This window comes from Streptomyces sp. NPDC001137, assembly GCF_040298885.1.
In the GTDB taxonomy this organism is placed as follows: domain Bacteria; phylum Actinomycetota; class Actinomycetes; order Streptomycetales; family Streptomycetaceae; genus Streptomyces.
In genome coordinates, this window is record NZ_JBEPBA010000010.1 from 1 (window position 1) to 56,114 (window position 56,114).

Annotated in this window: 53 protein-coding genes (1 of these 53 running past the window's edge); 21 read left to right on the plus strand and 32 right to left on the minus strand. The window is 71.0% G+C overall.

The features are described 5' to 3' along the window. Both ABT254_RS20895 and trpS read left to right on the plus strand, forming a co-directional pair. A partial coding sequence (locus ABT254_RS20895) for a hypothetical protein (RefSeq protein WP_351472033.1) occupies positions 1-281 on the plus strand: 281 nt, incomplete at its 5' end. A gap of 430 nt (positions 282-711) precedes the next feature. Further along, complete coding sequence (gene trpS / locus ABT254_RS20900) at positions 712-1,749, plus strand: tryptophan--tRNA ligase (protein WP_351472036.1); 1,038 nt, start codon at positions 712-714, stop codon at positions 1,747-1,749. Here trpS and ABT254_RS20905 read toward each other — a convergent pair. Then, positions 1,677-2,699 (minus strand): GlxA family transcriptional regulator, encoded by a 1,023-nt coding sequence (locus ABT254_RS20905; protein WP_351472039.1) that lies wholly within the window; start codon positions 2,697-2,699, stop codon positions 1,677-1,679. The genes trpS and ABT254_RS20905 overlap by 73 nt on opposite strands. A gap of 75 nt (positions 2,700-2,774) precedes the next feature. On the opposite strand from ABT254_RS20905, the gene ABT254_RS20910 reads away from it, so the two are divergent. Further along, positions 2,775-3,362 carry a cysteine hydrolase family protein gene (locus ABT254_RS20910; RefSeq protein WP_351472041.1) on the plus strand — a complete coding sequence of 196 codons (588 nt, stop codon included), beginning with the start codon at positions 2,775-2,777 and terminating at the stop codon, positions 3,360-3,362. A 16-nt stretch (positions 3,363-3,378) separates the two neighbouring features. Here the strand turns inward: ABT254_RS20910 and proC are convergent, their stop codons facing one another. The 3 genes from proC to ABT254_RS20925 form a co-directional block, all read right to left on the minus strand. Further along, positions 3,379-4,191, minus strand: a complete 813-nt coding sequence (gene proC / locus ABT254_RS20915) for a pyrroline-5-carboxylate reductase (protein ID WP_351472044.1) — start codon at positions 4,189-4,191, stop codon at positions 3,379-3,381. Positions 4,192-4,484: 293 nt separating this feature from the next. Next, complete coding sequence (locus ABT254_RS20920; protein ID WP_351472047.1) at positions 4,485-5,276, minus strand: ABC transporter permease; 792 nt, start codon at positions 5,274-5,276, stop codon at positions 4,485-4,487. Next, complete coding sequence (locus tag ABT254_RS20925) at positions 5,273-6,079, minus strand: ABC transporter ATP-binding protein (RefSeq protein WP_351472050.1); 807 nt, start codon at positions 6,077-6,079, stop codon at positions 5,273-5,275. Before ABT254_RS20925 ends, ABT254_RS20920 begins: the two co-directional genes overlap by 4 nt. Positions 6,080-6,329: 250 nt before the next feature. Between ABT254_RS20925 and ABT254_RS20930 the strand changes: the two genes are divergently transcribed. Continuing rightward, positions 6,330-7,763: a SulP family inorganic anion transporter gene (locus ABT254_RS20930; protein ID WP_351472053.1), complete on the plus strand. Its 1,434-nt coding sequence runs from the start codon at positions 6,330-6,332 to the stop codon at positions 7,761-7,763. On the opposite strand, the gene ABT254_RS20935 is transcribed toward ABT254_RS20930, so the two are convergent. The 3 genes from ABT254_RS20935 to ABT254_RS20945 form a co-directional block, all read right to left on the minus strand. Beyond that, entirely contained in the window at positions 7,727-8,497 is a 771-nt protein-coding gene (locus tag ABT254_RS20935; RefSeq protein ID WP_351472056.1) for a class I SAM-dependent methyltransferase, read from the minus strand. The two genes, ABT254_RS20930 and ABT254_RS20935, sit on opposite strands and share 37 nt — an antisense overlap. A 524-nt stretch (positions 8,498-9,021) precedes the next feature. Then, positions 9,022-9,525: an EamA/RhaT family transporter gene (locus ABT254_RS20940; RefSeq protein ID WP_351472058.1), complete on the minus strand. Its 504-nt coding sequence runs from the start codon at positions 9,523-9,525 to the stop codon at positions 9,022-9,024. A gap of 44 nt (positions 9,526-9,569) precedes the next feature. Beyond that, positions 9,570-9,896, minus strand: a complete 327-nt coding sequence (locus ABT254_RS20945) for an SH3 domain-containing protein (RefSeq protein WP_351472061.1) — start codon at positions 9,894-9,896, stop codon at positions 9,570-9,572. Positions 9,897-10,078: 182 nt separating this feature from the next. On the opposite strand from ABT254_RS20945, the gene ABT254_RS20950 reads away from it, so the two are divergent. Then, on the plus strand, positions 10,079-12,202 hold the full coding sequence (locus tag ABT254_RS20950; protein WP_351472064.1) for a serine/threonine-protein kinase: 2,124 nt from the start codon (positions 10,079-10,081) through the stop codon (positions 12,200-12,202). Positions 12,203-12,252: 50 nt separating this feature from the next. Here the strand turns inward: ABT254_RS20950 and ilvD are convergent, their stop codons facing one another. The 4 genes from ilvD to ABT254_RS20970 form a co-directional block, all read right to left on the minus strand. Beyond that, a complete protein-coding gene (gene ilvD / locus ABT254_RS20955) occupies positions 12,253-14,106 on the minus strand; it encodes a dihydroxy-acid dehydratase (RefSeq protein ID WP_351472067.1) in 1,854 nt (617 codons plus the stop codon). 125 nt (positions 14,107-14,231) lie between these two features. Further along, positions 14,232-14,846, minus strand: a complete 615-nt coding sequence (locus ABT254_RS20960; RefSeq protein ID WP_351472070.1) for a TetR/AcrR family transcriptional regulator — start codon at positions 14,844-14,846, stop codon at positions 14,232-14,234. Continuing rightward, positions 14,843-15,664 carry a sugar phosphate isomerase/epimerase family protein gene (locus tag ABT254_RS20965; protein ID WP_344406202.1) on the minus strand — a complete coding sequence of 274 codons (822 nt, stop codon included), beginning with the start codon at positions 15,662-15,664 and terminating at the stop codon, positions 14,843-14,845. Before ABT254_RS20965 ends, ABT254_RS20960 begins: the two co-directional genes overlap by 4 nt. 148 nt (positions 15,665-15,812) lie before the next feature. After that, positions 15,813-16,745: a Ppx/GppA family phosphatase gene (locus tag ABT254_RS20970; RefSeq protein ID WP_351472073.1), complete on the minus strand. Its 933-nt coding sequence runs from the start codon at positions 16,743-16,745 to the stop codon at positions 15,813-15,815. A gap of 71 nt (positions 16,746-16,816) precedes the next feature. Here ABT254_RS20970 and ABT254_RS20975 point away from each other — a divergent pair, with 71 nt between their 5' ends. Then, positions 16,817-17,692 carry a DUF3109 family protein gene (locus ABT254_RS20975; RefSeq protein ID WP_351472076.1) on the plus strand — a complete coding sequence of 292 codons (876 nt, stop codon included), beginning with the start codon at positions 16,817-16,819 and terminating at the stop codon, positions 17,690-17,692. 11 nt (positions 17,693-17,703) lie between these two features. Here the strand turns inward: ABT254_RS20975 and ABT254_RS20980 are convergent, their stop codons facing one another. Beyond that, positions 17,704-19,380: a BACON domain-containing protein gene (locus ABT254_RS20980; protein ID WP_351472079.1), complete on the minus strand. Its 1,677-nt coding sequence runs from the start codon at positions 19,378-19,380 to the stop codon at positions 17,704-17,706. A 230-nt stretch (positions 19,381-19,610) separates the two neighbouring features. On the opposite strand from ABT254_RS20980, the gene radA reads away from it, so the two are divergent. Continuing rightward, positions 19,611-21,020 (plus strand): DNA repair protein RadA, encoded by a 1,410-nt coding sequence (gene radA, locus ABT254_RS20985; protein WP_351472082.1) that lies wholly within the window; start codon positions 19,611-19,613, stop codon positions 21,018-21,020. An 81-nt stretch (positions 21,021-21,101) separates the two neighbouring features. Next, positions 21,102-22,226 carry a DNA integrity scanning diadenylate cyclase DisA gene (disA, locus tag ABT254_RS20990; protein ID WP_123966706.1) on the plus strand — a complete coding sequence of 375 codons (1,125 nt, stop codon included), beginning with the start codon at positions 21,102-21,104 and terminating at the stop codon, positions 22,224-22,226. A gap of 139 nt (positions 22,227-22,365) precedes the next feature. Here disA and ABT254_RS20995 read toward each other — a convergent pair whose 3' ends face one another. Continuing rightward, entirely contained in the window at positions 22,366-23,178 is an 813-nt protein-coding gene (locus ABT254_RS20995) for a hypothetical protein (RefSeq protein ID WP_351472087.1), read from the minus strand. Between the two features lie 150 nt (positions 23,179-23,328). On the opposite strand from ABT254_RS20995, the gene ABT254_RS21000 reads away from it, so the two are divergent. From ABT254_RS21000 to cseC, 5 genes are all read left to right on the plus strand, one after another. Continuing rightward, complete coding sequence (locus ABT254_RS21000) at positions 23,329-24,285, plus strand: HhH-GPD family protein (protein ID WP_351472090.1); 957 nt, start codon at positions 23,329-23,331, stop codon at positions 24,283-24,285. A gap of 260 nt (positions 24,286-24,545) precedes the next feature. Next, positions 24,546-25,085, plus strand: a complete 540-nt coding sequence (locus ABT254_RS21005) for a SigE family RNA polymerase sigma factor (RefSeq protein ID WP_123966700.1) — start codon at positions 24,546-24,548, stop codon at positions 25,083-25,085. After that, positions 25,073-25,735 carry a hypothetical protein gene (locus ABT254_RS21010; RefSeq protein WP_351472094.1) on the plus strand — a complete coding sequence of 221 codons (663 nt, stop codon included), beginning with the start codon at positions 25,073-25,075 and terminating at the stop codon, positions 25,733-25,735. The genes ABT254_RS21005 and ABT254_RS21010 overlap by 13 nt, the downstream gene beginning before the upstream one ends. Before the next feature lie 51 nt (positions 25,736-25,786). Continuing rightward, complete coding sequence (gene cseB / locus ABT254_RS21015) at positions 25,787-26,491, plus strand: two-component system response regulator CseB (RefSeq protein WP_266519037.1); 705 nt, start codon at positions 25,787-25,789, stop codon at positions 26,489-26,491. Positions 26,492-26,502: 11 nt separating this feature from the next. Next, on the plus strand, positions 26,503-27,840 hold the full coding sequence (cseC, locus tag ABT254_RS21020) for a two-component system sensor histidine kinase CseC (protein WP_351472098.1): 1,338 nt from the start codon (positions 26,503-26,505) through the stop codon (positions 27,838-27,840). 240 nt (positions 27,841-28,080) lie between these two features. Here cseC and ABT254_RS21025 read toward each other — a convergent pair whose 3' ends face one another. Then, positions 28,081-29,658, minus strand: coding sequence for an MDR family MFS transporter (locus ABT254_RS21025; RefSeq protein WP_351472101.1), 1,578 nt, complete (start codon positions 29,656-29,658; stop codon positions 28,081-28,083). A 125-nt stretch (positions 29,659-29,783) separates the two neighbouring features. Here ABT254_RS21025 and ABT254_RS21030 point away from each other — a divergent pair, with 125 nt between their 5' ends. Beyond that, positions 29,784-30,380, plus strand: coding sequence for a TetR/AcrR family transcriptional regulator (locus ABT254_RS21030; RefSeq protein WP_351472104.1), 597 nt, complete (start codon positions 29,784-29,786; stop codon positions 30,378-30,380). Between the two features lie 14 nt (positions 30,381-30,394). Here ABT254_RS21030 and ABT254_RS21035 read toward each other — a convergent pair whose 3' ends face one another. Then, a complete protein-coding gene (locus tag ABT254_RS21035; RefSeq protein ID WP_351472107.1) occupies positions 30,395-31,090 on the minus strand; it encodes a M23 family metallopeptidase in 696 nt (231 codons plus the stop codon). 448 nt (positions 31,091-31,538) lie between these two features. Here ABT254_RS21035 and ABT254_RS21040 point away from each other — a divergent pair, with 448 nt between their 5' ends. Continuing rightward, positions 31,539-32,138 (plus strand): HAD family acid phosphatase, encoded by a 600-nt coding sequence (locus ABT254_RS21040; RefSeq protein ID WP_351472110.1) that lies wholly within the window; start codon positions 31,539-31,541, stop codon positions 32,136-32,138. Positions 32,139-32,206: 68 nt separating this feature from the next. Here the strand turns inward: ABT254_RS21040 and ABT254_RS21045 are convergent, their stop codons facing one another. Further along, positions 32,207-34,732, minus strand: a complete 2,526-nt coding sequence (locus ABT254_RS21045; protein WP_115906674.1) for an AAA family ATPase — start codon at positions 34,730-34,732, stop codon at positions 32,207-32,209. Positions 34,733-35,162: 430 nt separating this feature from the next. Here ABT254_RS21045 and ABT254_RS21050 point away from each other — a divergent pair, with 430 nt between their 5' ends. Further along, positions 35,163-35,774, plus strand: a complete 612-nt coding sequence (locus ABT254_RS21050) for an SCO3374 family protein (protein WP_351472113.1) — start codon at positions 35,163-35,165, stop codon at positions 35,772-35,774. A gap of 8 nt (positions 35,775-35,782) precedes the next feature. Here ABT254_RS21050 and ABT254_RS21055 read toward each other — a convergent pair whose 3' ends face one another. The 10 genes from ABT254_RS21055 to ABT254_RS21100 all read right to left on the minus strand — a co-directional run bounded on the left by ABT254_RS21055 (position 35,783) and on the right by ABT254_RS21100 (position 44,013). Continuing rightward, entirely contained in the window at positions 35,783-36,118 is a 336-nt protein-coding gene (locus ABT254_RS21055) for a histone-like nucleoid-structuring protein Lsr2 (RefSeq protein WP_007498879.1), read from the minus strand. A 273-nt stretch (positions 36,119-36,391) separates the two neighbouring features. Then, on the minus strand, positions 36,392-36,943 hold the full coding sequence (locus ABT254_RS21060; RefSeq protein WP_351472117.1) for an amino-acid N-acetyltransferase: 552 nt from the start codon (positions 36,941-36,943) through the stop codon (positions 36,392-36,394). Between the two features lie 9 nt (positions 36,944-36,952). Next, positions 36,953-37,384, minus strand: coding sequence for a BlaI/MecI/CopY family transcriptional regulator (locus tag ABT254_RS21065; RefSeq protein ID WP_351472120.1), 432 nt, complete (start codon positions 37,382-37,384; stop codon positions 36,953-36,955). Between the two features lie 156 nt (positions 37,385-37,540). Beyond that, the gene (locus tag ABT254_RS21070; RefSeq protein ID WP_351472123.1) at positions 37,541-37,720 is read right to left on the minus strand and encodes a hypothetical protein; all 180 of its coding nucleotides are present in this window, start codon (positions 37,718-37,720) and stop codon (positions 37,541-37,543) included. Between the two features lie 67 nt (positions 37,721-37,787). Then, positions 37,788-38,447, minus strand: coding sequence for a hypothetical protein (locus ABT254_RS21075; RefSeq protein ID WP_351472845.1), 660 nt, complete (start codon positions 38,445-38,447; stop codon positions 37,788-37,790). 130 nt (positions 38,448-38,577) lie between these two features. Next, positions 38,578-39,375 carry a type III pantothenate kinase gene (locus ABT254_RS21080; protein ID WP_351472126.1) on the minus strand — a complete coding sequence of 266 codons (798 nt, stop codon included), beginning with the start codon at positions 39,373-39,375 and terminating at the stop codon, positions 38,578-38,580. Positions 39,376-39,384: 9 nt separating this feature from the next. Further along, positions 39,385-40,362: a carboxylating nicotinate-nucleotide diphosphorylase gene (nadC, locus tag ABT254_RS21085; RefSeq protein ID WP_351472128.1), complete on the minus strand. Its 978-nt coding sequence runs from the start codon at positions 40,360-40,362 to the stop codon at positions 39,385-39,387. Between the two features lie 5 nt (positions 40,363-40,367). Further along, positions 40,368-42,089, minus strand: coding sequence for an L-aspartate oxidase (locus tag ABT254_RS21090; protein WP_351472130.1), 1,722 nt, complete (start codon positions 42,087-42,089; stop codon positions 40,368-40,370). Further along, a complete protein-coding gene (gene panC / locus ABT254_RS21095; protein ID WP_351472132.1) occupies positions 42,086-43,087 on the minus strand; it encodes a pantoate--beta-alanine ligase in 1,002 nt (333 codons plus the stop codon). Before panC ends, ABT254_RS21090 begins: the two co-directional genes overlap by 4 nt. After that, a complete protein-coding gene (locus ABT254_RS21100) occupies positions 43,084-44,013 on the minus strand; it encodes a Rossmann-like and DUF2520 domain-containing protein (protein WP_344406231.1) in 930 nt (309 codons plus the stop codon). Before ABT254_RS21100 ends, panC begins: the two co-directional genes overlap by 4 nt. Positions 44,014-44,198: 185 nt before the next feature. Between ABT254_RS21100 and ABT254_RS21105 the strand changes: the two genes are divergently transcribed. Together ABT254_RS21105 and ABT254_RS21110 are read left to right on the plus strand one after the other, a co-directional pair. Continuing rightward, on the plus strand, positions 44,199-45,428 hold the full coding sequence (locus ABT254_RS21105) for a threonine aldolase family protein (RefSeq protein WP_351472135.1): 1,230 nt from the start codon (positions 44,199-44,201) through the stop codon (positions 45,426-45,428). Between the two features lie 69 nt (positions 45,429-45,497). Further along, positions 45,498-46,601 (plus strand): DUF5937 family protein, encoded by a 1,104-nt coding sequence (locus ABT254_RS21110; protein ID WP_351472138.1) that lies wholly within the window; start codon positions 45,498-45,500, stop codon positions 46,599-46,601. Between the two features lie 45 nt (positions 46,602-46,646). Here the strand turns inward: ABT254_RS21110 and ABT254_RS21115 are convergent, their stop codons facing one another. The 3 genes from ABT254_RS21115 to ABT254_RS21125 all read right to left on the minus strand — a co-directional run bounded on the left by ABT254_RS21115 (position 46,647) and on the right by ABT254_RS21125 (position 49,298). Then, positions 46,647-47,279 (minus strand): AAA family ATPase, encoded by a 633-nt coding sequence (locus ABT254_RS21115; RefSeq protein WP_351472141.1) that lies wholly within the window; start codon positions 47,277-47,279, stop codon positions 46,647-46,649. 50 nt (positions 47,280-47,329) lie between these two features. Continuing rightward, on the minus strand, positions 47,330-48,001 hold the full coding sequence (locus ABT254_RS21120; RefSeq protein WP_351472144.1) for a response regulator transcription factor: 672 nt from the start codon (positions 47,999-48,001) through the stop codon (positions 47,330-47,332). A gap of 97 nt (positions 48,002-48,098) precedes the next feature. Continuing rightward, a complete protein-coding gene (locus ABT254_RS21125; RefSeq protein ID WP_351472147.1) occupies positions 48,099-49,298 on the minus strand; it encodes a sensor histidine kinase in 1,200 nt (399 codons plus the stop codon). Positions 49,299-49,416: 118 nt separating this feature from the next. Here ABT254_RS21125 and ABT254_RS21130 point away from each other — a divergent pair, with 118 nt between their 5' ends. Further along, positions 49,417-50,430: an SAM-dependent methyltransferase gene (locus tag ABT254_RS21130; RefSeq protein WP_351472150.1), complete on the plus strand. Its 1,014-nt coding sequence runs from the start codon at positions 49,417-49,419 to the stop codon at positions 50,428-50,430. Positions 50,431-50,458: 28 nt separating this feature from the next. Here ABT254_RS21130 and ABT254_RS21135 read toward each other — a convergent pair whose 3' ends face one another. Continuing rightward, positions 50,459-51,610: an NADH-quinone oxidoreductase subunit D gene (locus ABT254_RS21135; protein ID WP_351472153.1), complete on the minus strand. Its 1,152-nt coding sequence runs from the start codon at positions 51,608-51,610 to the stop codon at positions 50,459-50,461. Between ABT254_RS21135 and ABT254_RS21140 the strand changes: the two genes are divergently transcribed. Further along, complete coding sequence (locus ABT254_RS21140) at positions 51,609-52,154, plus strand: PH domain-containing protein (protein ID WP_502972010.1); 546 nt, start codon at positions 51,609-51,611, stop codon at positions 52,152-52,154. The two genes, ABT254_RS21135 and ABT254_RS21140, sit on opposite strands and share 2 nt — an antisense overlap. Continuing rightward, positions 52,139-53,488 carry a PH domain-containing protein gene (locus ABT254_RS21145; protein WP_502972017.1) on the plus strand — a complete coding sequence of 450 codons (1,350 nt, stop codon included), beginning with the start codon at positions 52,139-52,141 and terminating at the stop codon, positions 53,486-53,488. Before ABT254_RS21140 ends, ABT254_RS21145 begins: the two co-directional genes overlap by 16 nt. Before the next feature lie 266 nt (positions 53,489-53,754). On the opposite strand, the gene ABT254_RS21150 is transcribed toward ABT254_RS21145, so the two are convergent. Together ABT254_RS21150 and ABT254_RS21155 are read right to left on the minus strand one after the other, a co-directional pair. Next, positions 53,755-55,140 (minus strand): hypothetical protein, encoded by a 1,386-nt coding sequence (locus ABT254_RS21150; RefSeq protein WP_351472162.1) that lies wholly within the window; start codon positions 55,138-55,140, stop codon positions 53,755-53,757. 135 nt (positions 55,141-55,275) lie between these two features. Beyond that, positions 55,276-56,114 carry the 3' portion of an alpha/beta hydrolase gene (locus ABT254_RS21155; protein WP_351472165.1) on the minus strand. It continues 289 nt past the right edge of the window, so 839 of the gene's 1,128 nt are visible here — the last part of the coding sequence; its start codon lies beyond the right edge, outside the window — the gene reads right to left on this strand; its stop codon occupies positions 55,276-55,278.

Consider the following 56,114-nt stretch of genomic DNA (forward strand, 5'->3'; position numbering starts at 1 on the left):
TATCAACATATCTGGCGTTGATTTTTGGCACGCTGTTGAGTTCTCAAGGAACGGACGCTTCCTTTGTACTCACCCTCTCGGGCTTTCCTCCGGGCAGTTTCCCTTCGGTCTTGCGTTTCCGACTCTATCAGACCGTTTCCCGATCCGATTTCCTCGGTGCTTTCCAGGTTCCCGCTTTCGCGTTTCCCTTTCCGGCGGCTCCGACTCTATCAGATCCTTTCGGGCCTGACTCCCAGTCAGAGGGGCTGTCCTCCCGGCCGTTGGGCCGTTCCGACGAGTGAGACTTTAGCGGATTCCCGGCCCCCGAGCTAATCGGGGCCCGCGTCCTTTCGAACGTGGATTCCTCATTTCGCAAATACGCATGCCAATAAAGCGACGCCAGACGGATCGACTGGTTGTCGAGTAGTGGTAGGTACTTGCGAAGTGGCTGTCCGGGGACCGACCGCAGTCGGCGCTCACGTCGGACAACTCGGAGAACACTACGTAGCGCGTGGGGGTGTGTCAACTCGCCTCCGGACGGCACACGGGAGGCGTAGCCTGAGGGGCATGTCTACGCGTACGTGTACCCAGCAGTGGTGGGCCGCCTGACGGCGGCCGTGCTCACGTATGCGTTCAACGGCCGCCGCCTCGGCGGCCGTTCTCGTTTCTCCCTCCTGAGCTCCTGAGGGCCGGCCGCCGGGACGGCGGTCTCGACCAGGAGGTGGAGAAGAGATGACGCGGGTTTTCAGCGGGGTCAAGCCGACCGGGCACCTGACGCTGGGGAACTACCTGGGGGCCATGCGGCAGTGGGCCGCGGTGGACCAGCACCGGGCGGACGCGCTGTTCTGCATCGTCGATCTGCACGCGCTGACCGTGGACCACGATCCGGCACGGGTACGCAGGCTCAGTCGGCAGGCAGCGACGTTGTTGCTGGCCGTGGGGTTGGATCCGGCGCTGTGCACCGTGTTCGTACAGAGTCATGTCGATGAGCACGCGCGGCTGTCGTACGTCCTCGAGTGTGTGGCGACCGACGGTGAGATGCGGCGGATGATCCAGTACAAGGAGAAGGCTGCTCGCGAGCGCGAGCGGGGCGGGAGTGTGCGGCTGTCCCTGCTGACGTATCCCGTGCTGATGGCGGCGGACATCCTGGCGTACGCGGCGGACGAGGTGCCGGTGGGGGACGACCAGGCGCAGCATGTGGAGCTGACTCGGGATCTGGCGGTGCGGTTCAACCAGCGGTACGGGCATACGTTCGTGGTGCCGAAGGCCACGCTTCCCCCGGTCGCGGCGCGGGTCATGAACCTGCAGGAACCGACTTCGAAGATGGGGAAGTCGGACGACTCCGGGCCGGGGATCGTCTATCTGCTCGACGAGCCGGATGTCGTACGGAAGAAGATCATGCGGGCCGTGACCGACAGTGGGCGGGAGATCGTGTACGACCGGGAGGAGCGGCCCGGCGTGACGAATCTGCTCGAGATCCTGGCGGCCTGCACGGGTGGGAACCCGGAGGCCTTGAGCGGTGTATATGAGTCGTACGGGTCCTTGAAGAAGGACACCGCAGAGGCCGTGGTCGAGCTCCTCAGGCCCGTGCAGGAGAGGCACAGGGCGCTGTGCGCTGATCCTGGCTATGTGGAGGGGGTGCTGCGGGATGGTGCGGAGAGGGCACGGGCGTTGGCCCGGCCGACCGTGGATGCCGCTTATCGCGCGATCGGGTTGCTGCCGGCTGCTTCTGATACCGGTGCGGGTGTGGTGCTGAACGCTGCGCGGTAGGCGCGCGGGCTGGTGGCGAGGCGCGATGCGAAGTGCTGGCGCATCGTGACCTCGCTGCCGAAGCCGGCGCGGCGGGCTACTTCGGGCATGGGCAGGTCGGTTCGTTCGAGGAGTTTCTGCGCTGCGGCGATGCGCTGGTCGAGGAGCCAGCGGAGCGGGGGCGTGCCGGTCTGGGCGGTGAAGTGGCGGGCGAAGCTGCGTGGGGACATGCCCGCGTGGGCGGCCAGATCGGCGACGGTGAGCGGTTCGTGCAGGTGGCGCAGGGCGTGCTCGCGTACGGCGGCCAGGGTGTCGACGTCGCGGTCCGCGCGGGGTGTGGGGTGCTCGATGAACTGTGCCTGGGTGCCGGTGCGGAAGGGGGCGGTGACCATGGAGCGGGCGATGGTGGCTGCGGCTTCGGCGCCGTGGGACTGACGGACGAGGTGGAGGCAGAGGTCGATGCCGGCTGCGGTGCCGGCGGCGGTCCAGAGGTTGTCGTCCTCGATGAACAGGGCGTCGGGGACCACGCTGACTTGGGGGTGGTGTGCGCGGAGAAGGCTGACGAGGTTCCAGTGGGTGATGGCCCGGCGGCCGTCGAGGAGGCCGGCCTGGGCGAGGGTGAAGGCGCCGCCGCAGAGCGCCGCGATGGTGGTGCCGCGGGCGTGCGAGCGGCGGAGGGCGTCGAGGACGGGGGTGGGCGCGGGTGTGAGGTGGTCGTCGAGGCCGGGGATCACGATCAGGTCGGCACCCGACAGCCAGGTGAGGGTGCGGTCGGGGTGGAGGGACATGCCTCCGCGCATGGGGATGGGGGTGGTGGTGTCGGTGGCGACTCGGCGCAGGTCGAAGGCGGGGGCGCCGCGGTCGGTCCGGTCGCTGCCCCAGACCTCGGTGATGACGGAGACGTCGAAGGCGCGGATGCCGGGGAAGGCGACGAGGGCGACGCGATATGGGTCGTCTGCGGCGTTCTCCATGGCTGGCAGTAAACCATCGATCGCTGGCTTTTCGCCCTCTGGGGCGGTGGTGCTCCCGGCGGCAGGATCGTGGGCATGGAGATCGCAGAGAACGCAGCGCTGGTGGTTGTGGACGTGCAGAAGGGCTTCGACGAGGCCGACTACTGGGGGCCGCGGAACAACCCGGAGGCCGATGGCAACATCGCTTCGCTCATCGACGTGTGGCAGGCGACGGGGCGGCCGGTCGTCTTCGTACGGCATGACTCGCCCAAGCCCCAGTCGCCCTTGCGGCCGGGGTACGAGGGGAACGGGTTCAAGGGGTACGTGGAGCAGCGGCGGGGGAAGGGGGCCGGTGGGGCTGAGTTGTTGATCACGAAGACCGTGAACTCGGCCTTCTACGGGACACCGGATCTGGATGCCTGGCTGAAGGCGGAGGGGATCTCGCAGCTCGTGGTGGCCGGGATCCAGACCAATATGTGCGTGGAGACGACGGCTCGGATGGGCGGCAATCTGGGGTACGACGTGGTGGTCGCGTATGACGCGACGTACACCTTCGATCTGGAGGGACCGTTCGGCTGGCGGCGCAGTGCCGACGAGGTTGCGCAGGCGTCGGCGGTGTCGCTGCACGGGGGCGGTTTTGCGCGTGTGGCGGCCACGAAGGAGGTGGTGGACGCGGCGGGGTGACCGCCCCCGGCGGGTGTCAGTCCTTCTTGCCGGAGGCGAGTTCGCGGCTGCGGTCGCGGGCGGCTTCGAGGGCGGCGATGAGGGCGGCTCGCACACCGTGGTTCTCGAGTTCGCGGATGGCGTTGATGGTCGTGCCCGCGGGGGACGTGACGTTCTCGCGGAGCTTGACCGGGTGCTCGCCGCTGTCGCGGAGCATCGTCGCGGCGCCGATCGCGGACTGGACGATCAGGTCGTGGGCCTTGTCGCGGGGCAGGCCGAGCAGGATGCCGGCGTCCGTCATGGCTTCGACCAGGTAGAAGAAGTAGGCCGGGCCGGAGCCGGAGAGGGCGGTGCAGGCGTCCTGCTGGGACTCGGGGACGCGGAGCGTCTTGCCGACGGCGCCGAAGATCTCCTCGGCATGGGCGAGGTGGTCGGCGGTGGCGTGGCTGCCGGCGGAGATGACGGACATGGCCTCGTCGACGAGGGCGGGGGTGTTCGTCATGACGCGGACGACCGGGGTGCCGGTGGCGAGGCGGTCCTCGATGGAGGCGGTGGTGATGCCGGCGGCTCCGCTGATGACCAGGCGGTCGGCGGGGACGTGGGGGGCGAGTTCGTCGAGGAGGGTGCCCATGTCCTGGGGCTTGACCGTGAGGATCAGGGTGTCGGCGGTCTTGGCGGCCTCCGGGTTGGTGACCGGGGTGACGCCGTAGCGGGTGCGGAGTTCTTCGGCTCGCTCCGGGCGGCGGGCGGTGACCAGGAGGTCGGCGGGGGCCCAGCCGCCGCGGATCATTCCGCTGAGCAGGGCTTCGCCGATCTTGCCGGTGCCGAGGACTGCGACTTTCTGGGTCATGGCTGGGGTGCCCTCCGGGGGTGCGTCGTCCGGGGTACATCGTCGCACCGGGGGTGGGTGGGTGGCTCGGGTGTCCGGTGGGCGGGACGTTGCCCTGCGGGTGGCCGTCGGGATTTTCTCGCCCCCGCCGCCCCTTCCCGTCCCGTCCCCAGGGGTGCTGCCCCTTCGGCCCCGCCAGGGGGCTCCGCCCCCTGGACCCCTGTCGGCCCCGAAAGGGCCTTGTCCTCAAACGCCGGACGGGCTGAAAGATCCGGACCGCCCAGGAGAAGGGCAACGGGCCGCGGTGCCGAGGTTCATGCCGTCCTTCGCCTCAGTGTTGCCGCGCCCAAGCCCAGGACCAACAGGGCGCAGCCGGCCACGATCAGGGCGTCGCGGACGAAGTCGGCGGTCATGTCCGTGTGTTTGAGGACCTCGTTCATGCCGTCCACGGCGTAGGACATGGGGAGAACGTCGGAGATCGCTTCCAGGGCCGGATGCATGTTGTCGCGGGGGGTGAAGAGGCCGCAGAGAAGGAGTTGGGGGAAGATCACGGCCGGCATGAACTGGACCGCCTGGAACTCGGAGGCGGCGAAGGCCGAGACGAAGAGGCCGAGGGCGGTGCCGAGGAGGGCGTCCAGGAGGGCTACCAGGAGGAGGAGCCAGGGGCTGCCCGTGACGTCCAGGCCCAGGAACCAGACCGCGAGGCCCGTGGCCAGGGCGGACTGAATGATCGCGAGGGCGCCGAAGGCGAGGGCGTAGCCCGCGATCAGGTCGCCCTTGCCCAGGGGCATGGCCAGGAGGCGTTCGAGGGTGCCCGAGGTGCGTTCGCGCAGGGTGGCGATGGACGTGACCAGGAACATCGTGATGAGGGGGAAGATGCCGAGGAGTGAGGCGCCGATGTTGTCGAAGGTGCGCGGGCTGCCGTCGAAGACATAGCGGAGCAGGAACAGCATCACGCAGGGGATGAGGATCATCATCGCGATGGTGCGCGGGTCGTGGCGGAGCTGGCGGAGGACCCGGGCCGCGGTGGCGACGGTGCGGGAGGCGTTCAGGGCGCCGGTGGGGGCGGGTGTCGTCGTACCGGTCGGAGGCGTGGTCGTAGTCATCGGGTGGTCTCCTTCTCGCGGGCGGCGGTGGCCGCCTCGTCGACCAGGTGCAGGAAGGCCGCCTCGACTGTTTCGGAACCGGTGCGGGTGCGCAGGGCCTCGGGGGTGTCGTCGGCGAGGATCTCGCCCTCGCGCATCAGCAGGAGGCGGTGGCAGCGCTCGGCCTCGTCCATGACGTGCGAGGAGATGAGGAGGGTCGCGCCGCGGTCGGCGGCGATGGAGTGGAAGAGGGTCCACAGGTCGCGGCGGAGGACCGGGTCCAGGCCGACGGTGGGTTCGTCGAGGACCAGGAGCTCGGGGGTGCCCAGCAGGGCGACCGCCAGGGAGACGCGGCTGCGCTGGCCGCCGGAGAGGTTGCCGGCGAGGGCGTCGGCGCGGGAGGTGAGGTCGACGTCGGCGAGGACGCGGTCGATCTCGTGGCGGCGGTCGGAGGCGGTGCGGCCCGGGGTGAGGATCGCCGTGAAGTAGTCGAGGTTCTGGCGGACCGTCAGGTCGTCGTAGACGGAGGGGGCTTGGGTGACGTAGCCGATGCGGGTGCGGAGGGTGGGGTGGCCGGCCGGGCTGCCCAGGACCTCCAGGGTGCCCGTGACCTTGGCCTGGGTGCCGACGATCGAGCGCATGAGGGTCGACTTGCCGCAGCCGGAGGGGCCGAGGAGGCCGGTGATCTGGCCGCGCGGCACGGTGAAGTCGAGGCCGCGCAGGACGGGGCGGGGGCCGCGGACGACGGTGAGGCCTTCTGCTCGGACGGCGGGAGCACGGGGGGCAGGGGGGTCCTCGGAGCCGCCTTCGGAGTAATTCATCATGCGATGAATAATGCTCCGGGGCGGCAGCGTCGTCAAGTGGTTCACCCCGGGGGTCGCGTTCGGTGGCGCAGGCGCGTGGCGGCGCGATCGGAGGCGGTGAGTCCGGTTCGCATGCCTCCACGTTCACCGGCCGGACACAGGAACCGGATGCGGAACCAACTCCCGTTCCTGACAATGGATTTCACTTCGCCGTGCCCTCCCCCGGCTCGGCGCCCACGCATCTCCCCTCACCGACGGAGGTGCTGTTGTCATGCGCTGTCGCATACGCAAGGCCGATCTGTTCGCTTCGCTGGTCGTCTTCCTGGTCGCACTGCCGCTGTGTGTGGGCGTGGCCATCGCCTCCGGCGTCCCCGCCGAGCTGGGGCTGATCACCGGGATCGTCGGCGGGCTGGTCGCCGGGGCGCTGCCCGGCAGCAGCCTGCAGGTGAGCGGGCCGGCGGCGGGTCTGACGGTCCTCGTCTACGAGGCCGTCGACACGTACGGCGTCCAGGCCCTCGGCGTGCTGGTGTTCGCCGCCGGGCTGGTGCAGCTGGGGCTCGGTGCGCTGCGGCTCGGGCGGTGGTTCCGGGCCGTGTCCGTGGCTGTGGTGCAGGGCATGCTCGCCGGCATCGGGCTGCTCCTGGTCGCCGGGCAGGTGTATGCGATGGGCGATACGGCCGCGCCGGCGAGCGGGCTCGGGAAGATCGCCGGGCTGGTGTGGCTGCCCGGGCGGGTGGATCCGGGGGCGTTGTCAGTGGCGGGTGCCACCATTGCCGTATTGCTGCTGTGGCCGCGTTGGCGCAGGGGGGCGCGGCTGGTGCCTGCGCCGTTGGTCGCGGTGGCGGTGGTGTCGGCGGTGACCGGGGCGCTCGGCCTGGATGTACGGCGGGTCGAGGTGCGTGGGCTCCTCGATGCGGTGCGGGTGCCGGAGGCGGCCGACTTCGGACGGCTTACGGAGGTGGGGGTGATCGGGACTGTTGTGGCGTTCGCGTTGATCGCGTCGGCGGAGTCGTTGTTCAGTGCGGCGGCGGTGGACCGGATGCACCGGGGGCCGCGGACGGACTTCGACCGGGAGCTGATGGCGCAGGGCGCGGGGAACGCGGTATGCGGGGTGCTGGGGGCCCTGCCCATGACGGCGGTGATCGTGCGCAGTGCGGCCAATGTGCAGGCGGGGGCGCGGACCAGGGCCTCGCGGGTGCTGCACGGGGTGTGGCTGCTGCTGTTCACGGTGGTCCTGCCCGGCATGCTCGGGCTGATTCCGGTGGCGGCGCTGGCCGCGCTGCTGGTGCACGCCGGGTTCAGGCTCGTGCCTGTGCGGGAGGCGCGGGTGCTGTGGCGCGAGCATCGCGGGGAGGTCGTGGTGCTGGCGGTGACGGCTGGGGCGATCGTGCTGGGGAACCTGCTGGAGGGGGTGTTGGTGGGGCTGACGCTGGCCGTGGCGAAGACGGCGTGGGACATCAGCCATGTGCATGTGGAGACCGAGGACCGGGGCGAGGCGGGCATCGTCGTACGGGTGCTGGGGCACGCGACGTTCCTGCGGCTGCCGAAGCTGCTGGACGCGTTGGAAGCCCTGCCGCACGACCGGGAGGTGCGCCTGGAGTTGGGGGGCCTGCGGCACATGGACCATGCGTGTGCGGCGGCCCTGGAGGGGTGGGCCGCCGCGCGGGGTCACGAGTTGGTGGCCACGAGCAGGTCGACGACGTAGGTCTCCTCGACGATCCCCTCCGGGAAGGCGGCGAGCAGCTGGTCGCGTTCCTCGCCGAGGATGGCCGCCCGGCGTTCCTCGCTCTGCACGAGGAACATCGAGTGGCTCCCGATGTTGGCGAGGTGCGTGTCGACGGTGACCGGGCGGCTCCAGCGGACATGGCGGCGGGTGAAGTCGAGGGCGCCGGTGGGGTCGGCGAGAGCGACCGGGGCTCCGTTGCCGGTCCTGTCGACCTCGCGCCTGATGCCGAAGTAGCCCTCCAGGCGGTCGGCTTGGGCAGCCTGCCACGGGACGTCGAGGTCGGTGGTGTTCCACCACAGGGCCAGTGCTCCGCCCGGCCGCAGCACACGCAGGGCCTCCGGGACCGAGCGGGCCGGCTCGGTCCAGTGCCAGGCCTGGGCGTAGGTGAGGAGGTCGGCGGAGGCGGTGGCGAGCGGCAGCTCGTTGCCGCTGCCCCGGACGATCGGGAGGTGGGGATTGGCGCGGCGGAACTCGACTGCCATGCCGTCGCCGGGCTCCACGGCGACGACGTCCGCGCCGCGGGCGGCCAGGAGCGCGGTCGCGATGCCCGTACCGGCGCCGATGTCCGCGACGCGGGCACCCCGCAAGGGGCGGCCCGCCAGGTCCTCGATGGCGTCGAAGAGGGCCGGTGGGTAGGAGGGACGGTTGGCCGCGTACTGGGCTGCGGCGGCATTGAAGGAGTGGGCGCGGGTCGGCTGCGAGGAGGCGGTCATGTGGCCATGGTGGCGCGGGTTGGATGCAGGGGGCAGTGAGTTTTCGGTGAGAGAACCGCGCCCCGGGGGGCGGGCCTGTCCTGCGCCGAGTGTGCGGCGACTGGCTGAGGCCGCGGGCCGGTGTGCACCGTTCGGTGGGGGCCTGTGACAGCCGCAGCCTCGCGTTCAGCTTGGTGCGCGGCGACGCTGCTTGGCGGCGGCCCTGTGGCGCGTGCCGGACCCGCCAGGGTCCAGCGCCTGACGCCGAACTCAACAGCGCCGCGGCGACGCTGCTTGTGGCAGCGGACCTGCGGCGCGTGCCGGACCCGCCAGGGTCCAGCGCCTGACGCCGAACTCAGCAGCGCCTGCCGAACAGGCTCCGGCCAAGCCGAGCCCACCAGCCCCGTCCATCGCCCCAGGCCAGGCCCGGCGCCCCGGCCAGCGACCCCAGCCGAGCAAGCCCGGCAGCCCCACTGATCGAACCCCGCCCAAGCCGAGTCCCCAGCACCCAACAGCCCAACCCCAGCCGGCCGGAGAGGCACCGCTCAGGAACGGCGGCGTTTTTTCGACGGGTTGCCTGTGCGGCGGGTGGTGCGCTTCTTGTGTTGGGCGAGGGCTGCCTCGTACTCCTCGCGGTGGAGTTTCTCGCCGGGGGCCTCGGTCAGGGAGCGGAAGAAGTACGCGAGGAGGGAGCCGACGAAGCCGATGGCCAGGAGGCCGCGGAGGGAGGCCTGGCGGGTGGGGTCGGGGCGCTTGCCGAAGCCGTCCCAGGTGTTGCGGAAGGCGAGGGCGCTGCAGATCGCGAACATGGCGACGATGAGGACGGTCACGAAGGCGCCGCTGTCGGCGAGTTGGAGCCCCTGGTAGGCGAGACGGAGAACCACGCAGGAGGCCGCGGCGGCCGCGAGGGAACCGGCGGCCACCCCGATGCGGCGGGATGTGTAGCCGTTGTCGTGGTTCACCCAGGTGGTGCCGAAGAACCGCAGGGGTTCTGGGCGGGGGCCGCCGGTGGAGCCCGCGGTGCCCTCGGTGCCGGTTTCGTCGCTCACGGGACGATTATGGCTCCGGGGCGGGCGCGGGCTCCCTTCGGGGATCAGCCGCAGTGCGGGGCCACGTAGCCGTCGCTGCCGGTGAGGACGTAGGCGTCCGAGACGAACTGGTTGTCGTCGATGTTGTCCCAGAGGTTCGAGGTGCCGTAGGGACCCGACACCCATGTCCCCGGCGTCTGGCAGTAGATCGGGACCTTCGCGCCCTCGGGCAGGATACGGACGATGCTGTACTGGGTCCCCGGGCCGCTGCGGACATTGAGGCGGACGCCCGGTGCCACCGAGTAGTAGTGCACGGACGCCGTCGCGGCGGCGGCCGTCGTGACGGCCTCCTGCTCGTCTCTCCCGGCCGCGTCGATGTGGTCAACAGACATGAAAAACCTCCCCCGTTGTGCCCCATGAAAGCCATGGGGTCCCGTTCATTCCCCTAAAACACGCCATGAAACACATGTACGTAACTGGCACGCGAACGCTAGCAAGCCGCCTCCGTATCGCACGAGTCATCGACTAGGCTCCGTGCGTCGCGCGCGCGGACGAACAGTACGGGGGTGGTTCCATGGCGCCACAGCACAACACCGGAGCGGGCGCGGAAGCGGAACTTCCCGAGTACGCCGGCCACTACCGCCTGGAGTCGTGCCTCGGCTCGGGCGGCATGGGTGTCGTGCACCTAGCGCGGAGCACCTCCGGCATGAAGCTCGCGGTGAAGGTCGTACATGCCGAGTTCGCCAAGGACCCTGAGTTCAGAGGGCGTTTCCGGCAGGAGGTGGCGGCGGCGCGGCGGGTGAGCGGTGCCTTCACGGCGTCCGTCGTCGACGCGGATCCCGAAGCGGAACGGCCCTGGATGGCCACGCTGTTCATTCCGGGACCGACCCTCTCCGAACATGTGAAGCGGAACGGCCCGATGCCGCCGGCGCAGCTGCGCCAACTGATGGCGGGACTGGCCGAGGCACTGCGCGACATCCATCGGGTCGGGGTGGTGCACCGCGACCTGAAGCCGAGCAATGTGCTGCTCGCCGAGGATGGTCCGAAGGTCATCGACTTCGGTATTTCTCGGCCAAAGGACAGTGAACTGCGGACCGAGACCGGGAAGTTGATCGGTACTCCGCCGTTCATGGCGCCCGAGCAGTTCCGGCGGCCCCGGGAGGTCGGTCCCGCCGCCGACATCTTCGCGCTCGGGTCCGTGCTGGTGCATGCGGCGACGGGGCGCGGCCCGTTCGACTCCGACAGTCCTTACGTGGTCGCGTATCAGGTCGTGCACGACGAGCCGGATCTGACCGGCGTACCGGAGAACCTTGCGCCGCTGGTGCTTCGCTGCCTGGCCAAGGAGCCCGAGGACCGGCCCACCCCGGACGAGCTGATGCGGGAGTTGCGGTCGGTTGCGGCCTCGTACGACACGCAGGCGTTCATACCCGCGCAGCGGCGGACGGTCGAGAGCCCGACGTCTCCGGAACCCCGAGTCGAGGAGACGGAGTCGGAGTCCGAGTCCGAGCGGCCGTCCAAGCGGCGCCGCCTACGCAAGAAGGTGCTGCTGGCGGCCGGGGCGCTCGTGCTCGTGGGGGGCGTGCTGCTCGCCACCGTTCAACTGCTCGGTGACGCACCCACCCCGTCGCACGGCACTGCGACCACGGCGTCCCCCGGCGGGTTCCGGGCGTGGACAGCGAAGCCCGTGTCCGGGAGCGAAGGGCCGGTCCGGTGCTCGTACGGAGCGGGAAAGCTGCTGTGCGCCCGGCCCGGTCTGGTGTTCGCCCTCGACCCCTCGGACGGCGGTCTGCTCTGGCGCCACCGCACGGACACGACCCGTTGGGGCGCTCCCCCCGTCCTGTCAGGTGGTCTCGTGCAGCTGCCCCTCGCCGACCGGGGCCGGCGTCTGGAGGCGCTCGATCCCGCCTCGGGCAAGGTGCGTTGGGAGCGGAAGGTGGCGGCGTACGACTCGGTGCAGCCGGCCGGGAGCATGCTTCTGCTGGTCCGTGCGAACGGCACGGTCACCGGCGTGGACAGCGCGTCCGGCGCCACCAAGTGGTCCCGGACGGTACCGGGGCACAAGGCGCTGGCCTTCTCCTCCTTCGCCGGTGATCCCCTGGCGTACCTGGCGAGCGTCTCCTACAACGGGTCGAGTACGCGGGTCAGCGCCGTGGATCCGGTCACGGGTGAGGTGCGGTGGGACGCCCGGCTGAAGGGCGCTCTGCAGCCCTGCGGCTCCTCGGGCGGCTCCGTGTTCTTCATGGCCGTCGGCGGGGTCTACGGCGACACCCAGGCGGTGGTCCGCTACGACCTCCGTTCCGGGTCGGCGCGGAGAGCGGCGCTTCCCGTCCCCCTGACGAGCGCCCGGGCCGGCGTGCGCAAGGGCGTGGTCCAGCTTCTGGGCACCGGTGGCTCCCTGGAGGCCGTCGACACGGGCACGGGCAAGCAGCTGTGGACCATGGAGACCTCGGTGAGCCGGGGTTCGGCACCGGTCTCCGACGGCCGTCATGTCTACGTCAGCGCCGCCGACGGACGCCTGCTCGCGGTCGACGCCCGCAAGGGGATCCTGGAGGGGCAGACTCCGGCTCGGCTGGGCAAGAAGCAGGACCAGGTGATGTCCACCACCCCTGCCCCCGTCCTCGCCGACGGCCACGTCTACGCCACCGCCCCCGACGGCACCGTCTTCGCCGTGGACGCCCGCGATCCGGCGGCCTGGTAATACGCGAAAGGGGCCGCCCCGGAAGGCGGCCCCTCACTGCACGAACAACCTCAGCCCAGCTTCGAAACGTCGCGCACCGCGCCCTTGTCCGCGCTGGTCGCCATCGCCGCGTAGGCGCGCAGGGCGGCCGACACCTTGCGCTCCCGGTTCTTGGGCGCGTACACGCCGCCCAGGGCCTGCTCGCGGCGGGCGAGTTCGGCCTCGTCGACCAGGAGCTCGATCGTGCGGTTCGGGATGTCGATGCGGATGCGGTCGCCGTCCTCGACGAGCGCGATCGTGCCGCCGGACGCGGCCTCCGGCGAGGCGTGGCCGATCGACAGGCCCGAGGTGCCGCCGGAGAAGCGGCCGTCGGTGATCAGGGCGCAGGTCTTGCCGAGGCCGCGGCCCTTGAGGAAGGACGTCGGGTAGAGCATCTCCTGCATGCCCGGGCCGCCCTTGGGGCCCTCGTAGCGGATGACCACGACATCGCCGTCCGTCACCTGCTTGTTGAGGATCTTCTCGACGGCCTCCTCCTGCGACTCGCAGACGACCGCCGGGCCCTCGAAGGTCCAGATCGACTCGTCCACGCCGGCCGTCTTCACGACACAGCCGTCGACGGCGAGGTTGCCCTTGAGGACCGCGAGGCCGCCGTCCTTCGAGTACGCGTGCTCGGCGGAGCGGATGCAGCCCTCCGCCGCGTCCTCGTCCAGCGCCTCCCAGCGCTCGGACTGGGAGAAGGCCTCGGCGGAGCGGACGCAGCCGGGGGCCGCGTGCCACAGTTCCACGGCCTCGGGGGACGGGGAGCCGCCTCGCACGTCCCACGTCTTCAGCCAGTCCGCGAGGGACGGGCTGTGGACCGCGTGCACGTCCTCGTTGAGGAGACCGGCGCGGTGCAGTTCACCCAGCAGAGCCGGGATGCCGCCGGCCCGGTGCACGTCCTCCATGTAGTACGTGCGGGTCTTCGCGACGTTCGGAGCGACCTTCGCGAGGCACGGCACGCGCCGCGAGACCTCGTTGATCTCCTCCAGGCCGAACGGGACGCCCGCCTCCTGGGCCGCGGCCAGCAGGTGCAGGATCGTGTTCGTCGAGCCGCCCATCGCGATGTCGAGGGCCATCGCGTTCTCGAAGGCGGAGAAGGTCGCGATCGAGCGCGGCAGGACCGTGTCGTCGTCCTGCTCGTAGTAGCGGCGGGTGATGTCCATGACCGTGCGGGCAGCGTCGACGTACAGCTGCTTGCGGGCCGTGTGGGTGGCCAGGACCGAGCCGTTGCCAGGGAGGGAGAGGCCGATGGCCTCGGTCAGGCAGTTCATCGAGTTGGCGGTGAACATGCCGGAACAGCTGCCGCAGGTCGGGCAGGCGTTCTCCTCGATACGGAGGATGTCCTCGTCCGAGATCTTGTCGTTCACGGCGTCGGAGATCGCGTCGACCAGGTCGAGCGTGCGGACCGTGCCGTCGACGAGAGTGGCGCGGCCGGCCTCCATGGGGCCGCCGGAGACGAAGACCGTCGGGATGTTCAGGCGGAGCGCCGCCATCAGCATGCCGGGCGTGATCTTGTCGCAGTTGGAGATGCAGACCAGGGCGTCGGCGCAGTGCGCCTCGACCATGTACTCCACCGAGTCCGCGATCAGGTCGCGGGACGGGAGCGAGTAGAGCATTCCTCCGTGCCCCATCGCGATGCCGTCGTCCACGGCGATCGTGTTGAACTCGCGCGGGATGCCGCCCGCCTCGACGATCGCCTCGGAAACGATCCGGCCGACCGGCTGCAGATGGGTGTGGCCCGGCACGAACTCCGTGAAGGAGTTGGCGACCGCGATGATCGGCTTGCGGCCGATGTCCGCGCCGGGTACACCGGAGGCGCGCATAAGGGCGCGGGCGCCCGCCATGTTGCGGCCGTGGGTGACTGTGCGGGACCTCAGCTCGGGCATCGTCGCTCGCTCCTTCGGAGAGTTCTGACTGAGTCGAGCGTACGCCCGTTGCTCCAAGGGCTGGACATTGTGTCCGGAATGCGGGATGCACGTCTCGTCCAGAGGGCGGGGCCCTCGCGGGGGCGTCAGGGCCCGGTCAGATGCCCCTGCACCACCGGCGCCACCCGCGCGATGATCTGCTCCGCGTCCGCCGACGCCAGCGGCTCCACCTTGATCACGTATCGCAGCATCGCGCACCCCACGAGCTGCGCGGCAGCCAGCTCGGCGCGCAGCTCCGCGTCCGGCCGGTCCAGCTGTGCGGCGACGCGGCGCAGCAGCTGCGAGGCGACCAGTCGGCGGAAGACGGCGGCGGCGGCCTCGTTGTTGACGGCGGAGCGCACGATCGCCAGCAGGGGCGTACGGGTGGTGGGGTTCTCCCAGATGCCGAAGATGAAGCGGGTGAGCCGCTCGCCGACGCCGTCCGTCGGACCGTCGGCGAGCGCCTCCGGCGCGTTCAGGGCGGGCGCGAAGGCGACCTCGATCGCGGCCTCGAAGACCTGCTCCTTGGTGCCGAAGTAGTGGTGCACCAGCGCCGAGTCCACGCCGGCCGCCTTCGCGATGCCCCGTACGGACGTCTTCTCGTACCCGCGCTCGGAGAACTCCTCGCGGGCCACGGTCAGGATGCGGTCGCGGGTGTCGGCGGACTCGGCACGCGGACGGCGGCCGCGGCGCCGGGCGGTCGGGTCGGGGGCCTCGGTCACGGTCTTGGCACCCTCACCGCGGAGGCGAGGTGGAGGCGGGTGAAGGCCAGCGCCTCCGCCAGATCGGCCTCGCGTTCGGCGCCGGACATGGCGCGCCGGGTGTTGACCTCGATGACGACATGGCCGTCGAAACCGGTCAGGGCGAGACGTTCCAGCAGCTCGGCGCAGGGCTGGTTGCCGCGCCCGGGGACGAGGTGCTCGTCCTTCGCCGATCCCCTGCCGTCGGCGAGGTGGACATGGCCGAGGCGGTCTCCCATGCGGTCGACCATGTGCAGCGCGTCGGAGCGGGCCGTGGCGCTGTGACTGAGGTCGATCGTGAAGTGACGGTAGTCCTCCTTCGTCACGTCCCAGTCGGGGGCGTACGCGAGCATCTCGCGGTCGCGGTAGCGCCAGGGGTACATGTTCTCGACGGCGAACCGCACGTCCGTCTCGTTCGCCATGCGCCAGATTCCGGTGACGAAGTCACGGGCGTACTGGCGCTGCCAGCGGAACGGGGGGTGGACGACGACCGTGGTCGCCCCCAGCTTCTCGGCGGCCGCCTGGGCGCGCTGGAGCTTGGTCCACGGGTCGGTGGACCACACCCGCTGCGTGATGAGAAGGCAGGGGGCGTGCACGGCGAGGATCGGGATGCGGTGGTAGTCGCTGAGTCTGCGCAGCGCCTCGATGTCCTGGCTGACCGGGTCGGTCCAGACCATGACCTCGACGCCGTCGTACCCGAGGCGCGCGGCGATCTCGAAGGCCGTCGCCGTGGACTCCGGGTACACGGAGGCCGTGGACAGCGCGACCTTCGCATCCGGGATGCAGACTGGCTCCGCCATGCCGACAGGTTACGGGGTGCGGTGCGGGGACTGCGGTGCGCCTATGCGCCGTTGTGGGATTCGCCACGGGCGGGTGCGGGTGTGTTGTGGTTTCTCGCGCCCCGCGACGGAGTCGCTGATGTCACAGCCCCGCGCCCCTGAAAAGCCGCTACACCGAGCCCATGTGATCCAGTTTGCGCAGGATCACGCCTTCCCTGAGCGCCCAGGGACAGATCTCCAGGCTCTCCACCCCGAACAGGTCCATGGCGCCCTCCGCCACCAGGGCGCCCGCCAGTATCTGGCCCGCTCGGCCCTCGCTCACGCCCGGGAGTTCCGCCCGTTGGGCCGCCGACATGCCCGCCAGCTGCGGGACCCACGCTTCCAGGGACTCGCGCTTGAGATCGCGCTGGACGTACAGGCCCTCCGTCGAGCGGGCCGCGCCCGCGATACGAGCGAGCTGCTTGAAGGTCTTCGACGTCGCCACGACGTGATCGGGCGCGCCGAAGCGGCTGAATTCGCCGACCGTGCGGGCGATCTGGGCCCGCACGTGGCGGCGCAGAGCCCGTATGGACTCCGGGTCCGGCGGGTCGCCGGGGAGCCAGGCGGCGGTGAGGCGGCCGGCGCCGAGCGGGAGGGAGACGGCGGCGTCCGGCTCCTCGTCGATGCCGTAGGCGATCTCCAGGGAGCCGCCTCCGATGTCGAGGACGAGGAGCTTGCCCGCGGACCAGCCGAACCAGCGGCGGGCGGCGAGGAAGGTGAGCCGGGCCTCCTCCGCGCCGGTGAGGACCTGCAGTTCGACGCCGGTCTCGGCCTTCACGCGCGCGAGGACGTCGTCGGCGTTGCTGGCCTCGCGCACGGCGGAGGTCGCGAAGGGAAGCACGTCCTCGACGCCCTTGTCCTCGGCGGCCTGCAGGCACTCGTGGACGACGGCGATCAGTTTGTCGACCCCCTCGGGGCCGATCGCTCCGCTCTCGTCGAGCAGCTGTGCAAGGCGCAGTTCCGCCTTGTGCGAGTGCGCGGGCAGCGGGCGCGCGCCTGGGTGCGCATCCACCACCAGCAGATGCACCGTGTTCGATCCCACGTCGAGGACACCGAGTCTCATGTACGGAACGCTACTGCCACCTGGGCGGTGGTCCGTATGGGATGGCGCCGACAGACCCGTACGCTGGTCCTGTGCCAAAGACGAAAAGGGCGAAGGAAGACAAGGCAGCCAAGGCTGCCGAGGCCGCCAAGTCCGCCAAGGGCTCTTCGCAGGTGAAGCCGGCGCAGTCGGCGAAGCTGTCGAAGAAGGCCAGGGAAGCGGACGAGAAGGGCCTCGACTTCGCGCGCGCGTGGGTGGAGTTCCCTGATCCGGCGGACGACGAGCAGGTCTTCCGGTGCGATCTGACATGGCTCACCTCTCGCTGGAACTGCATCTTCGGCAGCGGCTGCCAGGGCATCCAGGCGGGCCGCGCGGACGACGGGTGCTGCACGCTGGGCGCCCACTTCTCCGACGAGGACGACGAGAAGCGCGTCGCCGGGCATGTGGCGAGGCTCACGCCCGACATCTGGCAGCACCATGACGAGGGCATCAAGCACGGCTGGGTGTCGGAGGACGAGGACGGCGACCGTCAGACCCGTCCGTTTGAGGGCTCCTGCATCTTCCAGAACCGGCCCGGGTTCGCGGGCGGCGCGGGCTGCTCGCTGCACATCCTGGCTCTGAAGGAGGGCCGCGAGCCGCTGGAGACCAAGCCGGACGTGTGCTGGCAGCTGCCGGTGCGGCGCACGTACGACTGGATCGACCGGCCCGACGACACCCGTGTGCTGCAGGTGTCGATCGGCGAGTACGACCGCCGGGGCTGGGGCCCGGGCGGCCACGACCTGCACTGGTGGTGCACGTCGGCGACCTCGGCGCACGGTGCGGGCGACCCGGTGTACGTGTCCTACCGGCCGGAGCTGACCGAGCTGATGGGCAAGGCGGGCTACGACCGCCTCGTGGAGCTGTGCGAGCAGCGCCTGGCCGCCCAGCTGCCTCTGCTCGCGCCGCATCCGGCGGACCCGGTCGACTGACGGGCCCGCGCTCACGAGGTCGCGGGGCTCGGGGTTCCGCTGTCGGCCGGCGGTGATGCCGGGTCGGACGGGGCGGAGTCGGTGGGGGTGGGCTCGGGGGACGAGGGCGGGGCGCTCGGGGTGGGGTCCGAGGCGGTCGGGGTCGGTTCCGGGTCCGGCGGGGGCGGCGGGGTGCCTGGGTTGCTCGGACCGGGGGCGGTCGGGCTGGGCGCGGCGCCGTAGCCCTCGATCGAGACGACGGCACCGGACGGTGAGACGGCCACCCGTGCGCTCCACGGGCCGGACGGCTCGCGCAGGTGGTCCACGTACACCTTGATCGTCAACGATTCGCCGGGCGCGAGCGTTCCCGAGGACTGGCTGAGGTAGAGCCAGGCGGCTCCCGTCGACGCGGACCAGCGCACGGGCGCGGATCCGGTCGTGGTGAGGGTGACGAGCGTGGTGTCGCCGTCGTGACCCGCCGACACCCGGAGGTGTCCGGCGCTCTTCCCGCTGATGCCGGCGACGCTGATGACCTCCACGGAGATGTCGGGCCGCCGGTGGCCTCTGCCGAAGTCGCCGCCGGGCCGGAGGCTGGCGTTGCCGGCGTTCTCGTAGCCGCCGCCGGACGCCTCGCCGCCCAGGCTGACCGGGCCGTGCGCCTCGCTGGCGGTGGCGGAGCGGCCGTCCGCGCCCTCGGCCGGTGAGCCCCGGTAGGCGGCCCACAGGGCGAACACGGGGGCCGCCACCACGGTGGCGACGACCGTCGTCGTGACGGCACGCGCGCGTAGGCGGTCGCGGCGGGCGGCACGGTCCTTGGGGTCCATCGGGAAGCCGCGCCGGTCGAACCGGGGAAGGGCGCCGCCACGCGCGCGTGGCTGATGGGTGACCGCCATGTGCAGGGCCGCGCGGGGCGCCTCGAGGACGGGCAGCTCGGCGGGGGTGATCATCGCGCCGGGCCAGCGGCCGGGGATGGCCCGCTCGGCGCTGCGGCGACATCGCGGACAGTCGTCGACGTGCCGGACGAGCTCCTTGCGCAGGGCCGAGCTGAGCACCAGCTGGTTGTCGCCGGTGAGCCGGGCGACGTTCGGACAGCCGCCGGTCTCGACGACGGCGAGGGCCGCGCGCGTGCGCTCCACCTCGCAGGCCGCGGAGGCCAGCAGTTCACGGGCGGTGGCGAGGCCGAGGCCGAGTACGGCGGCGACCTCGTGGGCGGCGAGGTGGTGGCGTACGGCGAGTTCGAGCGCCTCGCGCTGCTCCGGGCTGGTGCCGGCGGCCTCCGGCCAGGCCAGCAGGGCGAGTTCGCGGCGGCGCTGTTCCTGGGTCTCTTGGGCGACGGGGGGCGCTGCCGGCCGCTGCTTCCCGGTGCCGTGCCGGCCCGCCGCGTGCGTGCCCTGACGTTTCTGCTTGGCCTCCGCCAGCTTGCGCAGACAGGCCCAGCGGGCCAGCGCGTACAGCCAGGCGCGGCTGTCCCCCGGCGCCTGGGGGCCGCGGCGCTTCTCGGCGAGCGCGAGGGCCTCGCCCAGGGCGGCGGTCGCCGCGTCGTGGTCGCACAGCACCGACAGGCAGTAGGTGAACAGCCCGTCCAGATACGGCTCGTAACGCCCCGGTGGCCGCTGCGCGAGCGTGCGCACAGCGGCACGGTCACGTGCCTCCCGGCGCGCCTGGTCTGCGCCGGTGATGCGGGGTGAGGTCTCCGGGCTGCTGCTCATCCGTGGACCGTAGGCGGCTCGGGATGAACCCTTCTTCCTCCTTGAGCACTTTTAATCCATACGGGTGAAACGATCCCTCAATCGGGTACAGGAACCGCGTGTTCCGTGGCCGGTTACCGACGGTGATGGCCGGTTCGCGGAGTGTCGGATCATGTGCCCGGCCGGCGCACGGCGAGCGTCCGCGCTCGGACCGTCCGGCGTTGTCAGTGGGCTCGGTTACGGTTCTCCGCATGGCTGCCCGTACCAAGTCCACCAAGGACCGCCCGTCCTACCGCTGCACGGAGTGCGGCTGGCAGACGGCCAAGTGGCTCGGTCGCTGCCCCGAGTGCCAGGCCTGGGGGACGATCGAGGAGTACGGCGCGCCCGCGGTCCGTACGACGACACCGGGGCGCGTCACCACCTCCGCGGTGCCCATCGGCCAGGTGGACGGGCGCCGGGCCACCGCCCGCTCGACCGGTGTGCCCGAGCTGGACCGGGTGCTCGGCGGCGGGCTGGTGCCCGGCGCGGTGGTGCTGCTGGCGGGCGAGCCCGGCGTCGGCAAGTCGACGCTGCTGCTGGACGTGGCGGCGAAGGCGGCGAGCGACGAGCACCGCACGCTGTATGTCACCGGTGAGGAGTCGGCGAGCCAGGTGCGGCTGCGCGCCGACCGGATCAGGGCCATCGACGACCATCTGTATCTCGCCGCCGAGACCGATCTGGCCGCCGTCCTCGGCCACTTGGACGCGGTGAAGCCGTCCCTGCTCATCCTCGACTCCGTGCAGACCGTGGCCTCGCCGGAGATCGACGGCGCGCCCGGTGGCATGGCGCAGGTGCGCGAGGTCGCCGGCGCGCTCATCCGCGCCTCCAAGGAGCGCGGGATGTCGACCCTCCTTGTGGGACATGTCACCAAGGACGGGGCCATCGCCGGGCCCCGGCTCCTGGAACACCTCGTGGACGTCGTCCTCCACTTCGAGGGGGACCGGCACGCGCGCCTCAGGCTCGTGCGGGGCGTCAAGAACCGCTACGGCGCCACGGACGAGGTCGGCTGCTTCGAACTGCACGACGAGGGCATCACGGGCCTCGCCGATCCGAGCGGACTCTTCCTGACCAGACGTGACGAACCGGTCCCCGGTACCTGTCTGACGGTCACCTTGGAGGGCCGCCGCCCCTTGGTCGCCGAGGTGCAGGCGCTCACCGTCGACTCGCAGATCCCCTCCCCGCGCCGTACCACCTCGGGCCTGGAGACCTCCCGTGTCTCGATGATGCTCGCCGTCCTGGAGCAGCGCGGCCGGATCAGCGCGCTCGGCAAGCGGGACATCTACTCCGCGACGGTCGGCGGGGTGAAGCTCTCCGAGCCCGCCGCCGACCTCGCCGTGGCCCTCGCGCTGGCCTCGGCCGCCAGCGACACCCCGCTGCCCAAGAACCTGGTCGCGATCGGCGAGGTCGGCCTCGCGGGCGAGGTCAGACGGGTCACGGGCGTCCAGCGGCGACTCGCCGAAGCACACCGCCTGGGCTTCACACACGCGCTCGTTCCGGGCGACCCGGGCAAGATCCCTCCGGGGATGAAGGTCCTGGAAGTCGCCGACATAGGGGACGCTCTGAGAGTCCTTCCACGCTCCCGTCGCCGAGAGGCCCCACGGGACGAGGAGGACCGCCGGTAGACTTTGCCCTGGTCTCGCCCGTCCGTACGAACAGAGTGTGCGACACGGGGGCGCCCCAGAACCTGCGACCGGAGGAGTGCAGTGGCAGCCAACGACCGGGCGGCAGCTCCCGGAAAGTCCGGCGGGAGTTCCGGTGCCGATGGCCTGATGCGCGCCTCACTGAGCGCCGTGGCTCCCGGCACGGGCCTGCGCGACGGACTCGAGCGGGTACTCCGCGGCAACACGGGCGGTCTCATCGTGCTCGGCTTCGACCGGACCGTCGAAACCATGTGCACCGGCGGTTTCGTGCTGGACGTCGAGTTCACGGCCACCCGCCTGCGCGAGCTGTGCAAGCTGGACGGCGGCATCGTGCTCTCCTCCGACCTCTCGAAGATCCTCCGGGCGGGCGTGCAGTTCGTGCCCGACGCGACGATCCCGACCGAGGAGACGGGCACCCGCCACCGCACCGCGGACCGCATCTCCAAGCAGGTCGGCTTCCCGGTCGTCTCCGTCTCCCAGTCGATGCGTCTGATCGCCCTCTACGTCGACGGTCAGCGCCGCGTGCTGGAGGACTCCGCGGCGATCCTGTCCCGCGCGAACCAGGCCCTCGCGACCCTGGAGCGCTACAAGCTCCGCCTGGACGAGGTCGCGGGCACCCTGTCGGCGCTGGAGATCGAGGACCTGGTGACGGTCCGCGATGTGTCGGCGGTGGCCCAGCGCCTGGAGATGGTGCGCCGCATCGCCACGGAAATCGCGGAGTACGTGGTCGAGCTGGGCACCGACGGGCGTCTCCTCGCCCTGCAGCTCGACGAGTTGATCGCGGGCGTGGAGCCCGAGCGCGAGCTGGTCGTGCGGGACTACGTCCCCGAGCCCACGGCCAAGCGCTCCCGCACGGTCGACGAGGCCCTGTACGAGCTGGACGCCCTCACCCACGCCGAGCTCCTCGAACTGCCCACGGTGGCAAGGGCGCTGGGCTACACGGGCTCGCCGGAGGCACTCGACTCGGCGGTCTCGCCCCGCGGCTTCCGCCTGCTGGCCAAGGTGCCGCGCCTCCCGGGCGCCATCATCGACCGTCTCGTGGAGCACTTCGGGGGCCTTCAGAAACTGCTCGCCGCAAGCGTCGACGACCTCCAGACGGTGGACGGCGTCGGCGAGGCCCGGGCCCGCAGCGTACGCGAGGGCCTGTCGAGGCTGGCGGAGTCGTCGATCCTGGAGCGGTACGTCTGAGCCGGTCGGACGAAGCCGCGCCCCAACGGGCGCGGGGCTGTATCAACACGCGGCTCCGCCGCGCGGGCGCGACCAGCCATGACGCAGCCGCGGACGAGGGGCGGCATCGCGGGCGCACCCCAGCGGAGCGGCCAAGCGCCTAGTCGTCCTTGAGCATGAACGAGATCTGCGACTTCGCGAACCCCGGCGCCGCCGCCTCCACCAGATACGTGCCGGCCCCGGCAGACCCCGCCGGAGGCGTCGCGCACTCGGGAGCGCTCGGCTTGCGGTCCCACTTCACGGTGTAGGTGATGCTGCTGCGGTTGGGCACCCGGAAGACCAGGCTGCCGGAGCCCTGGGGGCAGTCGGCGGAGGACCAGTAGTCGTTGTCGCTGCCCGCCTCGGTGATCGTCAGCACCGCGCTCTTCGGCCCGAGGTCGATCTTGCAGTCGAGGCCCGAGGTGTTCGTCGCGGTCAGCAGCAGAGTCGGCGTCTGACCGGGCGAGTACGTGTTGTGCAGGCTCCGCACCGTCAACGTCACCGCGTTCCTGGTGCAGTTGGGGATGGAGGAAGTCGCCGGAATCGTGTCGCCCCGGCCGACCCCGATACCGGAGCCGACACCGGCCGTACCGCCGCCGGCCGACCCGTCGGAACCCCCGGCCCCGGAGTCCGAGCCGGAACCGGAACCCGAACTGCCCCCGGAATCTGACCCGCTGGATCCCCCGCCGCCCGACTCGTCCCGCCCGCCCGGCGCTTGGCTGATCGCGGGACCCGAACTCGACGGCCCCGCAGTGATCGTGGGCGCGGGGGTGTTGCCGTTCGCCCCGTCGTCCTTCTTGCCGCCGCCACCGCCCGACAGGACGATCCACGTGATCAGCAGCGCCAACAAGGCCACCACAGACACGAGTACGACCCTCCGGCGCCAGTAGATGGAGGAGGGGAGCGGCCCGACAGGATTGCGCAGAGATCCCACGGCGCAAACTGTACGAGAGATCGGCGCCTCAGCAGGCCCCACCCGCCGCCGGTTCGTCAACTTTTCCGGATCATCATTCCGGTCCGCACGACGCACCGCGCGCGGGACGGCGGCCCAACCGACCGGGGCCATGGCAGGATCGGAAACGCCATGACTGCGCCCACGAAGCCCCCGCACAGCAGCCCCGCCGACGGCCCGGCCGGCACCCTCGCCGGCTCTCCCCTCGGCGGGGACCACGAGACCCTCCATGCCTCCGTCATCGACTGGTTCGACGAACACGCCCGCGACCTGCCGTGGCGGCTCCCGGAAGCCGGCCCCTGGGGCGTGATGGTCAGCGAGTTCATGCTGCAGCAGACGCCGGTCAGCCGCGTGCTGCCCGTCTACGAGCAGTGGCTGGCCCGCTGGCCGCGCCCGGCCGACCTGGCCCGGGAGGCGCCCGGCGAGGCGGTCCGCGCCTGGGGCCGGCTCGGCTACCCGCGCCGCGCTCTGCGACTGCACGGCGCCGCCGTGGCCATAACGGAACGGCACGGCGGGGACGTACCGACCGAGCACGCCCAGCTCCTCGCACTGCCCGGCATCGGCGAGTACACGGCCGCGGCCGTCGCCTCCTTCGCGTACGGGCAGCGGCACGCGGTGCTCGACACCAACGTCCGCCGGGTCTTCGCGCGCGCCGTCACCGGCGTCCAGTACCCGCCGAACGCGACCACCGCCGCCGAACGCAAGCTGGCCCGCGCACTGTTGCCCGAGGACGAGCGGACAGCGGCGCGGTGGGCGGCCGCCTCCATGGAGCTCGGCGCGCTCGTGTGCACCGCCAAGAACGAGACCTGCCACCGCTGCCCCATCGCCGCGCAGTGCGCCTGGCGGCTCGCGGGCAAGCCCGAGCACGACGGGCCGCCGCGGCGCGGGCAGACGTACGCGGGGACCGACCGGCAGGTGCGCGGCAAGCTGCTCGCCGTACTGCGCGAGGCCCACGCGCCCGTGCCGCAGTCGGCCCTGGACCGGGTGTGGCACGAGCCGGTGCAGCGCGCGCGGGCGCTCGACGGGCTCGTCGCGGACGGTCTCGTGGAGCCGCTCTCCGGTGGTTTGTATCGGCTGCCGTTGACGTAACCGCTCGTAACGTCACGCCGCATCACACCCACCGACCTGCCAAATCGCCCCATAAGCGCGCGATTCGGTGCGCCTGTTTACCCCGTTCCTACGTCCGTTACACAACCGACGGACAGCCGATTGCTAGCCGAGCGTTGCTTCGGACAGCGCCGTGACAACACCTCCGTAACTTCATTTGCGTGCCCGGCAGAAGCGGGCTGTCACGGAACAGACCGACGGCGATCAAGCCGGCGGTAACGGGGATCGGGAGGCGGTTCGACATGGCGCAGGGCGAGGTGCTCGAGTTCGAGGAGTATGTCCGCACGCGGCAGGACGCGCTGCTGCGCAGCGCCCGCCGGCTGGTCCCGGACCCCGTGGACGCGCAGGACCTGCTCCAGACGGCGCTCGTGCGCACCTACGGCCGCTGGGAGGGCATCGCGGACAAGCGGCTCGCGGACGCCTACCTGCGGCGCGTGATGATCAACACGCGGACCGAGTGGTGGCGGGCCCGGAAACTGGAGGAGGTCCCCACCGAGCAGCTGCCGGACGCCTCGGTCGACGACTCCACCGAGCAGCACGCGGACCGCGCCCTGCTGATGGACATCATGAAAGTGCTGGCTCCCAAGCAGCGAAGCGTCGTGGTCCTGCGACACTGGGAGCAGATGTCGACGGAGGAGACGGCCGCGGCCCTGGGCATGTCGGCCGGAACGGTCAAGAGCACGCTGCACCGGGCGCTCGCCCGGCTCCGTGAGGAGCTGGAGAGCCGCGATCTGGACGCACGCGCGCTGGAGCGTGGGGAGCGGGAGCGTTGCGCGGCCTGACCGGGGCCGGGCCCGAACGGGCCCGAGGCAGTTCACAGGCGGTGATCACGGCGGGGGCCGTGTTCGCCGCCGTCGCTCTTGTCACCACCGCGTGCGGCAAGGGGGGCACGGGTGCCCGGGACGAGGGCCCGGCACACGCATCGGCGATCGCGGGTGCCGTCGCCTCCCGCTCACCCAGCCCGTCCGGGGGCTTTCGGCGGGTGGACGCGGTCTCGCTGATCAAGCAGGACTCGCAGGTCTCCCCGGCGGTGAAGCGCGAGCTGCAGCCATGCGGCGGCGACGGCTACCCGGTCAAGGCCACCTACGGCTATCTGACCGGCGGATCGGTCAACGACGTCCTCGTCAATGTCTGGAGCTGCGCTGACGAGGTGGGCATCGGCGTATACGTGTACCGGGACGTCAAGGGCACGTACGAGAATGTGTTCAAGGCGGAGGAGTCGCCGGTCTACGCCGAGATCGACGGCACCGACCTGACCGTGGCCAAGCAGGTGTACGACACGAACGACCCGGTGTCGAACCCGTCCCGGGAGACCGTGACCACATACAGATGGAAAGCGGGCCGGTTCGCCCAGCACAGCACCCACGAAACCGACTACAGCGAGCTCGACCCCGGCGACGACGACACGCCCACGCCCGCGCCGGACCACTGATCCCCCCCCGCCCGCACACACACGCACACCACGAGGACAGAGAGCAACGGGATGGCAGAGCAGACCCACGTCCTGTTCGTCGAGGACGACGATGTCATCCGTGAGGCCACCCAGCTCGCCCTGGAGCGGGACGGCTTCGCGGTCACCGCCATGCCCGACGGCCTGTCGGGTCTGGAGGCGTTCCGGGCCGACCGCCCCGACATCGCCCTGCTGGACGTGATGGTCCCCGGTCTGGACGGCGTCAGCCTGTGCCGTCGGATCCGGGACGAGTCCACCGTTCCGGTGATCATGCTGTCGGCGCGCGCCGACTCCATCGACGTCGTCCTCGGCCTGGAGGCGGGCGCCGACGACTATGTGACCAAGCCGTTCGACGGGGCCGTGCTGGTCGCGCGGATCCGGGCCGTACTGCGCCGCTTCGGACACGCGGGCGGCAGCGACCGGACCGAGATCGCGGAGGACCCGCTGACCGGTGCCGTGCTCACCTTCGGGGACCTGGAGGTCGACACCGAGGGCATGGAGGTGCGCCGGGCCGGGCAGCCGGTCGCGCTCACCCCGACCGAGATGCGCCTGCTGCTGGAGTTCTCCTCCGCGCCGGGCACCGTGCTCTCCCGCGACAAGCTGCTGGAGCGTGTCTGGGACTACGGCTGGGGCGGGGACACCCGGGTCGTCGACGTGCATGTGCAGCGGCTGCGGCAGAAGATCGGCCAGGACCGGATCGAGACGGTCCGCGGCTTCGGCTACAAGCTGAAAGCCTGAGCGGGGCGGGCATGCGGCGGATCCTTCGCTCCCCGGTCCGGCGCATGGAGCGCGCGGGCCTGCACACCGGGCTCAGATGGAAGCTCAGCGCGGCGATCGCGCTGGTGGCCGGCCTGGTGGCGATCACTCTGAGCCTCGTGGTGCACAACGCGGCCTGGGTCTCGATGCTCGACAACGCGCGCGACCTGGCCAATGAGCGCGTCGAGATCGCGCAGCGCAACTACGACCTGAACCGGCGGCCGAACTTCCCCAACATCAAGATCGACGACCCCGACCTGCCGGACGCGCTGCGCGACAAGGTCCTGGATGGCCGCAAGGCCAGCGACGTCACCGACCACGACGGGGTGCCGGACATCTGGGCGGCCGTGCCGACCAAGGACGGACGGGTGCTGTCCCTGCACAGCCATGTGCCGGACCGTTCCACGAATGTGATGAAGGACCTCGACCAGGCGCTCGTCATCGGCTCCGTGGCGGTCGTCCTCGGCGGCAGCGCGCTGGGCGTGCTCATCGGCGGCCAGCTCTCGCGCCGGCTGCGCAAGGCGGCGGCCGCGGCGAACCAGGTCGCCAGGGGCGAGTCGGACGTACGGGTGCGGGACGCCATCGGCGGGGTCGTACGGGACGAGACCGACGACCTGGCGCGGGCGGTGGACGCCATGGCGGACACCCTGCAACAACGGCTCGAGGCCGAGCGCCGGGTCACCGCGGACATCGCACACGAGCTGCGCACCCCGGTGACGGGCCTGCTCACGGCCGCCGAACTGCTTCCGCCGGGCCGCCCGACGGAGCTGGTCCTGGACCGCGCGAAGGCCATGCGCACCCTGGTCGAGGACGTCCTGGAGGTGGCCCGCCTCGACAGCGCCTCCGAGCGGGCCGAGCTGCAGGACATCATGCTCGGTGAGTTCGTCACCCGGCGGGTGGCGGCGAAGGACCCGGCCGTGGAGGTGCGGGTGGTGCACGAGTCGATGCTCACGACCGACCCTCGCCGCCTGGAGCGCGTGCTGATCAACCTGCTCGCCAACGCCGCCCGGCACGGCAAGCCGCCGATCCAGGTCACCGTCGAGGGCCGGGTCATCCGGGTCCGCGACCACGGGCCCGGCTTCCCGTCCGATCTCCTCGCCGAGGGCCCGAGCCGCTTCCGCACGGGCAGCGCCGACCGGTCGGGCCACGGCCACGGCCTCGGCCTCACGATCGCCGCCGGCCAGGCCCGCGTCCTGGGCGCCCGCCTGACCTTCCGCAACGTACGCCCGGCGGGCGCCCCGGATCACGTACCGGCGGAAGGCGCGGTGGCGGTCCTGTGGCTGCCCGAGCATGCGCCGACGAACACGGGCAGCTATCCGATGCTGCCGTAGACGATTCCGGATCCCCCACCTTTTGACGCCGGGCAGGCATTCTCAGCCCGTCCGGCGTTTGTGCCGTCCGCCCGACGAGGCCGTTCAGGCCGATCGGGGGTCCAGGGCTCGGAGCCCCCTGGCGGGACCGAAGGGGCAGCGCCCCTGGAACGGGACGGGAAGGGGCGGCGGGTGCGAGGAAACACGACGAAGGCCCCCCGGGGCGGACACCCACCGGGGGACCTTCGGCTCACTCGCGGATCAGACGGCCTCGACGACCGGCGCCTGCGCCACCGCCTCGTCGCCGGACTTGGCCGCAGCCGGCCCCGCTCCACGGAGCGCGACTTCCTTCACGAACACCGCCGCCACCAGCGCGACCACGGCGACCACCGCACCGAGCAGGAAGGACGAGTGCGTACCCGCGGACACCGCGTGCTGGTACGCCTCCCGCGCCGCCACCGGCAGCTTCTCCAGGCTCTTCGCGTCCAGCTGCGCCGACTTCTCGGTGATCTTCGATCCCAGCGAGCCGGCCCGCTCGGCCATGACGTGCTGCACCCGGTTGTTGAACAGCGCACCCATGATGGCGACACCGAAGGACGAACCAAGCGTGCGGAACAAGGTCGTCGACGAGGACGCGACGCCCATGTCCTTCATCTCGACGCTGTTCTGCGCGACCAGCATGGTGATCTGCATCAGGCAGCCCATACCCAGACCGACGACCGCCATGAACACACCGGACGTGAACCGCGAGGTCCCGGTGTCCATCGTGGACAGCAGGTACAGCCCGACGATCATCAGGACGCTGCCGACGACCGGGAACGCCTTGTACTTGCCGGTGTTGGTGGTCACCCGCCCGGCCACCATCGAGGTGACCAGCATCGCGCCGAGCATCGGCAGGAGCAGCAGCCCGGAGTTGGTCGCGGACGCACCCTGCACCGACTGCTGGTACAGCGGCAGGAACAGCGTCGCACCGAACATCACGAACCCGGTGATGAAGCCGATGACCGACATCAGCGTGAAGTTGCGGCTGCGGAAGATGTGCAGCGGCACAACCGGCTCCGCGGCCCTGGTCTGCCAGAACACGAACCCGATCAGCGAAGCGACACCGATGCCGATGAGCTCCATGATCCGCGCGGACGACCAGGCGTACTCCGTGCCGCCCCAGGTGGTGACCAGCACGATCGAGGTGATGCCGACGGTCAGCAGCGCGACGCCGAGGTAGTCGATACCGGCCTTGGACCGCTTCTTCGGCAGATGCAGCACCGCACTGATCAGACCGAGCGCGACCACGCCGAGCGGCAGGTTGATGTAGAACGACCAGCGCCAGCCCCAGTTGTCGGTGATGGTGCCGCCGACCAGCGGGCCGCCGATCATGGCGAGCGCCATGACACCGGCCATCATGCCCTGGTACTTGCCGCGCTCCCGCGGCGGAATCAGGTCGCCGATGATCGCCATGACACCGACCATCAGACCACCCGCGCCAAGCCCCTGGATCGCGCGGAAACCGATCAGCTCGCCCATGTTCTGCGCCATGCCGCTGAGCGCGGAGCCGATCAGGAAGATCACGATCGAGGTCATGAAGGTGGCCTTGCGGCCGTACATGTCACCCAGCTTGCCCCAGACCGGGGTGGCCGCCGCGGTGGCCAGCGTGTACGCCGTCACCACCCACGACAGATGCTCGAGTCCGCCGAGCTCGCCCACGATCGTCGGCATCGCGGTGCCCACGATCATGTTGTCGAGCATCGCGAGCATCATGGTGATCATGAGCGCGAGCAGCACGACCCGTATGCTCTTCGGCTGTTTGTCCGGCTTCGTCTCGGCCGTCTGTGTGTCCGCCATCGTCCCCACTCCCCTGGGCATCTCCCCCCGGTCGGCTACTTACTTGCCGCCCGGCTAGTTGACTACACTGGGAAGGTAGACCCGCAACTAGCCGGTCGTCAAGTAAGTTTCTCTGGAGTGCGAGGATGGGCGGCACCATGGACGGCACCAAGCAGCAGCGCCGCGGAGACACCCGCCAGCGCATTCAGGACGTGGCGCTCGAACTCTTCGCCGAGCAGGGCTACGAGAAGACGTCGTTGCGCGAGATCGCCGAGCGCCTCGACGTCACCAAGGCAGCGCTCTACTACCACTTCAAGACGAAGGAAGAGATCCTCGTCAGCATCTTCGAGGACCTCTCCCAGCCGATCGTGGAACTGATCGAGTGGGGCAAAGGACAGCCGCAGTCCCTGGAGACCAAGCACGAGATCATCCGCCGCTACAGCGACACCCTGGCCGGCGCGGCCCCGCTCTTCCGCTTCATGCAGGAGAACCAGAGCACGGTCAAGGAACTGCGCATCGGCGAGATCTTCCGCAACCGCATGATGGGCATGCGTGACATCCTCATCGACCCGGACGCCGAACTGATCGACCAGGTGCGCTGCGTCAGCGCGATGTTCACGCTGCATGCCGGGATGTTCGCGCTGGGCGACATCGAGGCCGACCCCGAGGACAAGCGCAAGGCGGTCCTCGAGGTCGCCACCGACCTGGTGACGCGGGCGCACCAGGCCTCACACCCGTCCTAGAGGGCCGGGACGCCTCAGACGGTCACGCCCTTGGAGCGCAGGAAGGCGACCGGGTCGACGGCCGAGCCGTAGTTCGGGTTCGTACGAATCTCGAAGTGCAGGTGCGGCCCACTGGAGTTGCCGGTGTTCCCGGACCGGGCTATGTGCTGCCCGGTGGCGACGACCTGGCCGACCCTGACGTCGATCCGCGACAGATGGGCGTACTGCGAGTAGGTCCCGTTGCCGTGCCTGATCACGATGGCGTTGCCGTACGCGGGCCCGTCACCGGCGCCGTTGCCGCCGGCCTTGACGACGGTGCCGCCGTGCGCGGCGACGACGTTCGTGCCGCTCGGCACCGCGAAGTCCTGCCCACTGTGGGTGGACTGCCACATACCGCCGGCCTGGTTGAAGCGGGCGGACAGCCGGTACTTCTCCACCGGGTGCATCCAGGAGGCGGCCTTCCTGGCGGCAGCGGCCTTGGCGGCCTTCTCGGCGGCCGCCTTCTTGGCAGCGGCCGCCTGGGCCGCCTTCTTCGCGTTCGCGGCGGCCTTGGCCTGCGCGGCGGCCTGCGCCTTGACGGCGCTCGCCGCACTGGACGCGGAGGTGGCATCGGCGGCGGCCGCGACCCCTGCGCCCAGCACGACCGACATTCCGAGGCCGGCGGCCAGGACGGCCGCGCGGTTGCGCAGCAGGGACGTACGGGAGGAGCGGGACGTGACACGCGAAGACATGGAAACCTCGGGAAGACGGGGGCAGAGAAAACCACCCGGCGCACAAGCGGCTGCCGGATGGACCATCCCTTGGTAACCCGGAGACCCACCAAGCCCAAAACGTGTGATGTACGACGGCCGCTAGTACTTCACCCCAAAACTTCCCTCTCCTTGACAGAGGACCAATAACGGACGAATCAGTCCGCGACGGCAGAATCACCCCTGGGGTTCCAGAAAGGCGCCCCCTTTTCCCTCCCGTCGGGCCGCCCACTATCCGCGCTAGTACCGGCCGAATCGCCTGTGCGTCATGTCACCGGGCGGCGAGATCCACTCCGCCGCGAAACAACCCGTCATGTGACGCACATCTCTGGCCACTTACCGCCCAGTAACCCTACGGTTCCCCTCACGCCACCCTCGGCGCCGAACATGCACAGGACAACGGCATACGGACGTGAGAGGACCCCCCACCATGACGAGCAGACGCCCCTGGGCGCTCCGCACAGTGGTCACCGCAGTCTCCGCATCTGCCCTCGTGGCCCTGGCCACCCCCGCCGACGCGGCGACGAGCACCTCGGACGTCGACTACGCGACCTGGCAGAAGGACTGCCGGACGGTGATGGACCAGGCCCTGCCCTATGTGAAGGAGCGGATCGCCTCGGCCCAGCCGGGCCAGAAGCAGGCGATCGTCTTCGACATCGACAACACCACGCTGGAGACGGACTTCGGCTTCAGCTTCCCGCAGCCGGCCAACAAGCCCGTCCTGAACGTCGCTCAGTACGCCCAGGAGCACGGCGTCTCGCTCTTCTTCGTCACCGCTCGCCCGGGCATCATCTACGCGCCCACCGAGTGGAACCTGGAGCACGACGGCTACGACGTCTCCGGCCTGTACGTCCGCGGCTTCTTCGACCTGTTCAAGGACGTCGCCGCCTACAAGACCGCCCAGCGCGTCGACATCGAGAACAAGGGCTACGACATCATCGCGAACATCGGCAACAGCGCCACCGACCTCTCGGGCGGCCACGCCGACAAGACGTTCAAACTCCCGGACTACAACGGGCAGTTGTCGTAACCGCGGGCAGACATGACGAAGGGGCCGGTGCCCGAAAGCACCGGCCCCTTCTGGCGTCGCCGTGAGGCCTACGCCTCCTTGCTCAGGTTCGGTCCGGCACCGCCGGCCGCCTGCTCGATCGGCGGGACGTCGGGCAGCGCCGACTTCTCCTCGCCGCGGAAGGTGAAGGTCTGGCTGTCGCCCTCGCCCTCGGTGTCCACGACCACGATGTGACCGGGACGCAGCTCACCGAAGAGGATCTTCTCGGAGAGCGTGTCCTCGATCTCACGCTGGATGGTGCGGCGCAGCGGCCGTGCACCCAGCACCGGGTCGTAACCCTTCTTGGACAGCAGTTCCTTGCTGGACTGAGAGAGCTCGATGCCCATGTCCCGGTCCTTGAGGCGCTCGTCCACCTTGCTGATCATCAGGTCGACGATCGCGAGGATGTCGGCCTGGGTCAGCTGCGGGAAGACGACCACGTCGTCGACGCGGTTGAGGAACTCGGGGCGGAAGTGCTGCTTGAGCTCGTCCGAGACCTTGTTCTTCATGCGCTCGTAGTTGGACTTGGTGTCACCCTGCGCCGCGAAGCCCAGGTTGAAGCCCTTGGAGATGTCCCGGGTGCCGAGGTTGGTCGTCATGATGATGACCGTGTTCTTGAAGTCCACGACCCGGCCCTGGGAGTCGGTCAGACGACCGTCCTCCAGGATCTGCAGCAGCGAGTTGAAGATGTCCGGGTGGGCCTTCTCGACCTCGTCGAAGAGGACGACGGAGAACGGCTTGCGGCGGACCTTCTCGGTCAGCTGGCCGCCCTCTTCGTAGCCCACGTATCCGGGCGGGGAACCGAAGAGACGCGACACCGTGTGCTTCTCGCTGAACTCCGACATGTCGAGGGAGATCAGCGCGTCCTCGTCACCGAAGAGGAACTCCGCGAGGGCCTTGGACAGTTCGGTCTTACCGACACCGGACGGGCCGGCGAAGATGAACGAACCACCGGGACGCTTCGGGTCCTTGAGGCCCGCGCGCGTACGACGGATCGCCTTCGACAGCGCCTTGACGGCGTCGACCTGGCCGATGACCCGCTTGTGGAGCTCGTCCTCCATGCGCAGCAGACGCGAGGACTCCTCCTCGGTCAGCTTGAAGACCGGGATGCCGGTGGCGGTCGCGAGGACCTCGGCGATCAGCTCGCCGTCGACCTCGGCGACGACGTCCATGTCGCCGGCCTTCCACTCCTTCTCCCGCTTGGCCTTGGCGGCCAGGAGCTGCTTCTCCTTGTCGCGCAGGGAGGCGGCCTTCTCGAAGTCCTGCGAGTCGATCGCGGACTCCTTGTCGCGGCGCACGCCCGCGATCTTCTCGTCGAACTCGCGCAGGTCCGGCGGCGCGGTCATCCGGCGGATGCGCATCCGGGAGCCGGCCTCGTCGATCAGGTCGATCGCCTTGTCCGGCAGGAAGCGGTCCGAGATGTACCGGTCGGCCAGGGTGGCGGCCTGGACCAGCGCCTCGTCCGTGATGGAGACGCGGTGGTGGGCCTCGTACCGGTCGCGCAGACCCTTGAGGATCTCGATCGTGTGCGGCAGGGACGGCTCGGCGACCTGGATGGGCTGGAAGCGGCGCTCCAGGGCCGCGTCCTTCTCCAGGTGCTTGCGGTACTCGTCCAGCGTGGTCGCACCGATGGTCTGGAGCTCACCGCGGGCCAGCATCGGCTTCAGGATGGAAGCGGCGTCGATGGCGCCCTCGGCGGCACCCGCACCGACCAGCGTGTGCAGCTCGTCGATGAACAGGATGATGTCGCCGCGGGTGCGGATCTCCTTGAGCACCTTCTTCAGGCGCTCCTCGAAGTCACCGCGGTAGCGGGAGCCGGCGACCAGCGCGCCGAGGTCCAGGGTGTAGAGGTGCTTGTCCTTGAGGGTCTCGGGCACCTCGCCCTTGACGATGGCCTGGGCGAGACCCTCGACGACGGCGGTCTTGCCGACGCCGGGCTCACCGATCAGGACCGGGTTGTTCTTGGTACGGCGGGACAGCACCTGCATGACCCGCTCGATCTCCTTCTCGCGCCCGATGACCGGGTCGAGCTTGGACTCACGAGCGGCCTGGGTGAGGTTCCGGCCGAACTGGTCGAGGACCAGGGACGTCGAGGGGGTGCCCTCGGCAGGCCCGCCGGCGGCGGCGGTCTCCTTGCCCTGGTAACCGGAGAGCAGCTGGATGACCTGCTGCCGCACCCGGTTGAGATCTGCGCCCAGCTTGACCAGGACCTGGGCTGCGACGCCCTCGCCCTCACGGATCAGGCCGAGCAGGATGTGCTCCGTGCCGATGTAGTTGTGGCCCAGCTGAAGGGCCTCGCGGAGCGACAGCTCCAGGACCTTCTTGGCACGGGGGGTGAAGGGGATGTGCCCGGACGGGGCCTGCTGCCCCTGCCCGATGATCTCCTCCACCTGCTGGCGGACCGCCTCGAGCGAAATCCCGAGGCTCTCAAGGGCCTTGGCGGCGACACCCTCACCCTCGTGGATCAGGCCCAGGAGGATGTGCTCGGTGCCGATGTAGTTGTGGTTGAGCATCCGGGCTTCTTCCTGAGCCAGGACGACAACCCGCCGCGCGCGGTCGGTGAACCTCTCGAACATCGTTAATCGCTCCTCAGAGCGGTCAGGCAGTGGGGGGAACTTCCCCTCCCTGTCCTTCCGCAGCTTAGTCCCGCAAGCGGGGACCGCTCATTCCAACTGCCGACACCGTCGATGGCCTCCTGACCCGTGACGCCGACATCTGCTCCAACCCGATGGTGCGAGACGATGTTCCCGCAGGCCAGGTGGTTACCCTCACCATCAGTACGCCGATGGCGAACGTGAGACCACCTTGCCTGCGTGTCGCCCCCTCCCACTAGGGATGTCTTACCCGCTGGGACTGACACTCCATGCCGCGCGCACCGGTTCCCTCCGCTATGGGCGAACAACCTTGCGCCACCCCGCACCCCCGCACGCCCCCTCTTTCGACACTCTGCGCATCCTTCAGAACACCCAGCGTAACTTGCAAGCTCTTCGGACGGTTGCCCCTGGCATGGTTGGCAGCCTCTCCACGGTCCCGCTCCCCCGCCGGCCGCTCGATCCGGGCGATCGGGTCAGCCGGTTCTACGAGAACGAACTGGGCTGGGCGACAGTGCCCGCGCGCGCGGGAAGCCCCGGGTCTCCGGTACGGCTCCGCGTGGGCGACCGCTTCGACGTCCTGGACGTCCCGGCCGAGGCGGGCCGGGCGGGCCTGCGCCATCTCGCGCCGGCTTCCCCGGTGGCCCTGCAGGGGGGCCGGATGCGGCTGCTGGTGGCCGCGGGCAGCGCGGAGGAACTGCCGGGGCTGCTGGACTGGCTGGAGTGGGGGGCGCTGACGCTCGACCTGAGGGCGCTCGGCGCGGGCTGCGTCATGGACGCGCCGCTGCCGCCGGGCACGCGGCCGGCGGATGTACGGCCGGTGGGCCGCTCGGGCGTGCAGGGGGCCGCCGTATGGCTGCGGCCCCCCGAGCCGGGGTGCGCGGTCGAGGCCTCGCTGCCGACGCTGTCGGCCGTGAGGGGCGGTGGGGGCGCCCCCGATCTCGTGCGACTTGTGGACACGGTGGCAACGCAGTGCCACCGGCTGCGGCTGCGGCGCGCGTGTGCCCAGCCGTTGGCCCTGCCGTAGACCAGCGCTCAGGCGTTGGCCTTCTCGTAGGCCTCACGGATGGACGCCGGGACGCGGCCGCGGTCGTTGACCTCGTAACCGTTCTCCTTCGCCCAGGCGCGGATCTGCGCGGTGTCCTGGCTGCCACCGGAAGCGGCGCGTGCCTTTCCGCGTCCGCCCGAAGCGCGGCCTCCGGTACGACGACCGCCCTTCACGTAAGGCTCGAGAAGGCCACGGAGCTTGTCCGCATTGGCGGTCGTGAGATCGATCTCGTAAGTCTTGCCGTCCAACGCGAACGTGACGGTCTCGTCCGCCTCGCCGCCGTCGAGGTCATCGACAAGAAGGACCTGAACCTTCTGTGCCACCGGATTTCCTTTCATCCATAACTTGAGGGCCGGGGGCCTGCGGCGTCCGCCGTTTCGCCGTCCCCTGTTATATGCAGTACTGCAGTACGTCGGAAAGCAAACCGCTTTTGCGGGAAAAACACAAACCCCTTGGAGAGACTGAGCGAGAGACCGAGCGCGAGACCCAGTGCGGGGGCGACTCCCGGGCAGAGACCCACTCCGTCCGGAAACATACGCGTTTCGGACATAGGGAACCGGGGCATCGCCGGCGGAATACGTCTCGGTGATCGGCGATCACAGATGCAGAAGCATCCGGCTGTTGCCCAAGGTGTTCGGTTTCACCCGTTCGAGACCCAGGAACTCTGCTACGCCTTCGTCATAGGAACGCAGTAGCTCCGCGTAGACATCGGTGTCGACGGGTGTCTCGCCGATCTCGACGAAGCCGTGCTTGGCGAAGAAGTCCACTTCGAAGGTCAGACAGAAAACGCGACGAACACCCAGCCAGCGCGCGGTGTGCAGCAACTTCTCCAGCAACCGGTGTCCGACACCGGCGCCCTTCAGGCCGGGCTTCACCGCGAGAGTGCGGACTTCCGCGAGGTCTTCCCACATCACATGGAGTGCGCCGCAGCCGACCACCTCGGCGTTGTCGTCCCGTTCGGCGACCCAGAACTCCTGGATGTCCTCGTAAAGGGTGACCGTCGCTTTGTCGAGCAGGATGCGGCCGCGTACGTAGGTGTCAAGGAGACGGCGCACGGCCGGGACATCGCTGGTGCGGGCCCGCCGGACAGTGATGGCTTTAGCGCTGACTTCGGGGCCTTCGGGACCTTCGGGACTGACTGCTGACATGAGCGGACGCTATCGCCCGTCGCTCTCCTGTGCCGAGCCGGGGTTCTCGCCGGCGGTATCGCTGCCGGTATCCGGGGCGGCTTCGGGTGTTTCCGGCCCTTGGACGATGCGTACGGCGTCACTGAGGGCCCCTCGCTGTTCATCGCTCATCATCCCGAAGAAGGCGACGAGAGCGGCCGCGGGGTTGTCGCTCTGCGACCAGGCGTCGTTCATCAGAGCGGCCGCGTAGGCGGCCCTGGTGGAGACGGCCTCATATCGATAGGCGCGGCCTTCCGCCTCCCGGCGCACCCAGCCCTTCTGATGGAGATTGTCCAAAACGGTCATCACCGTGGTGTACGCGATGGACCGTTCCTGCTGAAGGTCTTCCAGGACTTCTCGAACGGTCACCGGGCGGTTCCACTTCCACACCCGCGTCATGACCGCGTCTTCGAGTTCTCCCAATGGGCGAGGCACACCTCAGCACAATAGTGGGAGAACTCCCCATTGGCGCCCCGGACGGGCACTTTTACTGCCATACGGCAACAAAAGGGGCGTACGGCTCGAAGGCGCGAGCACGCGCGGGAGCCGTACGCCGAGGGGGCGCCGCCCTGGAGGGACTCAGCCGTCAGTCTTGGCGGGGCCCTGCCGGACCCCTTCGGTGCGCGCGATGGCGGCGTCGACGGCCGCGTCCTCCTTGGCCTTGTTGGCCCCACCCTGGGTCTTCACGATCACCCTGATCACGCCGATGAAGAGCACGGCCATGACGACCGGGGGCACAAGCGCGGAGACGTAGTCCATGCGTCCAGGGTGCCACGGGGTGGCGGGCGGGGCGGGGTTGGGGTGGTTCCGGACGGTTCGGTCCGGGTCAGCCGGCGGCGAGGTGCCGGGGCGGGTTGGAGCCGGACGGCGGGGTCGGTTTGCGACGGGGGAAGACCTCGCCCGGGGTCGGGATGGGACGGGCCGGTTTCGGGGCGGCCGGGGCGGGGGCCGGCTTGGGGGCCGCCGGCTTCTCCGCGGGCTTCTTCTCGGGCTTCCTGGCGGGGTCCCGCTCGACATCCGGCCCGAGGTGCTCCCCGGCGCCCCTGAGGCCGCCCTGGAGGGCCGTGAGGCGATTGCGGGCAGCGGGGACGGTCGGCGCTGCCGTGCGGGCCGGATCGCGCGCGAGGCGGGCGCGTACGTCCTGCTCGGCGAGCATCCGGCAGCGCCCCAGGAGGACGGAGGCCGCCGGGTTGCCGCGCAGCGCCCGGAGGGCGGCGAGGTCGTCGGGGTCCGGCCGGTACCCGGCGCCCAGCGCCTCCTCGAGGAGCACCAGGTAGTCGGCGGTGGTGCCGGGCAGGGCGGCGCGGTAGCGGGCGAGGTCGGCCACCAGGAAGGCACGCAGTCTGGCGCCCTCGCGCATCGCCTCGTCGAGCGACTCGGCGAGGCGGAGGCAGTCCTGGACGTCCCCGGCAGGAGTGGGGCCTGGCTGAAGGGCGAGGGCGAGGGCGCGGCGGAGCACACGCAGCTCCTCCACGCCGAACGCCATGCCGCCGCGTGATCCGTATGGCGTGGGCATGCGGCGACGATACGCGCTAATCAGACAAATTCGACATATTTCGCAATAGGGGGTGGGTGTGGCGTGGCCGAGCCACCCGGTTGCGCCGCGGGGGCCGGACTCACATGCGCGACACGTTCCGCTCGTACACCAGCCGCAGCCCGACCAGGGTCAGCCACGGCTCGTGCTCGTCGATCACCGACGACTCGCCCAGCACCATCGGTGCCAGTCCGCCGGTCGCGATCACCGTCACGTCGTCCGGGTCCTCCGCCAGCTCCCGCGCCATGCGGCTGACGACCCCGTCGACCTGGCCGGCGAACCCGTAGATGATCCCGGACTGCATCGCCTCGACCGTGTTCTTGCCGATCACGCTCCGCGGCCGGGCCACCTCGATCTTCCGCAGCTGCGCGCCGCGGACGCCGAGCGCCTCGACGGAGATCTCGATACCGGGCGCGATCACACCGCCGACGTACTCCCCGCGCGCGGAGACGGCGTCGAACGTCGTCGCCGTGCCGAAGTCCACGACGATCGCCGGGCCGCCGTACAGCTCGACCGCCGCCACCGCGTTGATGATGCGGTCGGCGCCGACCTCCTTGGGGTGGTCGGTCAGGACCGGCACGCCCGTCTTCACGCCCGGCTCCACCAGCACGGCGGGCACGTCGCCGTAGTACCGGCGCGTCACCTCGCGCAGCTCGTGCAGCACGGACGGCACGGTCGCGCAGATCGCGATCCCGTCGATGCCGTCGCCCAGTTCGTCACCGAGCAGCGGGTGCATGCCCATCAGGCCCTGCAGCAGCACCGCCAGCTCGTCCGCCGTCCGGCGTGCGTCCGTGGAGATGCGCCAGTGCTCGACGATGTCGTCCCCGTCGAAGAGCCCGAGGACGGTGTGCGTGTTCCCTACGTCGATCGTCAGCAGCATGGCCGGTACCTACTCCGCCGCTCGCAGGTCGAGGCCGATGTCGAGGATCGGCGAGGAGTGGGTGAGGGCGCCTACGGCGAGGTAGTCGACGCCGGTGTCGGCGTACGCCTTCGCGTTGTCCAGGGTGAGCCGGCCCGACGCCTCCAGGGCCGCGCGGCCGTGCACGAGGGCCACCGCCTCCTCGCACTCACCGGGCGTGAAGTTGTCCAGGAGAATCAGGTCGGCGCCGGCGTCGACGACCTCGCGCAGCTGGTGCAGCGTGTCGACCTCGACCTCGATCGGGACGTCCGGGAAGGCCTCCCGTACGGCCTTGAAGGCCTGTGCGACACCACCCGCGGCGACCACGTGGTTGTCCTTGACCAGTGCGGCGTCCGACAGCGACATGCGGTGGTTGACGCCGCCGCCGCAGCGGACCGCGTACTTCTCCAGGGAGCGCAGGCCCGGGGTCGTCTTCCGGGTGTCACGCACGCGTGCCTTCGTGCCCTCGAGGACGTCCGCCCACGCGCGCGTGGCGGTCGCGATGCCCGACAGACGGCACAGGATGTTGAGCGCGCTGCGCTCGGCGGTGAGCAGGTCCCGCGTGCGTGTGGTGACCGACAGGAGCTTCTGCCCGGCCACCACCCGGTCGCCGTCCTCGACGTGCCGCTCGACCTCGAACTCGTCCGTGCAGACCACCGAGATCACCGCTTCGGCGACCCGGAGGCCCGCCACGACTCCGGCCTCGCGCGCCGTGAAGTCGGCGGTGGCGACGGCCTCCTCGGAGATGGTCGCGACGGTCGTCACGTCCACGCCGTGGTCCAGGTCCTCCTGGATGGCGACATTGGCGATGTCCTCGACCTCCACGGGGTCGAGTCCGGCGTCGGCCAGCAGCCGCGCGAGCGCGGGGTCGAGCCCGCACTCCAGATACTCCGCGTCGGCGTCCGCGCCGCAGGCACAGCCGTCGCCGCAGCCTCCGGACGAGGCGAGGGGAAGGTCGGGGGTGCTCACTTCTGTCACTGCTCCTGGGGACGGTGCTGCCGGCGGGTCGGGGGGAAGTCTGGGGTGTCCGTGGTGTGTACGGCCAGCGTCCGGTCGGGATTCAGCCGTACGACGATGTGGCGCCGCCACGCCGTGTCGTCGCGCTCGGCGCGGTCCTCGCGCCAGTGGCAGCCGCGCGTCTCCTCGCGCAGCAGGGCGGCGGTGACCAGGACGCGGGCCACGCACAGGAGGTTGGTGGCCTCCCAGGTGTCGACGCCGGGCTCGGACGTCTTGCCGTGCTCGTCGAGGGCGTCGCGGGCCTCGGCGTGCAGCTGCTGGAGCTGTTCGGCGGCCTTGGCGAGGGAGTCGGCGGAGCGCAGGACGCCCGCGCCCTCCGTCATGATCCGCTGGATCGCGAAGCGGTCCTCGGGGGCGAGGAGGGGGTGCGCGGGCACCTCGGGGTGCTCGACGGGTTCCGGCACGCGCGCGTGGAGGCCGCTTTCCGCGTGGGCGGCGGCGATGTCCTGCGCGATGCGCTCGGCGTAGACGAGGCCTTCGAGGAGGGAGTTGGAGGCGAGGCGGTTGGCGCCGTGCACGCCGGTGCAGGCGACCTCTCCGCACGCGTACAGGCCGGGGACGGTCGTGCGGCCGTGGGAGTCCGTACGGACGCCGCCGGAGGCGTAGTGAGCCGCCGGGGCGATCGGGATGGGGTCGGTGACCGGGTCGATGCCGTGGGCGCGGCAGGCGGCGAGGATCGTCGGGAAGCGGTGCTCCCACATGTCGGCGCCGAAGTGCCGGGCGTCCAGGAACATGTGTCCGGCGTCCAGCTCCTGCATGCGGCGCATGATGCCCTTGGCGACGATGTCCCGCGGGGCGAGCTCGGCCAGTTCGTGCTGCCCCAGCATGAAGCGCACGCCGTCGGCGTCGACCAGGTGCGCGCCCTCGCCGCGTACGGCCTCGGAGACCAGGGGCTGCTGGCCCTCCGCGTCGGCGCCCAGGAACAGCACGGTGGGGTGGAACTGCACGAACTCCAGGTCGGAGACCTCCGCGCCGGCGCGCAGGGCGAGCGCGACGCCGTCGCCGGTGGAGACCGAGGGGTTGGTGGTGGCGGAGAACACCTGGCCCATGCCGCCGGTCGCGAGGACGACCGCGGGGGCGTGCACGGCGCCCACGCCGTCGTGCTGGCCCTCGCCCATGACGTGCAGGCTCACGCCCGCCGTGCGGCCCTCCGCGTCGGTGAGCAGGTCCAGCACCAGCGCGTTCTCGATCGTGCGCAGTCCACGCGCGTGTACGGCCTCGACGAGCGCCCGGGAGACCTCCGCGCCGGTCGCGTCGCCGCCCGCGTGCGCGATGCGGCGGCGGTGGTGGCCGCCCTCCCGGGTGAGCTGCAGATCGCCCTCCTCGGACTCGTCGAAGTGCGCACCGGTCGCGATGAGGCGGCGCACGGCGTCCGGGCCCTCGGTGACGAGGATGCGTACGGCGTTCTCGTCGCACAGACCCGCACCCGCCACCAGGGTGTCGTCCAGGTGCTGTTCGGGGGTGTCGCCCTCGCCGAGGGCGGCGGCGATGCCGCCCTGCGCCCAGCGGGTGGAGCCGTCATCGAGGCGGGCCTTGGTGACGACGACCGTCCTCAGGCCGGCGGCCTCGCAGCGCAGCGCGGCGGTCAGGCCGGCGACGCCGGAGCCGACGACCACGACGTCCGCGGCGATGGACCACCCTGGGGCGGGCGCGTGCGGTCGTATGCCTGTGCTGGTCACGAGGCGGCTCCGGGGGTTCCGAATACGAGTGGGATGTTGTCGATCAGCCGGGTCGTCCCGACCCGGGCGGCGACGGCGAGGACGGCCTCGCCGGTGAAGTCGTCGTCGATCTCGGTGAAGTCCGACGGGTCGACGAGGGCCAGGTAGTCCAGTTCGAGCGGCGGCGTGAGCCGCGCCGCGTCGTCGAGGATCAGCCGGGCGGCCGCGCGGACGGCCGTCGGGGCGCCCGGGAGCGCCTTCGCGACGGCATGCGCGTCGGCGGCCGCGCGGGACTCCCCTATGGCGCTGAGCGCCTCGGCACGCGCCTGCGTGGCGGGCACTTCGCGGGCCCGCGCGCGCAGCGCCTCCTGGGCCGCGTGCCGGTCGCTGCCCGCGAACAGCGCGCGGGAGAGGCTGAGCGCCGTGCGCCGCTGCTCGGGCGAGAGGTAGCGGTTGCGGCTGGAGAGGGCGAGGCCGTCCTCCTCGCGCACGGTGGGCACGCCGACGATCTCGACGCCGAAGTTCAGGTCCCGCACCATGCGGCGGATCAGGGCGAGCTGCTGGGCGTCCTTCTGGCCGTACAGGGCGAGGTCGGGGCGGGTGAGGTGGAGCAGCTTGGCGACGACGGTGAGCATGCCGTCGAAGTGCCCCGGGCGCGAGGCGCCCTCCAGGCGCGTCCCCATCGGGCCCGCGCTGATGCGGACCTGGGGCTCGCCGCCGGGGTAGACCTCGTCCACGGAGGGCGCGAACACCACGTCGGCGCCCGCGAGTCCGGCGAGCTTGACGTCGGCGTCCAGGGTGCGCGGGTAGCGGTCGAGGTCCTCGCCCGCGCCGAACTGCAGGGGGTTGACGAAGACGGTGACGACGACCTCGCCCTCCGGCCCGGCGAGTTCGCGCGCGGTGCGGATCAGCGTGGCGTGGCCCTCGTGCAGGGCGCCCATGGTCATCACCACGGCGCGACGGCCGGTACGCGTGCGTGCGTGCAGTTCGTCGGCGGTGCGCAGCAGGGTGGTGGTCATCGGGCGTCTCCCTCGGCGCCGTTGGTCCCGGTGGCGAGCACCCCGAGGAGGTCCTCGGCGAGCTCCGGCTTCAGCAGCCCGTGGGCGAGTGCGCGGTCGGCGGTCGCGCGGGCCATCGCCAGATAGCCGGCGACGGTCTGCGGGGCGTGCTTGCGCAGCTCCGCGACGTGGGCGGCGACCGTGCCGGCGTCCCCGCGCGCGACGGGGCCGGTCAGGGCCGCGTCGCCGGAGCGCAGGGCGTTGTCGAGCGCCGCGCCGAGCAGGGGGCCGAGCATCCGGTCGGGGGCCGCGACGCCCGCCTCGCGCAGCAGCTCCATGGACTGGGCGACCAGCGTGACCAGGTGGTTCGCGCCGAGCGCGAGCGCCGCGTGGTACAGCGGGCGCATCTCCTCGGCGATCCACTCCGGTTCGCCGCCCATCTCGATCACGAGGGCCTCGGCGGCCAGCCGCAGCTCCTCGGGCGCCGTGACCCCGAAGGAGCACCCGGCGAGGCGCTGGACGTCCACGGGGGTGCCGGTGAACGTCATCGCGGGGTGCAGGGCCAGCGGGAGCGCGCCCGCGCGCAGGGCGGGGTCGAGCACCTTCGCGCCGTAGCGCCCGGAGGTGTGCACGAGCAGCTGCCCCGGCCGTACGGCACCGGTCTCGGCGAGCCCCTCCACCAGGCCGGGCAGGGTGTCGTCCGGGACGGTCAGCAGGACCAGGTCGGCGCGCTCCAGGACCTCGGCGGGCGGCACCAGCGGCACGTCGGGCAGCAGCTGCGCGGCGCGCCTCCTGGAGGCGTCGGAGACTCCGGAGACGGCCACCGGACGGTGCCCGGCGAGCTGGAGGGACGCGGCCAGTGCGGGGCCCACGCGGCCGGCGCCGACGACGCCTACGGTGAGCCGCGCGGGACGGTCCCTGGGGTCTGGCTGTTGGCTTGTACTCACGCGACGGCGGCCTTCCCGTTCCAGTCCGCTCCGGGTACCGGACGATTTCTCGTCATGTTAACGCGATCGGTTCGAAGGGCGTCCGGTTGTCCACAGGCTGTGGGTTACGCCACGGCGTCGGCCTACGGGAAAGCCTGTGGAAATCCGAGTGCCCGCCCAGACCTGCGACAGGCATGATCCGGGGCATGAGCGATGCGGCGCAGCAGGTCGAGCGGCACTCCGACCCGACACCGGACGAAGGCCGGATATCAGACGAAGAGCGGCGCAAGCGACGCCGTGAGCGGCGCACCGGCGCGTATCGGAGCGCGGAACGCGTCCTCGCGCGCCCGGGTTTCCTGGGCACGCTCCGGGAGCGCCTGGCGCTGCTGGACGGCGCGCAGGATCTGTACGACCTGGACGAACCGGCGGACATCTACGGCAACGGCATCGTCGAGGCCCTGGAGGAGAAGGTCGCGGGACTGCTCGGCAAGGAGGCCGCCGCGTTCTTCCCGACGGGCACCATGGCCCAGCAGGTGGCGCTGCGCTGCTGGGCGGGCCGCACCGGCAACCCGACCGTCGCCCTGCACGCACTGGCCCACCCCGAGGTGCATGAGCGGAACGCGTTCAGCCAGGTCAGCGGGTTGCGCCCGGTCCGGGTGACGAGCGGGTCCCGGCTGCCGACCGCCGAGGAGGTACGCGACTTCGAGGAGCCCTTCGGGGCGCTGATGCTCGAACTGCCCCTCAGGGACGCCGGTTTCGTGCTGCCGTCCTGGGAGGAGCTCACCGAGGTCGTGGCGGCCGCCCGCGACAGGGACGCCGTCGTGCACTTCGACGGCGCACGCCTGTGGGAGTCCACCGTCCACTTCGGCCGCCCCCTGGACGAGATCGCGGAACTCGCGGACAGCCTCTACGTGTCCTTCTACAAGTCCCTCAACGGCTTCGGCGGCGCGGCGCTCGCGGGCCCGAAGACCCTCGTCGAGGAGGCGAAGACCTGGCGGCACCGGTACGGCGGCCAGATCTTCCAGCAGTTCCCGACGGTGCTGTCGGCCCTCGCGGGGCTGGAGCGGGAACTGCCGCGGCTGCCCGAGTACGTCGCCCACGCGCGCGTGGTCGCCGCCGCGCTGCGCGAGGGGTTCGCGGAGGCCGGCGTGCCCTGGATGCACGTCCACCCCGAGGTGCCGCACACCAACGAGTTCCAGGTCTGGCTGCCGTACGACGCCGGCGTCCTCGCGGAGGCCGCCGTCCGGCACGGAGAGGAGACGGGCACCCTCCTGTTCGCGGCCGACTGGGATCCGAAGGGCCCGGGCCTGGCCTTCACCGAGGTGTACGTCCGGGCCGCGGGCCTGGAGTGGACGGCCGACGACGTGAAGACGGCGGTCGCGGAGTTCGTGTCCCGGCTCGAGGAGGAGGCCGGCAAGGCGGAACCGCTGCAGTGAAGTCGCGTCGATTGACGGCCGCCGTCAATCGACGCCGGCGTTGTCAGTGCCGGGGTGCACCATGAGGTCATGAGCGTGCACATCGACATCGCGGGGCTGCGGCCGGAGAGGGTCGCCGTGGTCCCCTCGCCCCTGGCCGAGCTCGGCATGGCGCTGCACGCGCTGTCCGAGCCGGGACACCATCCCGGCCTGCAGGGGTGGGTGACGGGGGTGACGGCCCGGCTCGACTCCCATCTCGCGGACCGGATGTGCGAGGCGGACTTCCTGTGGCGGACGACGTTCTCGGACCTGTTCCTGCCCTGTGCGGGCATCCCGGGCGGTACCGCACTCCCCGGGGCCACGCTCGCCGAGGAGCTGGACCTGCTGGACAAGCTGACGGACGAGCAGTTCGTGGACGCGGCCCTGGAGTTCAGCTGCGCGATGCCCCACGGCGACGGGCCCGGCCCGCTCGTCGACGCCGGGCTGCGCCGCCGCGCCCTTGAGCTGGCCGCCGCGCGGGGTCCGGGGCAGGTGCGCTTCAGCGAGCTGCTGCTGACCGACCCGCCCAGGATCCGGCGCTGGCTGCGCCAGTTCCTCCAGGACTGCGACGAGGCGTTCTTCGCGGAGGCCTGGTCCCGGCTGCGCCACCAGCTCACGGCGGACGCCCGCCACAAGACCGACCTGCTGCGCCGCAAGGGCCTGGCGGAGGCGCTGGCGGCCGTGTCGCCGGTGGTCACGCTCGACGAGGCCGCCGAGCGGATCACGGTCGACAAGCTGAGCGTGGGCGGTACCGCCACGCGGGACGGCGGCCTCCTCCTCGTCCCGACCAGCTTCGGCTGGCCCCACCTGTCCGTTCTGTACCGGCACGGCTGGCAGCCGGTGCTGCACTACCCGGTCGGCTCCCCCGAACTCGCCGCCCCGCCCTCCGTCGAGCAGCTGGCGCTGCGCATGACGGCCCTGTCCCACCCCGTCCGCATGCGCATCTGCCGCTATCTGGCCCGCAGCGCCCACACCACGAGCGAGCTGGCGCAGACGCAGGGGATGACGGCCCCGGAGATATCCCGCCATCTGAGCGTCCTGAAGAAGGCGGGCCTGATCACCACGCGCCGCCGTGGCCGGTACGTCCAGCACCAGCTGGACATAGCGGTCGTGGCCCGGCTCGGCAGCGACTTCCTGGAAGGGATACTCCGCTAGGGCCTGCCCCGGCGGAGCGCCGGCAGCACTTCGTCCGGAGGGCAGTCAGTCGAATCGGATGTGCCGGATTCCCACCCGCAGCTGCCGCATCCGCGTCCTGAGCGTGCCCTCGTTGTTCGGCCGGAGCCTCAGTCCGGCCAGTACGGCGATGCGGTCCGCCGTCTTCGGCACGGTCGAGTGGTCCGTCCACAGGTGTTCGGCGAACTCCGGCTCCTGCAACCGTTCCAGGCAGTGGTCGAGCTGCTGCACGGCCCAGGTCTCCCGGCCCAGACCGGAGTTCTTCCCGGTGACGTACCGAAGGAGGTGTCCGAAACCGCGTTCGCGCAACCGCTTGAGGACCGTCTCGCGCTGAGCAAGGAGAGTGAAGTGGCGTACGTCATGGCCGAGTTCACGCAGCCGGCCGACGGTCTCCTCGAAGCAGACCGGATCGGTGACCGTCATGGGTGCGATCACGACCCCTTCCCGTTTGGTGAGGGCGAGGTCGAGCACCTCGACGACGCCCTGCCGCCAGGAGGCCAGGTCCTGGAAGTCGCCGCGCAGTTCGGGCGGCAGCATCCGGCGCAGACCGAAACCGGGGTGCTCGGGGTCGCAGATGACGCTGCCGGGCAGGCGCCGCTGGATCTCGTGTGCGGTCTGTGTCTTGCCGCCGCCGAACGGGCCGTTGATCCACAGGAGCATGCGCAGACCCTAGTGGGCGCCGGTTACGCGGGAATCACGCGCCCTGCGGCTCAGCCGTGCCCGCCCGCGCGCACCAGACCCGTCTCGTACGCCAGGACCACCACCTGCACCCGGTCCCGGAGCCCCAACTTGGTGAGGATGCGGCCCACATGGGTCTTCACGGTCGCCTCGGACAGCACCAGCCGGGCCGCGATCTCGCCGTTGGACAGGCCCTGTGCGACCAGGATCATGACCTCGCGCTCGCGCTCGGTGAGCCGCTCCAGCTCCTTGTGCTGGGGCTCCTTCCCGACGCTCGGCAGCATCGGCGCGAACCGGTCGAGCAGGCGCCGCGTGGTCGAGGGGGCCACCACCGCGTCGCCGCTGTGCACGGCTCGGATGGCGGCGAGGAGCTCCCCGGGCGGCACGTCCTTGAGCATGAAGCCGGAGGCGCCCGCCTTCAGCCCCGAGAAGGCGTACTCGTCGAGGTCGAAGGTGGTCAGGATCAGCACCTTCGGCGGGTCGGGCTCCGAGCAGATGCGGCGGGTGGCCTCCACGCCGTCCAGTTTCGGCATGCGCACATCCATGAGCACCACGTCGACGGCGGTCGCGCGCAGCACCTGGAGGGCCTCGACGCCGTCCCCCGCCTCCGCGACGACCTCCATGTCCGGCTGGGCGGCGAGCACCATCCGGAACCCGGTGCGCAGCAGCACCTGGTCGTCGACGAGCATCACGCGGATCGTCATCGGGACCTCTTCCGTTCTCATCCGTTGCGGCGGTTTCCGTTTGCGGCGGTTGCTGTCCGCGGGGGCATCAGGTGTCAACGAGGGGCGTACGCAGGCGTCAGTGTGCGGGTTTCAGCGGGAGCAGCGCACTGATCCGGAATCCGCCGCCGGGGCGCGGCCCCGCGTCCAGGGTGCCGCCGACCATACCGACCCGTTCGCGCATACCGATCAGGCCGTGGCCCTGACCGTCGGCGCCGCCCTCCTCGTACAGCTCGTGCGGGGCGCCCTTGCCGTCGTCCTCGACGAGCAGGCCGAGGCCGTCGTCGAAGTAGACCAGGCGCACACTGGCGCCCGCGTTCGGGCCGCCGTGCTTGCGCGTGTTGGTCAGCGCCTCCTGCACGATGCGGTACGCGGTGAGCTCGACGCCGCTGGGCAGCGGGCGCGGGGTGCCCTCGACCTTGAAGTCGACGGGCAGGCCGGAGGTGCGGCACTGCTCGATCAGCTCGTCGATCTGGTCGACGTCGGGCTGCGGAACGTACTCGCCGCCCTCCTGGTGCTCGCCGGTGCGCAGTACGCCGAGCAGGCGGCGCATCTCGGCGAGGGCCTGGCGGCCGGTGGAGGAGATGGTCTCCAGGGCCTTCTTGGCCTGGTCGGGGGCGGCGTCCAGGACGTAGGCGGCGCCGTCGGCCTGTACCACCATCACCGAGACGTTGTGCGCCACGACGTCGTGCAACTCGCGGGCGATCCGGGCGCGTTCGGCCGCGACGGCGACCTTGGCCTGTGCCTCCCGCTCCTTCTCCAGCCGGGCGTTGCGCTCCTCCAGCTGCGCGAAGTAGGCGCGGCGGGTGCGGATGGAGTCGCCGAGCACCCAGGCGAGGGCGAAGGGCACGGTCAGGAAGACCGCCTTCGCGCCGTTGCCCAGCGCGCTCCCGTCCTGCGGCCAGCGCAGCTGCGCCATCGGCGCCGCACACAGCCCCATGGCCAGCGCGAGCCGGGAGGCCCATCGGGTGCCCGTCGTGGCCACCGTGTAGACGATCACCAGCATCGCGAAGTCGGCGGCCATCGTCTGGACGTTCAGCGCCAGCTGCGTCACGCCGAGCCCGATCGTCAGCAGCAGCATCTTCTCCGGCGTGCGCCGGCGCAGCGCGATCACCAGGCACAGCAGCAGCGCGATCGGAACGATCAGCGCCGGGTTGTCGGTGCCCCGGACCGCCGAACTGGAGGTCCCGCTCAGCAGCGAGATCCCGAACAGGAAGACGGCCCAGAAGGAGTCGACCCCTGTCGGGTGTCTGCGGAGGAAGTCATAGAGGCGCTGCACGTAACCCAGCGTAGGGAAGCGAGATGCGTGCAGGGGTCAACCGGAGGACCGATCCGCGCCCGGCGCACATACTCCCCAAGGTGGAGGCCCCCCTCTCCTGCGCGCTTAGCCTGGCCTGGTGACGGAAGAGACATCGGGCCGGTGGCAGGGCTGGCAGGCCGCGGCGGAGGCGGCTCTGTACGGGCCCGGCGGGTTCTATCGCAGGCCGGAGGGGCCGGCCGGGCACTTCCGTACGTCCGTGCACGCGTCACCGCTGTTCGCCGAGGCGGTGGCACGGCTGCTGTGCCGGGTCGACGAGGCGCTGGGGCGGCCCGGCACGCTGGCCTTCGTCGACATGGCGGCGGGCCGGGGCGAGCTGGCCGGCGGTGTGCTGGCCGCGCTGCCCGCCGAGGTGGCGGCACGCACGCGTGCGTACGCCGTCGAGATCGCCGGCCGCCCGGCGGGCCTCGACGACCGGATCGAGTGGCTCGGCGAACCGCCACAGCAGGTCACCGGGCTCCTGTTCGCCAACGAGTGGCTGGACAACGTGCCCGTGGACGTCGCCGAGGTGGACGCGGAGGGCGTGGCGCGGCAGGTGCTCGTACGGCAGGACGGGGCCGAAAGGCTCGGGGCGCCGGTCGGCGGTGCCGAAGCGGAGTGGCTCGCCCGGTGGTGGCCGCTGCCGGCCGAGGAGGGACTGCGGGCCGAGATCGGGCTCCCCCGGGACGAGGCCTGGGCGACCGCGGTCTCCTCCCTCGACCGGGGGCTCGCGGTCGCCGTCGACTACGCGCACATCCTGGACGCGCGCCCCCCGTTCGGCACGCTCACCGGCTTCCGCGCGGGGCGCGAGACGGCGCCCGTGCCGGACGGGTCGTGCGACATCACGGCACATGTCGCACTGGACGCGTGCGCGGCGCACGGGTCGGCGCGGACACCCTCCGGCGCGCGCCTCCTGCCGCAGCGCGATGCCCTGCGCGCCCTGGGCATCACCGGCGCGCGCCCCCCGCTCGCACTCGCATCCAGCGAGCCCGCCGCATACGTACGAGCCCTCGCGAGCGCCGGTGAAGCCGCCGAACTCACCGCCCCGGGCGGCCTCGGCGACTTCGGCTGGCTGCTGCAGCCGGTGGGAATCCCGGACCCGCTCGCCGGCTGACCGCGCCGGGCCCGGGGTCCGGGCCGCACTACTTGTCGATGTCCCCGACCACGAAGAACAGCGACCCCAGGATCGCCACCATGTCCGCGACCAGCGTCCCCGGCAGGAGTTCGACGAGCGCCTGGATGTTGTTGTACGAGGCCGAGCGCAGCTTCAGCCGGTACGGGGTCTTCTCGCCCTTGCTGACGAGGTAGTAGCCGTTGATGCCGAGCGGGTTCTCGGTCCACGCGTAGGTGTGCCCCTCGGGCGCCTTCAGGACCTTGGGGAGCCGCTGGTTGATCGGCCCCGGCGGCAGCTCGGCGAGCCGGTCGAGGCAGGCGTCGGCGAGGCCGAGGGCGACATGGGTCTGCTCCAGGAGCACCTCGAAGCGGGCGAGGCAGTCGCCCTCCTGCCGGGTGACGACCTTCAGGGTGTCCTGCAGCTCGCCGTACGCGAGATACGGCTCGTCCCGGCGCAGGTCGAAGTCGACGCCCGAGGCGCGCGCGATCGGCCCGCTCACGCCGTAGGCGTGCACCGTCTCGGGCGCCAGCGCGCCCACGCCCCGCGTGCGCCCCCTGAAGATCTCGTTGCCGAGCACCAGGTCGTCGTAGACGTCCATGCGCGAGCGGACGGCGGCGACGGCGGCACGCGCGCGCGTGGCCCAGCCCGCGGGCAGGTCCTCCTTGAGGCCGCCGACGCGGTTGAACATGTAGTGCATACGGCCGCCGGAGACCTCCTCCATGACGTTCTGGAGGACCTCCCGCTCCCGGAAGGCGTAGAAGACCGGGGTGATGCCGCCCAGCTCCAGCGGGTACGAGCCCAGGAACATCAGGTGGTTGAGCACCCGGTTGAGCTCCGCGAGCAGCGTGCGCGTCCACACCGCGCGCGTGGGCACCTCCATGCCGAGCATGCGCTCCACCGCGAGGACCACACCGAGCTCGTTCGAGAAGGCCGACAGCCAGTCGTGGCGGTTGGCGAGCATGATGATCTGGCGGTAGTCGCGCGCCTCGAACAGCTTCTCCGCGCCGCGGTGCATGTACCCGATGACCGGCTCGGCGTGCGTGATGCGCTCGCCGTCCAGCACCAGGCGCAACCGCAGCACGCCGTGCGTGGACGGGTGCTGCGGTCCGATGTTGAGCACCATGTCGGTGCTCTCCGCGGCGCCGCCGATACCGACCATGGTCTCCGTCGTAGGAGTCATGGAGTCAGTCTCTCCTACGTACGCTGACCGTATGGAGACGGGGAGCCCGCAAAGTACGGGGACGACGGGGGACGAATCGGCGGAGCCGGTGTGGATCGGGCTGCCGCCCGGGCTGCTGCGGATGCGCCGGCTGTTGCTGGTGGTGTGGCTGGGGCTGCTGGCCCTCGCCCTGGGCCTGCTGCTCGGGCTGCTCGCGGGGCCCGGCTGGGCCGCCCTCGCGCTGCTGCCGCTCGCGCCGGCGGCCTGGGGCTGGGTGCTGCTCGGCCGCAACTGGCGCTCCTGGCGGTACGCCGAGCGCGCCGACGACCTGCTGATCAGCCGGGGCGTGCTGTGGCGCGAGGAGACCGTCGTGCCGTACGGGCGGATGCAGCTGGTCGAGGTGACCTCGGGGCCCGTCGAGCGGCACTTCGGGCTGGCCAGCGTGCAGCTGCACACGGCGGCCGCGGCGACCGACGCGACCATCCCGGGCCTGGACCCGGCCGAGGCGGAGCGGCTGCGGGACCGGCTCACCGAGCTCGGCGAGGCCCGATCGGCGGGTCTGTGACCGCGCCGGGCGTCGACGACGCCGTAGCCGCGAAGGAACCCGTCACCGAGCGGCGGCTGCATCCCGTGACGCCTTTCAGGCGGGCGTGGGCGCCGGTGGCCGTGGTCATCGGATGGGCCCTGCACGATCCCGACCAGGCGCAGCAGCAGCTGACCCGGCTGACCACCACGACCCTCCTGGCAGCACTCGCCGTCCTCGTCCCGGCCGCCTCCCTGTACGGCTTTCTGACCTGGTGGTTCACGCACTTCGCGGTGACCGAGACCGAGCTGCGGATACGGACCGGCCTGCTGTTCCGGCGCACGGCGCACATCCGGCTGGAACGCATCCAGGCCGTCGACGTCACCCAGCCGCTCCTCGCGCGCGTGGCGGGCGTCGCCAAGCTCAAACTCGATGTCGTCGGGACCGACAAGAAGGACGAGCTCTCCTTCCTGGGGGAGCGCGAGGCGCGTGCGCTGCGCGCGGAACTGCTCGCGCGCGCCGCCGGGTTCGCGCCCGAGACCGCGCACGAGATCGGTGAGGCGCCGGCGCGCGAGCTGTTGCGCACGCCGCCGCGCGACCTCGCGATCTCCGTCCTGCTGACGGGCGCCACCTGGGGCTCCCTGGCGGCCGCGCTCGTCGTCCCGCCGGTGCTCTGGCTGGCCACCCACAGCGTGTGGACGGTCCTCGCGACCGGCCTGCCACTGCTGGGCGCGGCGGGCGCGAGCAGCGCGGGGCGGTTCGTCGGCGAGTACGACTGGACGGTGGGCGAGTCACCGGACGGGCTGCGCATCGACCACGGGCTCCTCGACCGTACGCACGAGACGGTGCCGCCCGGCCGGGTGCAGACCGTGCGGATCATGGAGCCGTTGCTGTGGCGGCGGCTCGGCTGGGTGCGGGTGGAGCTGGATGTGGCCGGTTCGTCCAACTCCGTGCTGGTGCCGGTCGCTCCGCGAGCGGTCGCCGAGACGGTCGTCGCGCGCGTGCTGCCCGGGGTGACGGTGCCGCCCGCCGAGGCGCTGTCACGGCCGCCTCGGCGGGCGGGGCGGTGTCTGCCGGTGTGGTGGCGGGGCCGGGCAATCGCCGTCACCGACACGGTGTTCGCCGCCCGGCACGGCCTGCTCCGCCGGAGCCTGGCGCTCGTACCGCATGCGAAGGTGCAGAGCGTGCGGCTGGTCCAGGGCCCCTGGAAGCGGCTGTGGCGGCTCGCCGACGTCCATGTGGACACGGGAGCCGACAAGACCGTCACAGCCAGGCTGAGGGACGCCCAGGAGGCGGCGGAACTCCTGCGAGGACAGGCCGAACGCTCACGGACCGGCCGACGGGACGCACTGCCGGACCGCTGGATGGCGTCGTAGGGCGATGACCGGACGGCGGCTCGCGGCTGGCCCAGCGGGCCTGGAAACGGCTGTGGCAGCCCGCTGAACGACAAGACCGCGACAGCAGGCAATGAGCCGGCGGAGCGCAGCGAAAGCCGGAGCCCGGGAATCCCGGAGCCCGGGAATCCCGGAGCCCAGGAATTCAAGAGCCCGGGAAGCGAGGATCCCGGGAAAGCGAGGGCCCCGGGCAAACGAGGGCCCCGGGCCGTAAGAAATCGCCCGGGGCCGTCAGGGAACGGAAGGGCTCAGGAAACCGCGCTCCGGAGCCCCTGCACATCGATCTGCTCGGTCTCGTCGTGGGCCGTCAGGTCGATGACCTGGCCCTCACCGCGCGCCTCCTCGTCGGCCGGCTTGAACTCCGCCTCGGCCTCGGCCTTGTGGACGGCGAGCGCCTCCTGGCCGACCACGTCGGCGAGGTCCTCGTTCTGCACGGCCTCCAGGGCGTCCTGCGCCCCTTCCGCCTTCGTACCGAAGAAGTCGAATCCGCCCTCGACCGCCTGGCGGCGCACGGGCGCGGCCGGTACGACGGCCACCGCGGTCGGTGCGACGAAGTGACCGGCGGGCTGCCGCACGGGCTGGGCGGCCGGGGTGTGCCTGGCCGGAGTGGTGGCGGCCGCGCGCTCATGCCCGTCGACCGCCTGGGGCTGCCCCTGCGACTCATCCTCCTGGGCCGCGGCCTCGGTCTCACCGGGGGCGGTCTCGGTCACGGTGGCGGCGGGCTCGGCGGCGACGGGCTCGGTCGCGACCGTCTGAGCTGCCGCCGGGTCCGAACCGGCCTTCACCGTCACCGGCTCGCCCTTCGGGGAGACGCCCTTCGAAGCCTCGTCGCCCTTGGGAGAGCCGCCGCCCTTCGGGGAGTCGTCGTCCTCGGGGTCGGTGTCGTCCTCGGCATCGGCGCCCGCGGCCTCCTGCGAGTCCGCCGCACCGTCCGCGCCGCCGTCGTCCTTCGGAGAACCGTCACCGTCCTCGTCGAACTTCTTCAGCGCCGCCTTCGCCCGCAGGAACAGCTTGGAACCCTCCGGCGAGAAGATCGCCGGCGCCGCCGGCTCCTCGGCCCTGCCCTCGGAGGCGTCCGCCGAGGCAGCCACAGCCCCGGTCTCCTCCGTCACGCGCTCCGTCTCGGCGGCCTCGGTGCCGGCCGCCGGCACGGGCGGCAGCGCGGGGGCGGCCGGGGCCCCGGCCTCTATCTCGAGCAGGCGGCGGCCCTCCAGGGCGCTCGCGCGCTCGGTCTCGGCGGTGGCGTACCGCCGCAGCAGCGCCGCGTGTTCGTTGCGCAGTCCCGCCAGTTCGGCGCGCTTGGCCCGCAGCCGCTGCTCCAGCTTGGCGCGCAGCTCGCGCGACTCCTCGAGGTCGGTCTCCAGCTCGGCGACCCGCTCCTCGTGCCGCCACTCGTCGCTCGCCCGCGCGCGCGTGAGGTCGGCGACCTGCTTGCCTGCCTGGGTGTCCCAACGGCGCATGACGGCCGCGCCGACGACCGCCGTCGCCGCGGCAACCGCCGCTATGACACGGAGCACGGCCTGTTGCGAGAACACCCACGGACCGAAGGCGCAGACGAAAGAGACGCCTGCGATCGCCGACGGTGGCAGCAGTCTGTGCAAGGGCGGGGAATGGCGGTGACGTCCACGTGGCATGGCCAGAAACTTACCGCGCGTAGGCGAGCGTTGGTGCCCCGCCCCGCAAAAACACAGCCATACCGAAACGTTCACAGCGCATCAGGAATAGGCCTTTGCCGAATTCGGCAAGATCATCCCCTGTGGGAACCCTGGTCACCGGTCGCTCAGCCGCCCGCTGATCCACTGCAGAGTCGCGGGAATCTCCCGCCGCCAGGTGTTGAAGTTGTGGCCGCCGCTGTCAAGGATGATCGACGAGATCCGGGTCCGGTTCGTCGCCCGCACACCCTCTATGAACTTCAGTGTCGCCTTGTAGTTGGATTCCCCGATCTTGCTGCTGGTGACGAGCAGTGAAGTGTCCGGACCGGGCAGATGCTTGAGGCACCACCACAGGTCGGCGCGGTTGCGCAGCCGCTTGTCGCCGTGGAAGAGATCGCCCGTGGTGGGGTCGGTCGGCGCCTTGTAGTACGGCGACAGACCCGCCGCCGCGGCAAACACCCCGGGGTGGTGCATGGCCAGCTTCAGCGCGCAGTAGCCACCCGTGGAATCACCGATGATGCCCCAGCTGCCCGGCTTTTTGCCCACCCTGTAGTGCGCGAGTACGGCGTCGGGCAGGTCCTTGGCGAAGAACGTCTCCGTCTTCGGACCGCCGGGGATGTCCACGCATTCCGTGTCCCTCGGCGGCGCCACCGTCGGCCGCAGCATCACCAGGATCATCGGCTGCATACGGCCGTTCTTCGCGAGGCCCTGCGCCGTACTCGGATAGTGCAGCTTGTCCACGAGCGCCTGAGCGGTCCCCGGATATCCGGTGAGGACCACCGCCGCCGGGAACGTTCGCGTGCGGTACTGCGGCTGGAAGTACTCAGGCGGCAGATACACATACGCGGGCGTGGCGATGTTCGTCGTACGGCCGACGATGTCGACCCTCTGGATCTGGCCGCCGGCCTGCGGCCCCGAACCCCCGGCTCCACGCACGCGTGCCGTGTCGATCACCT

Coding starts and splice junctions, on each gene's coding strand:
- ABT254_RS21140 (WP_502972010.1), top strand. CDS start 51,609: ATGGAGTCAGTCTCTCCTACGTACGCTGACCGTATGGAGACGGGGAGC.
- ABT254_RS21025 (WP_351472101.1), bottom strand. CDS start 29,658: ATGGCGGACACACAGACGGCCGAGACGAAGCCGGACAAACAGCCGAAG.
- cseB (WP_266519037.1), top strand. CDS start 25,787: ATGGCAGAGCAGACCCACGTCCTGTTCGTCGAGGACGACGATGTCATC.
- radA (WP_351472082.1), top strand. CDS start 19,611: ATGGCTGCCCGTACCAAGTCCACCAAGGACCGCCCGTCCTACCGCTGC.
- ABT254_RS20980 (WP_351472079.1), bottom strand. CDS start 19,380: ATGAGCAGCAGCCCGGAGACCTCACCCCGCATCACCGGCGCAGACCAG.
- ABT254_RS21110 (WP_351472138.1), top strand. CDS start 45,498: ATGAGCGTGCACATCGACATCGCGGGGCTGCGGCCGGAGAGGGTCGCC.
- ABT254_RS21035 (WP_351472107.1), bottom strand. CDS start 31,090: ATGTCTTCGCGTGTCACGTCCCGCTCCTCCCGTACGTCCCTGCTGCGC.
- proC (WP_351472044.1), bottom strand. CDS start 4,191: ATGACCCAGAAAGTCGCAGTCCTCGGCACCGGCAAGATCGGCGAAGCC.
- ABT254_RS20950 (WP_351472064.1), top strand. CDS start 10,079: ATGGCGCCACAGCACAACACCGGAGCGGGCGCGGAAGCGGAACTTCCC.
- ABT254_RS21000 (WP_351472090.1), top strand. CDS start 23,329: ATGACTGCGCCCACGAAGCCCCCGCACAGCAGCCCCGCCGACGGCCCG.
- ABT254_RS21070 (WP_351472123.1), bottom strand. CDS start 37,720: ATGGACTACGTCTCCGCGCTTGTGCCCCCGGTCGTCATGGCCGTGCTC.
- ABT254_RS21045 (WP_115906674.1), bottom strand. CDS start 34,732: ATGTTCGAGAGGTTCACCGACCGCGCGCGGCGGGTTGTCGTCCTGGCT.
- ABT254_RS20965 (WP_344406202.1), bottom strand. CDS start 15,664: ATGGCGGAGCCAGTCTGCATCCCGGATGCGAAGGTCGCGCTGTCCACG.
- ilvD (WP_351472067.1), bottom strand. CDS start 14,106: ATGCCCGAGCTGAGGTCCCGCACAGTCACCCACGGCCGCAACATGGCG.
- ABT254_RS21120 (WP_351472144.1), bottom strand. CDS start 48,001: ATGACGATCCGCGTGATGCTCGTCGACGACCAGGTGCTGCTGCGCACC.
- ABT254_RS20910 (WP_351472041.1), top strand. CDS start 2,775: ATGGAGATCGCAGAGAACGCAGCGCTGGTGGTTGTGGACGTGCAGAAG.
- ABT254_RS21050 (WP_351472113.1), top strand. CDS start 35,163: ATGGTTGGCAGCCTCTCCACGGTCCCGCTCCCCCGCCGGCCGCTCGAT.
- ABT254_RS21080 (WP_351472126.1), bottom strand. CDS start 39,375: ATGCTGCTGACGATCGACGTAGGGAACACGCACACCGTCCTCGGGCTC.
- panC (WP_351472132.1), bottom strand. CDS start 43,087: ATGACCACCACCCTGCTGCGCACCGCCGACGAACTGCACGCACGCACG.
- ABT254_RS20905 (WP_351472039.1), bottom strand. CDS start 2,699: ATGGAGAACGCCGCAGACGACCCATATCGCGTCGCCCTCGTCGCCTTC.
- ABT254_RS20920 (WP_351472047.1), bottom strand. CDS start 5,276: ATGACTACGACCACGCCTCCGACCGGTACGACGACACCCGCCCCCACC.
- ABT254_RS21030 (WP_351472104.1), top strand. CDS start 29,784: ATGGGCGGCACCATGGACGGCACCAAGCAGCAGCGCCGCGGAGACACC.
- ABT254_RS21005 (WP_123966700.1), top strand. CDS start 24,546: ATGGCGCAGGGCGAGGTGCTCGAGTTCGAGGAGTATGTCCGCACGCGG.
- ABT254_RS21135 (WP_351472153.1), bottom strand. CDS start 51,610: ATGACTCCTACGACGGAGACCATGGTCGGTATCGGCGGCGCCGCGGAG.
- ABT254_RS20945 (WP_351472061.1), bottom strand. CDS start 9,896: ATGTCTGTTGACCACATCGACGCGGCCGGGAGAGACGAGCAGGAGGCC.
- ABT254_RS21115 (WP_351472141.1), bottom strand. CDS start 47,279: ATGCTCCTGTGGATCAACGGCCCGTTCGGCGGCGGCAAGACACAGACC.
- ABT254_RS20970 (WP_351472073.1), bottom strand. CDS start 16,745: ATGAGACTCGGTGTCCTCGACGTGGGATCGAACACGGTGCATCTGCTG.
- ABT254_RS20935 (WP_351472056.1), bottom strand. CDS start 8,497: ATGACCGCCTCCTCGCAGCCGACCCGCGCCCACTCCTTCAATGCCGCC.
- trpS (WP_351472036.1), top strand. CDS start 712: ATGACGCGGGTTTTCAGCGGGGTCAAGCCGACCGGGCACCTGACGCTG.
- ABT254_RS21040 (WP_351472110.1), top strand. CDS start 31,539: ATGACGAGCAGACGCCCCTGGGCGCTCCGCACAGTGGTCACCGCAGTC.
- ABT254_RS20930 (WP_351472053.1), top strand. CDS start 6,330: ATGCGCTGTCGCATACGCAAGGCCGATCTGTTCGCTTCGCTGGTCGTC.
- ABT254_RS21060 (WP_351472117.1), bottom strand. CDS start 36,943: ATGTCAGCAGTCAGTCCCGAAGGTCCCGAAGGCCCCGAAGTCAGCGCT.
- ABT254_RS20925 (WP_351472050.1), bottom strand. CDS start 6,079: ATGATGAATTACTCCGAAGGCGGCTCCGAGGACCCCCCTGCCCCCCGT.
- ABT254_RS21150 (WP_351472162.1), bottom strand. CDS start 55,140: ATGCCACGTGGACGTCACCGCCATTCCCCGCCCTTGCACAGACTGCTG.
- ABT254_RS21075 (WP_351472845.1), bottom strand. CDS start 38,447: ATGGCGTTCGGCGTGGAGGAGCTGCGTGTGCTCCGCCGCGCCCTCGCC.
- cseC (WP_351472098.1), top strand. CDS start 26,503: ATGCGGCGGATCCTTCGCTCCCCGGTCCGGCGCATGGAGCGCGCGGGC.
- ABT254_RS21105 (WP_351472135.1), top strand. CDS start 44,199: ATGAGCGATGCGGCGCAGCAGGTCGAGCGGCACTCCGACCCGACACCG.